Annotated in this window: 46 protein-coding genes and 1 tRNA gene; 20 read left to right on the top strand and 27 right to left on the bottom strand. The window is 69.8% G+C overall.

All coding sequences use genetic code 11. The features are described from left to right. The first annotated feature begins 8 nt into the window (after positions 1-8). Positions 9-542 carry a 2'-5' RNA ligase family protein gene (locus tag ABT004_RS17240; protein ID WP_351337177.1) on the top strand — a complete coding sequence of 178 codons (534 nt, stop codon included), beginning with the start codon at positions 9-11 and terminating at the stop codon, positions 540-542. Here ABT004_RS17240 and ABT004_RS17235 read toward each other — a convergent pair. Continuing rightward, positions 536-1,309, bottom strand: a complete 774-nt coding sequence (locus ABT004_RS17235) for a nucleotidyltransferase domain-containing protein (RefSeq protein ID WP_351337174.1) — start codon at positions 1,307-1,309, stop codon at positions 536-538. The two genes, ABT004_RS17240 and ABT004_RS17235, sit on opposite strands and share 7 nt — an antisense overlap. Before the next feature lie 248 nt (positions 1,310-1,557). On the opposite strand from ABT004_RS17235, the gene ABT004_RS17230 reads away from it, so the two are divergent. Beyond that, a complete protein-coding gene (locus tag ABT004_RS17230) occupies positions 1,558-2,232 on the top strand; it encodes a GntR family transcriptional regulator (RefSeq protein WP_351337172.1) in 675 nt (224 codons plus the stop codon). Between the two features lie 19 nt (positions 2,233-2,251). Further along, positions 2,252-2,659: a (2Fe-2S) ferredoxin domain-containing protein gene (locus ABT004_RS17225; RefSeq protein WP_351337169.1), complete on the top strand. Its 408-nt coding sequence runs from the start codon at positions 2,252-2,254 to the stop codon at positions 2,657-2,659. A 15-nt stretch (positions 2,660-2,674) separates the two neighbouring features. Here the strand turns inward: ABT004_RS17225 and pip are convergent, their stop codons facing one another. The 5 genes from pip to ABT004_RS17200 are packed head-to-tail and all read right to left on the bottom strand — an operon-like array spanning position 2,675 to position 8,544. Continuing rightward, a complete protein-coding gene (gene pip, locus ABT004_RS17220) occupies positions 2,675-3,625 on the bottom strand; it encodes a prolyl aminopeptidase (protein WP_351337167.1) in 951 nt (316 codons plus the stop codon). A gap of 41 nt (positions 3,626-3,666) precedes the next feature. Further along, a complete protein-coding gene (locus ABT004_RS17215; protein ID WP_351337164.1) occupies positions 3,667-4,872 on the bottom strand; it encodes a nitrate/nitrite transporter in 1,206 nt (401 codons plus the stop codon). Positions 4,873-4,881: 9 nt separating this feature from the next. Beyond that, on the bottom strand, positions 4,882-5,622 hold the full coding sequence (locus ABT004_RS17210) for a uracil-DNA glycosylase (protein WP_351337162.1): 741 nt from the start codon (positions 5,620-5,622) through the stop codon (positions 4,882-4,884). Positions 5,623-5,638: 16 nt separating this feature from the next. Next, positions 5,639-7,171 carry a YfcC family protein gene (locus ABT004_RS17205; RefSeq protein ID WP_351337160.1) on the bottom strand — a complete coding sequence of 511 codons (1,533 nt, stop codon included), beginning with the start codon at positions 7,169-7,171 and terminating at the stop codon, positions 5,639-5,641. Beyond that, a complete protein-coding gene (locus tag ABT004_RS17200; RefSeq protein WP_351337157.1) occupies positions 7,168-8,544 on the bottom strand; it encodes a M20/M25/M40 family metallo-hydrolase in 1,377 nt (458 codons plus the stop codon). The genes ABT004_RS17205 and ABT004_RS17200 overlap by 4 nt, the downstream gene beginning before the upstream one ends. 157 nt (positions 8,545-8,701) lie before the next feature. Here ABT004_RS17200 and ABT004_RS17195 point away from each other — a divergent pair, with 157 nt between their 5' ends. Then, complete coding sequence (locus ABT004_RS17195; protein ID WP_351337155.1) at positions 8,702-9,166, top strand: RNA-binding S4 domain-containing protein; 465 nt, start codon at positions 8,702-8,704, stop codon at positions 9,164-9,166. Between the two features lie 310 nt (positions 9,167-9,476). Here ABT004_RS17195 and ABT004_RS17190 read toward each other — a convergent pair whose 3' ends face one another. Beyond that, positions 9,477-10,157: a methyltransferase domain-containing protein gene (locus ABT004_RS17190; protein WP_351337152.1), complete on the bottom strand. Its 681-nt coding sequence runs from the start codon at positions 10,155-10,157 to the stop codon at positions 9,477-9,479. Positions 10,158-10,384: 227 nt separating this feature from the next. Between ABT004_RS17190 and ABT004_RS17185 the strand changes: the two genes are divergently transcribed. Beyond that, entirely contained in the window at positions 10,385-10,639 is a 255-nt protein-coding gene (locus ABT004_RS17185) for a DUF6343 family protein (protein WP_351337216.1), read from the top strand. Between the two features lie 21 nt (positions 10,640-10,660). Here ABT004_RS17185 and ABT004_RS17180 read toward each other — a convergent pair whose 3' ends face one another. The 6 genes from ABT004_RS17180 to rpsA form a co-directional block, all read right to left on the bottom strand. Then, positions 10,661-11,023, bottom strand: coding sequence for a tetratricopeptide repeat protein (locus tag ABT004_RS17180; protein WP_351337150.1), 363 nt, complete (start codon positions 11,021-11,023; stop codon positions 10,661-10,663). Between the two features lie 91 nt (positions 11,024-11,114). Beyond that, positions 11,115-11,507 carry a DUF3592 domain-containing protein gene (locus ABT004_RS17175; protein WP_351337147.1) on the bottom strand — a complete coding sequence of 131 codons (393 nt, stop codon included), beginning with the start codon at positions 11,505-11,507 and terminating at the stop codon, positions 11,115-11,117. Continuing rightward, on the bottom strand, positions 11,504-12,106 hold the full coding sequence (coaE, locus tag ABT004_RS17170; protein WP_351337144.1) for a dephospho-CoA kinase: 603 nt from the start codon (positions 12,104-12,106) through the stop codon (positions 11,504-11,506). The genes ABT004_RS17175 and coaE overlap by 4 nt, the downstream gene beginning before the upstream one ends. A gap of 63 nt (positions 12,107-12,169) precedes the next feature. After that, positions 12,170-13,108: a PAC2 family protein gene (locus ABT004_RS17165; protein WP_351337141.1), complete on the bottom strand. Its 939-nt coding sequence runs from the start codon at positions 13,106-13,108 to the stop codon at positions 12,170-12,172. Positions 13,109-13,223: 115 nt separating this feature from the next. Next, entirely contained in the window at positions 13,224-14,750 is a 1,527-nt protein-coding gene (locus ABT004_RS17160; RefSeq protein ID WP_351337138.1) for a flavin monoamine oxidase family protein, read from the bottom strand. A gap of 273 nt (positions 14,751-15,023) precedes the next feature. Next, complete coding sequence (gene rpsA, locus ABT004_RS17155; RefSeq protein WP_351337135.1) at positions 15,024-16,556, bottom strand: 30S ribosomal protein S1; 1,533 nt, start codon at positions 16,554-16,556, stop codon at positions 15,024-15,026. A 373-nt stretch (positions 16,557-16,929) separates the two neighbouring features. Here rpsA and ABT004_RS17150 point away from each other — a divergent pair, with 373 nt between their 5' ends. After that, positions 16,930-17,757, top strand: coding sequence for a class I SAM-dependent methyltransferase (locus ABT004_RS17150; RefSeq protein WP_351337132.1), 828 nt, complete (start codon positions 16,930-16,932; stop codon positions 17,755-17,757). A gap of 4 nt (positions 17,758-17,761) precedes the next feature. Continuing rightward, positions 17,762-20,359 (top strand): ATP-dependent helicase HrpB, encoded by a 2,598-nt coding sequence (gene hrpB, locus ABT004_RS17145; RefSeq protein WP_351337129.1) that lies wholly within the window; start codon positions 17,762-17,764, stop codon positions 20,357-20,359. Here the strand turns inward: hrpB and pgfA are convergent. From pgfA to ABT004_RS17130, 3 genes are all read right to left on the bottom strand, one after another. Then, complete coding sequence (gene pgfA / locus ABT004_RS17140; RefSeq protein ID WP_351337126.1) at positions 20,349-21,353, bottom strand: cell envelope lipid trafficking protein PgfA; 1,005 nt, start codon at positions 21,351-21,353, stop codon at positions 20,349-20,351. The two genes, hrpB and pgfA, sit on opposite strands and share 11 nt — an antisense overlap. 39 nt (positions 21,354-21,392) lie before the next feature. After that, entirely contained in the window at positions 21,393-21,527 is a 135-nt protein-coding gene (locus ABT004_RS17135) for an SPW_0924 family protein (RefSeq protein WP_266720761.1), read from the bottom strand. Between the two features lie 170 nt (positions 21,528-21,697). Next, the gene (locus ABT004_RS17130; protein ID WP_351337123.1) at positions 21,698-23,419 is read right to left on the bottom strand and encodes a lytic transglycosylase domain-containing protein; all 1,722 of its coding nucleotides are present in this window, start codon (positions 23,417-23,419) and stop codon (positions 21,698-21,700) included. Between the two features lie 181 nt (positions 23,420-23,600). Between ABT004_RS17130 and ABT004_RS17125 the strand changes: the two genes are divergently transcribed. Then, on the top strand, positions 23,601-24,467 hold the full coding sequence (locus tag ABT004_RS17125) for a DUF4184 family protein (protein ID WP_351337120.1): 867 nt from the start codon (positions 23,601-23,603) through the stop codon (positions 24,465-24,467). Positions 24,468-24,555: 88 nt separating this feature from the next. On the opposite strand, the gene polA is transcribed toward ABT004_RS17125, so the two are convergent. Next, positions 24,556-27,225 carry a DNA polymerase I gene (gene polA, locus ABT004_RS17120; protein WP_351337213.1) on the bottom strand — a complete coding sequence of 890 codons (2,670 nt, stop codon included), beginning with the start codon at positions 27,223-27,225 and terminating at the stop codon, positions 24,556-24,558. Between the two features lie 250 nt (positions 27,226-27,475). Here polA and ABT004_RS17115 point away from each other — a divergent pair, with 250 nt between their 5' ends. Together ABT004_RS17115 and ABT004_RS17110 are read left to right on the top strand one after the other, a co-directional pair. Beyond that, positions 27,476-29,755, top strand: coding sequence for an FdhF/YdeP family oxidoreductase (locus ABT004_RS17115; protein WP_351337118.1), 2,280 nt, complete (start codon positions 27,476-27,478; stop codon positions 29,753-29,755). Positions 29,756-29,826: 71 nt separating this feature from the next. Continuing rightward, entirely contained in the window at positions 29,827-30,297 is a 471-nt protein-coding gene (locus ABT004_RS17110) for a PaaI family thioesterase (protein ID WP_351337115.1), read from the top strand. Positions 30,298-30,315: 18 nt separating this feature from the next. Here ABT004_RS17110 and ABT004_RS17105 read toward each other — a convergent pair whose 3' ends face one another. Then, positions 30,316-32,244 carry a Xaa-Pro dipeptidyl-peptidase gene (locus ABT004_RS17105; protein ID WP_351337112.1) on the bottom strand — a complete coding sequence of 643 codons (1,929 nt, stop codon included), beginning with the start codon at positions 32,242-32,244 and terminating at the stop codon, positions 30,316-30,318. A gap of 516 nt (positions 32,245-32,760) precedes the next feature. Between ABT004_RS17105 and ABT004_RS17100 the strand changes: the two genes are divergently transcribed. The 5 genes from ABT004_RS17100 (at position 32,761) to ABT004_RS17080 (ending at position 38,419) form a co-directional block, all read left to right on the top strand. Continuing rightward, positions 32,761-33,999, top strand: a complete 1,239-nt coding sequence (locus ABT004_RS17100; protein ID WP_351337109.1) for a branched-chain amino acid ABC transporter substrate-binding protein — start codon at positions 32,761-32,763, stop codon at positions 33,997-33,999. Positions 34,000-34,117: 118 nt separating this feature from the next. After that, complete coding sequence (locus tag ABT004_RS17095; RefSeq protein ID WP_351337107.1) at positions 34,118-35,047, top strand: branched-chain amino acid ABC transporter permease; 930 nt, start codon at positions 34,118-34,120, stop codon at positions 35,045-35,047. A 5-nt stretch (positions 35,048-35,052) separates the two neighbouring features. Beyond that, the gene (locus tag ABT004_RS17090) at positions 35,053-36,846 is read left to right on the top strand and encodes a branched-chain amino acid ABC transporter permease (RefSeq protein ID WP_351337104.1); all 1,794 of its coding nucleotides are present in this window, start codon (positions 35,053-35,055) and stop codon (positions 36,844-36,846) included. A 5-nt stretch (positions 36,847-36,851) separates the two neighbouring features. Beyond that, positions 36,852-37,706 (top strand): ABC transporter ATP-binding protein, encoded by an 855-nt coding sequence (locus tag ABT004_RS17085; RefSeq protein ID WP_351337101.1) that lies wholly within the window; start codon positions 36,852-36,854, stop codon positions 37,704-37,706. After that, positions 37,703-38,419, top strand: coding sequence for an ABC transporter ATP-binding protein (locus ABT004_RS17080; RefSeq protein ID WP_351337098.1), 717 nt, complete (start codon positions 37,703-37,705; stop codon positions 38,417-38,419). Before ABT004_RS17085 ends, ABT004_RS17080 begins: the two co-directional genes overlap by 4 nt. A gap of 70 nt (positions 38,420-38,489) precedes the next feature. On the opposite strand, the gene ABT004_RS17075 is transcribed toward ABT004_RS17080, so the two are convergent. Then, entirely contained in the window at positions 38,490-39,146 is a 657-nt protein-coding gene (locus ABT004_RS17075) for an ANTAR domain-containing response regulator (RefSeq protein WP_266720737.1), read from the bottom strand. 104 nt (positions 39,147-39,250) lie between these two features. Here ABT004_RS17075 and ABT004_RS17070 point away from each other — a divergent pair. Together ABT004_RS17070 and ABT004_RS17065 are read left to right on the top strand one after the other, a co-directional pair. After that, positions 39,251-39,333 (top strand) — tRNA-Leu (locus tag ABT004_RS17070). Positions 39,334-39,415: 82 nt separating this feature from the next. Beyond that, a complete protein-coding gene (locus tag ABT004_RS17065; protein WP_351337095.1) occupies positions 39,416-40,204 on the top strand; it encodes a sigma-70 region 4 domain-containing protein in 789 nt (262 codons plus the stop codon). Between the two features lie 11 nt (positions 40,205-40,215). Here the strand turns inward: ABT004_RS17065 and pyk are convergent, their stop codons facing one another. Both pyk and ABT004_RS17055 read right to left on the bottom strand, forming a co-directional pair. Next, complete coding sequence (gene pyk, locus ABT004_RS17060) at positions 40,216-41,652, bottom strand: pyruvate kinase (protein ID WP_351337092.1); 1,437 nt, start codon at positions 41,650-41,652, stop codon at positions 40,216-40,218. 144 nt (positions 41,653-41,796) lie between these two features. Continuing rightward, positions 41,797-42,486, bottom strand: coding sequence for an SIMPL domain-containing protein (locus ABT004_RS17055; protein WP_351337089.1), 690 nt, complete (start codon positions 42,484-42,486; stop codon positions 41,797-41,799). A 150-nt stretch (positions 42,487-42,636) separates the two neighbouring features. On the opposite strand from ABT004_RS17055, the gene ABT004_RS17050 reads away from it, so the two are divergent. Next, complete coding sequence (locus ABT004_RS17050; RefSeq protein ID WP_351337088.1) at positions 42,637-44,430, top strand: bifunctional metallophosphatase/5'-nucleotidase; 1,794 nt, start codon at positions 42,637-42,639, stop codon at positions 44,428-44,430. 12 nt (positions 44,431-44,442) lie between these two features. Here the strand turns inward: ABT004_RS17050 and ABT004_RS17045 are convergent, their stop codons facing one another. The 5 genes from ABT004_RS17045 to ABT004_RS17025 all read right to left on the bottom strand — a co-directional run bounded on the left by ABT004_RS17045 (position 44,443) and on the right by ABT004_RS17025 (position 51,360). After that, positions 44,443-45,876 carry a lysine N(6)-hydroxylase/L-ornithine N(5)-oxygenase family protein gene (locus ABT004_RS17045; protein WP_351337086.1) on the bottom strand — a complete coding sequence of 478 codons (1,434 nt, stop codon included), beginning with the start codon at positions 45,874-45,876 and terminating at the stop codon, positions 44,443-44,445. Further along, positions 45,873-47,267 carry a pyridoxal phosphate-dependent decarboxylase family protein gene (locus ABT004_RS17040; RefSeq protein ID WP_351337083.1) on the bottom strand — a complete coding sequence of 465 codons (1,395 nt, stop codon included), beginning with the start codon at positions 47,265-47,267 and terminating at the stop codon, positions 45,873-45,875. The genes ABT004_RS17045 and ABT004_RS17040 overlap by 4 nt, the downstream gene beginning before the upstream one ends. A gap of 233 nt (positions 47,268-47,500) precedes the next feature. Beyond that, a complete protein-coding gene (gene pepN / locus ABT004_RS17035; RefSeq protein ID WP_351337080.1) occupies positions 47,501-50,008 on the bottom strand; it encodes an aminopeptidase N in 2,508 nt (835 codons plus the stop codon). Between the two features lie 113 nt (positions 50,009-50,121). Next, the gene (locus tag ABT004_RS17030; RefSeq protein WP_351337077.1) at positions 50,122-50,466 is read right to left on the bottom strand and encodes a chorismate mutase; all 345 of its coding nucleotides are present in this window, start codon (positions 50,464-50,466) and stop codon (positions 50,122-50,124) included. 6 nt (positions 50,467-50,472) lie between these two features. Then, complete coding sequence (locus ABT004_RS17025) at positions 50,473-51,360, bottom strand: helix-turn-helix domain-containing protein (protein ID WP_351337075.1); 888 nt, start codon at positions 51,358-51,360, stop codon at positions 50,473-50,475. A gap of 137 nt (positions 51,361-51,497) precedes the next feature. Between ABT004_RS17025 and ABT004_RS17020 the strand changes: the two genes are divergently transcribed. After that, positions 51,498-53,249, top strand: a complete 1,752-nt coding sequence (locus tag ABT004_RS17020; RefSeq protein WP_351337072.1) for a glycoside hydrolase family 35 protein — start codon at positions 51,498-51,500, stop codon at positions 53,247-53,249. Between the two features lie 47 nt (positions 53,250-53,296). Here ABT004_RS17020 and ABT004_RS17015 read toward each other — a convergent pair whose 3' ends face one another. After that, positions 53,297-56,404, bottom strand: coding sequence for an endo-alpha-N-acetylgalactosaminidase family protein (locus ABT004_RS17015; protein ID WP_351337210.1), 3,108 nt, complete (start codon positions 56,402-56,404; stop codon positions 53,297-53,299). Between the two features lie 221 nt (positions 56,405-56,625). On the opposite strand from ABT004_RS17015, the gene ABT004_RS17010 reads away from it, so the two are divergent. Beyond that, positions 56,626-57,540: a hypothetical protein gene (locus ABT004_RS17010; protein WP_351337070.1), complete on the top strand. Its 915-nt coding sequence runs from the start codon at positions 56,626-56,628 to the stop codon at positions 57,538-57,540. Positions 57,541-57,671 lie beyond the last annotated feature (131 nt).

The following is a 57,671-nucleotide window of genomic DNA, read 5'->3' as shown; positions in this document are numbered from 1 at the left end:
ACTTGACCGTGCCCACGACGAGCTCCTCCGACACCGGCTGGCCGGACGCCCCCGGCGACACGGCCCTGACGATCCACGTCCCGGAGGCGGACGCGCTCGTCCGCACCCCGTCGAGGGCCCACATCACCGTCCTCTACCCGTTCCTCCCGCTGGCCCGGATCACGCCGGACACGGAGACCGAACTACGCACCCTGTTCGCGTCAACGCCCCCGCTCCCCCTCACCTTCACCGCGCTGCGCCGCTGGCCGGGCGTCTGCTACCTCCCCCCGACCCCGGACGACACACTCCGCAGCCTGACGAAGTCGGTCCGGTCGCGCTGGCCGGAGGCGGTCCCGTACCGCGGAATCTTCGGCGACGAGGGCCTGGACCCCCACCTGACGCTGGCGAGCGGCGCGGGCACGGACGGCATCCCGGACACGGAGTTCACGTCCGCGCTGCCGCTCCACGCGCGCGTGGAGTCGGTGAAGCTGATCGTGACGGAGGGCGCGGGGACGGGCTGGCGTGACCTCCGCACGTACCCGCTGGGGCTTCCCTCCTACTGAGCCTCGGCGACGGCCCGCGCCATCAACTCCCGCGCCCGCTCGACGAGTTCCTGGAGCGGGATCGAGGGGTCGCTCACCACCCGGTCGATCCCCCGCAACCCGGCCCGCTCCAGCAACCGCTTCTCGTTGGTCACCCACTCCCCGCGCGCGGCGAGCACGGCGTGGGCCGCCTGCATGGCCGCGCCGGCGACCGCCCCCACGACCTCGGTGCGCCCGCCGAGGGGCACGTTGTTCCCCTCCGCGTAGTCCAAGGTGATCGAGGCTCGCCCCCACCACACCTCGGGAGCGGCCTTGCGCAGGGCGGCCGGATACCCGTCGGGCCGGGGCATCTCGCCACGCAGCACGCGATTGACGGCAAGCTCGGCGACGACGAGATACGACGGAATCCCGGCCAGATGAAACATCAACGGCTCGATCCGAAACCGCCCGGCCTCGGCCTCGGCCAGCTCGTGCTCGACGCTGTCGAGATCCCGATAGTGCACATCGACACGCCTCCCGTCGACGGTGAGCCAGGCGCCCCCATTGAAGACGCCACCACCCCAGCCCCCGATCTCGGAGACCTCCCCTTCCCACCCGACGTCCCGCAGGTTCCGGGGCTCGAACAGCCCCTCGCTCCCCCGGTAGTACACGGCGGTGTCCCAGTCGCTCGCGTCGGTGTGCGTCCCTTGCGCCCGCGACCCACCGAGGGTCACGGCGTGCGCCCCGGGCAGGGCGTGGAGCCGTTCGGCGAGGCGGTCGAGGAAGACGTCATCCGCAAACTCAGGCATGCCCTCACGCTACCCGGCGGACACCGCCGGCGAGGCGGCCGACTGGGGCGGCGGCAAGCAGTCGGAGCGGCGACTGGTCGAGCGGTCGGTCGCACCGGGCGGGACCACAGGCACGACGAGTACCACGGGAGGCGGTACTGGATCACGGACGGGAGCGGGACGGTGGGCACGATCGCCGTGGCCACCGCCTTCTCCGTAAACCCACCCCGCTTCCCCCGCCCCCCACGCACATCGACGAAGATGGCCCCATGACGACGGCAGGATCGGTGGAGCCCCCGGAGCCCCTGGGTGCGGTGCGTGAGCGCGTGCTCGCGGCGTTGCGTGAGGACATCGTCGGTGGGCGTCGGCGGCCCGGCGACCGGCTCGTGGAGCGGGAGCTCGCCGAGCGGTTCGGGGTGTCCCGGGTGCCCGTCCGTGAGGCGATCCGGGCGCTGCTCGCCGAGGGCTTCGTGACGTACGAGACGCCCCGCAGGGCCGTCGTGCGCACCCTGACCCGCACCGACGTCACCGAACTGTACGAGCTGCGCGAGGCCTTGGAGGTCTACGCCGCCGGGCTCGCGGCCGAGCGGGCCACCAAGGACGATCTGGCGGAACTGGAGAGGCTGCTCGAACGTGCCACGCGTGCGACGCGCGAGGGCGACGCCGAGACGAACACCGACGTCAACTCCCGTTTCCACGACCGGCTGTTGGAGATGGCGCGCAACGAACTCATCGTGTCCGTGATGCAGCCCGTCGGCGGGCGGCTGCGCTGGCTGACCCGGCGCAACGAGGAGTGGGCCCAACAGCTCGCCGAACACCGGGAGTTGTATGAGGCGATGGCCGAAGGGGACGCGCACCGGGCGCGGGCGGTGACGCTGGCCCACGTCCACACCAATTACCGTTCCACCGTGCGGCACCTCTTCGAGGACGAGCCCACCCCGTAACACCAGGAGCAACAGAACCGTGCCCACCCTCATCGGCGCCGCCCGCACCCGCCCCTGCACCCTCGTCGTGTGCCGGGGCTGCTGCTGCGGTGACGCCCGCAAGTACCCCGGTTACGACCACGACTGGCAACTGGAGCGCTGGGAGGCGGCGGCGCGGGCCTCGCGGGGGCGGTTCGCCGTGCGGGTCGTCGACTGTCTCGGGCCGTGCGACCAGGCCAACGTCGTCGTCCTCCAGCCCTCCGCCCAGGGCCGCGCCCGCGGCGGGAGGGCCGCGTGGATCGGCTGGTCGATGGGCGACGACGCGACCGACGAGGTGCTGGCGTGGGCGGAGGCCGGCGGGCCCGGTCTCGCGCCCGCGCCCATCGCCCTTGAGTTGCAGTTCATCGAGGCGCAGGGCGAGCGGGTCAGGCGGCGCCGCGGGCGCTGAGCCCGTCCGCGTGTGTCATCCGGCGAACCGGTCGAGCGCCGCCACCAGTTCGTCGGTGATGCCGGGCGCCCCCGCGTTGTGCCCGGCATCGTCCACGAGGACGAGTTCCGCGTCCGGCCAGGCCCGCGCCACCCGCCACGGGATGCCGAGCAGGTTCCCGAGGTCCACCGTCCCCTGCACGATCACCCCTGGCACGCCCTTGAGCAGCGGAAGGTCGCGCAGCACCGTGTCCGGGCCGTCCAGGTAGTGGTCGTGCCCCCAGTAGTGCGTGACCGTGCGCGCGAAGCCGTAGCGGAAGTCCGGGTCCTGGTAGCGGGCCACCGAGCGCGGCGGCTGCGAGGCCACCGCCGTCTCCCAGTCGGTCCAGTCGAGCGCCGCACGCGCGCGTACGTCCGCGTCGGGTGACTCGAGACGTTGGTTGTACGCCGACGCGAGATCATCGGACCTGTCCGCCTCCCGCGCTCCGTCCACGAACTTCGCGAACGCCTCCGGGAACACCTTCCCCAGCCCCCGCGTCATCAGGTCGACCTCTTCCCGGCTGCCCGTCGCCAGGCCCGTCAGGACGAGTTCGGAGACGGCGTCCCGGTGCGTCTGCGCGTACCGCAGGGCCAGGACGGACCCGAAGGACACGCCCCACACCAGCCAGCGTTCGATGCCGAGGTGGGCGCGGAGCAGCTCCAGGTCGGCCATCAGTTTCGGCAGCGTATTGACGCTCATGTCGGTGTCGTACGCGCTCGCCGGCGGCGTGGAGCGGCCCGCGCCGCGCTGGTCGAGCAGCACGATGCGGTAGCGCTCCGGGTCGAACAGGCGCCGGGTGAAGGGCGTGGCACCGGATCCGGGGCCGCCGTGCAGCACGACGGCGGGCTTGCCGTGCGGGTTGCCGCAGGTTTCCCAGTGGATCCGGTTGCCGTCACCGACGTCGAGGAGGCCGTGATCGTACGGTTCGACGGGCGGGTACAGAGGCATCCGGCGAACCTACTACCGGTCCGCCGCACACCGCCTGGGGATCAGTCGACCTTGATGCTGCGCATCCGCCCGTACGCGTACACACAGCCCGCGAGCGCCAGGTCGGACAGCAGCATGAAGCCGATGGAGTACGAGTTCTGCGCGCTGTAGATCGCGCCCATGACCAGCGGTGGGACGAAGCCGCCGAGTCCGCCGATGGCGCCGACGATGCCGGTGACCGAGCCGACCTTGGACGGTGGGGTGACTTGTGCGACCAGGGCGAAGACGCTGCCGCTCGCGGTGCCGAGGCCCGCGCCCATGACGAGCATGTCGATGGTGCCGCCGGGCGCCAGATGCGGGTTGAAGGCCTGCACGATGGCGAAGATCGCGACGCCGGCGAGCGCCCAGGCGGTGACGACCGCCGGGTGGATCCGGTCGGAGAGCCAGCCGCCGATCGGCCGGAAGACGACGGTGACGAGGGCGAACCCGGCGGCCTTGGTGCCCGCGTCGATGGGGTCGAGGTCGTACCAGGTCTTCAGGTACGTGGGCAGATAGGTGCCGTACGCGACGATGCCGCCGAAGCCGATCGCGTAGAGCGCCGACAGTTCCCAGGTCACCCGCAGCTTCCCGGCCTCACCGAGGCGTTCGCCGAGCGAGGTCGTCGGGATGGTGCGGCCGGGGTGGTCGCTGATGAGGAACCAGGCGATCACCACGAAGGCGGCGAGGGCGATCGCGACGATGTAGAACGGCAGGTTCTCGCCGTGCTTGGCGATGCGGGGCGTGAGGTAGCCGGACAGCGCCGTGCCGCCCATGCCCATGCCGAAGATGCCGACCGCCGCGCCGCGCTTGGCGGGCGGGAACCAGGAGTTCACCAGCGGGACCCCGATGGCGAACGTGGTGCCGCCGAGGCCCAGCAGGAAGCCGACGAGGACCATGGCCAGGTACGAGTCCCTGGCCACCGTCACCAGGAGCACGGGGATGATCGTCGCCGCGGTGACCAGCGGGAACATCACCTTGGCGCCGAACTTGTCGGTCAGGGCGCCGACCGGGATCCGGCCCAGCGAACCGACGATCACCGGCACGGCGACCAGGAAGGACTGCTCGAACGAGCTGAGCCCCAGGGACTCGCCGAAGGCACTGCCGAGCGGGGCGATGAGGTTCCACGCCCAGAACGTGAGCGCGAAGCCCACGGTCGCCACGATGAGGTTGCGGTAGGCCGCCGCGGGCGGCTTGGGTGTCGTCGTCTCCTGCGCTGTCAGTGCTGCCACACCGCCACGCTAGAAAGCGGGCGCGTCCCGGTCCTCCTGAGTTGGTCCGAACGGGTGCAACCCGGCCGCGCCCGCCGCGTCCCGCAGCACACCGCGCAGCATCTCCGGGGTGAGCCTGCCGGTGAAGGTGTTGCGCTGGCTGACGTGGAAGCAGCCGAAGAGCGCGAGGTCCGCTTCGGCCCCCTTGAGATCGACCCGTGCGCCGTGCGCGAAGACGGGGCGCGGGCGCGGCACCTCCCAGCCCGCCTCGGCGAACGCGGGCAGCGCCGCCTGCCAGCCGAACGCGCCGAGCACGACGACGGCGCGCAGCGTGGGCCGCAGCAGGTTCAGCTCCTGGACGAGCCAGGGCCTGCACGTGTCGCGCTCCGCCGGGGTCGGCTTGTTCGCGGGCGGCGCGCAGTGCACGGGCGAGGTGATCCGGACACCGTGCAGAGTCAGCCCGTCGTCGGCGCTCACGGCGTCCGGCCGGGAGGCGAGCCCGATGTCGTACAGGGCCCGGTAGAGGACGTCGCCCGAGCGGTCGCCCGTGAACATGCGGCCCGTGCGGTTGGCGCCGTGCGCGGCGGGCGCGAGGCCGACGATCAGGAGCGACGCGTCGTGCGGACCGAAGCCGGGCACCGGGCGCCCCCAGTACGTCCAGTCGGCGAAGGCGGCGCGCTTGGTGCGCGCCACCTCCTCACGCCACTCGACGAGCCGCGGGCAGGCCCGGCAGTCGCTGATGCGCTCGTCGAGCGCGTCGAGTCCGTCCATCCGACCACCGTAGGGGCTACGTGAACGCGGCCCCCAGCGCGACGAACACGCAGATCAGCACGAACAGGATGACGAGCAGCGGCCACACGAACCGCAGGTACCGGTCGTAGCCGACCTTGGCGAGGGCCACGCCGCCGATGGTGACGGCGGTCGTCGGCACCCACAGGTTCATCCAGCCGCTTGCCGCCTGCCACGCGGTGACGACGACCGCGCGCGAGACACCGGCGAAGTCGGCGAGCGGCGCGAGGATCGGCATGGCGAGGGTGGCGTGCCCGGACGTGGACGGGATGAGGAAGGCGAGCGGCAGGTTCACGAGGAAGACGATGATCGCGAAGATCCCGGACGAGGTGCCTTTCACCACGCCCTCGATCGCGTGCAGGACCGTGTCCGTGATCTTCGAGTTGTTCATGATCACGGTGACGCCGCGGGCCAGCAGGATGACGAGCGCGGGCGAGACGAAGTCGGCGGCGCCCTGGACGATCGTCGAGCTGAGCTTCTGCTCCCCCATCCGCGCGACGAGCCCCACGAGCACGGCCGCGACCAGGAACAGCGCCGCCAACTGCGGGAAGGACCAGTCGAGTTCGAAGCCGTACGGGGTCGCGTCGGCGTCTCCGGTCAGGGCGCTCGCCCAGGGCACGACCGAGAAGATCATGAAGGCGAAGACCAGCGCCGTGGCGACCAGAACTCCCTTGTGCAGGCCGGTCAGTTCGGGGACCTCGGCCGCCTCGGTGGCCGTCTCGTCGAGATCCCGGTCCCCCGGCAGAAAGCCGGAGAGCGAGCGCGCCGGGTCGCTGCGCACTCGCTTCGCGTACCGGATGACGTACGCGATGGTGACCCCGGTCAGCACGATCCACATCGCGAACCGCAGCGCGATGCCGTCGCCGAGCGAGATGTCGGCGGCCGAGGAGGCGACGCCGGTCGCGAACGGGTTGACGGTCGAGCAGAGCACGCCGACGCCCGCGCCGAGGATGATCGCGCCGACCGCCGTCATCCGGTCGTAGCCGAGCGCGAGCATCAGCGGCACGATCAGGCCGTAGAACCCGAGCGTCTCCTCGGCGAAGCCCTCGACCGTGCCGAGGACGGAGAAGACGGCCATGACGCCCGCGATGAGCAGCGCCCCGCGCTCGCGCAGCCGGTGGGCGAGGCGGCCGATGCCGCGGTCGAGGGCGCCGGTCGCGAAGACGACGGTGATGAACGCGCCGATGGCGAGCACGAACAGGAAGACGCCCGCACTTCCGTACAGATCACCGGAGTTGTCGGGCGAGACGAGGGAGGTCTTCGGGTCCTGGATGCCGTAGAGGCCGTTGACCGGGGCGAGGAACAGGTCGTTGAGGCGGTCGACGAAGGACTGCCCGGAGTCGACGCGCTGGTACGTGCCCTCGACGGGCGCGCCCGTACTGTTCCTGTCGTACTCCCCCGACGGGATCAGGAACGCGAGCAGCCAGATCGCGATCGTGACGACGGCGAGGACGGTGAGGGCGCTGGGGAAGGTGAACTTCTTCTTCTGTGGCGGCTGTTCGGGCGCCTCTGTCGTGTCGGCGGTGCTCATGATTCGCTCCGGAAGTCGGCCGCGTACTCCCGTACGAACGCGCACATCGCGACGACCGTGGCGTGCAGCTCGGAGAAGAGGACGCGTTCGTTGGGGGCGTGCAGGTTGCAGAGGTTGTCCTGCGCGCCGAAGAGCAGCACCTCGGCGTTCGGGGCGGCCTGTGCGAGGCCGTTGACCAGCGGGATGGAGCCGCCGGTCGCGACGTACGACGCGTCGGCGCCCCAGGCCTCCTTGAGCGCGGCGCGGGCGGCGCGGTAGGCGGGGCCGCCGGTGTCCGCCTCGTATCCGGGGCCGGTGTCGCCGGGGGTGACGGTGAGCTCGATGCCGAAGGGGCGCAGCGAGCGCAGATGCCGTACGAGGAGGTCCTGGGCCTCGTTGGGGTCCTGCTGGGGGTGGAAGCGGAGGTTCAGCTTGGCGCGGGCGTGGGGGACGACGGCCGAGGCGGCGCCCGCCACGCTCGGCGCGTCGAGGCCCATGACGGTGATCGCGGGGCCACTCCAGAGGCGCTCACCGAGGGTGCCGCTGCCGAGCAGCGGGAGGCCCTCCTCGACGCCGGCGAGCTCGCGGAACTCCTCGTCGGTGTAGCCGGCGCCGGTCCACTTCTCGCGGCGCAGCCCCTCGACGGCGACGTCCCCGTGCACGTCGTGGAGGGTGGCGAGGGCCTTGAGGAGGACGAGCAGGGCGTCGGGGGCCGCGCCGCCGAACTCGCCGCTGTGGCGGGCCTCTTCGAGCGTGCGGACCTCGACGATGACCTCGGCGGCGCCGCGCAGGCCGGTGGTGAGGGTCGGCGTGCCGGGCCGGAGGTTGCCGAGATCGGCGATGACCATGGCGTCGCAGGCGAACCGGTCCGGGTCGGTGGGCGGGTAGCCGTCGAAGGGGCTGCCGTACTCCTCCTGCCCCTCGAAGACGATCTTCACGCCGACGGGCGGGCGGCCCTGGTACGCGCGCAGCATCCCCAGATGCGCGATGACGTTCGACTTGTCGTCCGCGATGCCACGGGCCCGCAGCCCGCCCTCGATCGCGGTCGGCGTGAACGGCGGCGACTTCCACAGACTCTCGTCGCCGGGCGGCTGCACGTCGTAGTGGGAGTAGAGCAGGACGGTCGGGGCGTCGGGTGTGGGCGGCGGGATCTCGCCGAAGATCACGGGCGCGGTGTCGGGCAGATCGAGGGTCTCGATCTGCTCCACGCCGGCGTCCCGCAGCAGCCCGACGAGCAGGTCGTGGGCCTCGCGCACCGGCTCCTCCGGGTAGCCGGGGAAGGCGATGGAGGGGATGGCGGCCAGCCGCTCCAGATCGGACCGCAGACCGTCCATCAGTCGGTCGACCGCGGCTCGCGGATCGCCGGTTGGGTCGATGGCATCCGTGCCGCCCATGTGTTCATGCACCCCTTGCTGTTGAATACGTCGAATACGTCGATTGCAATCGTTTCGACCGGATTATCCGGGCAGGGTGGGGCAGTTCGGCCGGGGCTCGCCGAGGGGTACGACAACGGGTACGGGGCGCGGCCCACGCGGCGCTATCGTCGGACGCATGGCATCGCAGACACCGGGGACACCACAGGCGCCGGACGGGTCGGGCGGCGGCGGCGGCGGAAGCGTGCGGGTCGACAGCTGGATCTGGGCCGTACGCCTGGTCAAGACGCGCTCGGCGGGGGCCGCGGCCTGCAAGGGCGGGCACGTCAAGGTCAACGGGACGAGCGTCAAGCCCGCCTACGCGCTGCGCATCGGGGACGAGGTACGGGTGCGCAGGCCCGGTGAGCGCGAGCGTCTGGTGAAGGTCACTCGTCTGATCCGCAAGCGGGTCGGGGCGTCGGTCGCCGCGGAGGCCTACGTCGACAACTCTCCGCCGCCGCCACCGCGCGAGGCGTTCGCCCCGGTCCCCGTTCGCGACCGCGGCGCAGGCCGCCCAACGAAACGCGACCGCCGCGAACTGGAACGCCTCCGTGCCACCTTCGGCCGGGGCCCGGGAGCCGAATCAGGCTCCGCCGACGAGTGAGCCGGGGCACCCCGAGCCCCACCGTCGTTGCGCCCCGGGGCTCCGCCCCGGACCCCGCTGCTCAATCGCCGCAGGGGCTCAAAAGACGCGCCTCAATCGCCGGCGCGGGGCTTGAACCATCAAGCCCCGCCGAGCTGGATAGATCAAGCCCACGCCCGGCTGGACCCTTCAGACCCACGGCGATCGGCTTTTCAAGCCCCCGCCCGGCTGGACCCTTCAGACCCACGGGGATTGGGTTATCAAGCCCCTGCGGCGATTGAGCAGCGGGGCCCGGGGCGGAGCCCCGTGGCGTGGGGACGGCGCCGCCGCGTCACATCGGCACCGCGCACACCCACGTCCCGTCGTCCGTCAGGACCCGGTCGACCTTCAAACCGGCCCCGGCCAACGCCCGTTCGAACTCCTCCGCGGTGAGCGGCCTCGCCCGATACGTCTGCGTCCACACCACGTCAGGGAACACGTACTCGACCTTCACCGAGCGCACACCGTCCCCCACCGGCTCCGAGTGCACCTTACGGATCGTGAACCCGCCGCCAGGCCCAGTCACCTCACGCGGCAGGTTCTCGTGCGCCCCCGGCCGCTCCCGCTGGATCAACACCCGGCCCCCCGCGGCGAGATGACGCCGACACGTGTCGAGCATCCCCGCCCGCACCTCCGCGTCCCCGGTGTGGATGAGGATGGACCCGAGCAGCACCACGTCGAACGTCTCGCCGAGGTCGAGCCCCTCGATGGAACCGCGCACCGTGCGCGCACCCCGGACCCGCTCCAGCATTTCCGGGGACTCGTCCACCCCCGTCACCCGGAATCCCCGCTCGACGAGCGCGTGCGTCACGCGGCCGACCCCGCAGCCGAGCTCCAGCACGGTCGCCCCGGCGGGCGCCGCGCCCGCGACGACATCCGGCTCGTCCTCGACCACGAGCCGCGAGTACAACTCCACGGCACAACCGTCCGGCGTGATGGCTCCCGGCCCCGTGCCCTCATAACCCGTACGCATCTGAAGACCCATGCAGGCCCAACGAACCGCCCACACCCACGGTTCCCCGCACACGGTTCCCGCGTGGCACCCTGGAAGGGAAGCCGCAAAGGGGGTGCTCAGGCGCCCTCACCCGTCGCCACGCACGCGCCGAGGGGATGGTGACCATGGCCGGCACGCACCCGCATCGCACGCACGGACCGCACGGACCGCAAGTGCCATCGCACCCGGCGCACCCGGCGTACTTCATCCGCACCGGTGACGAGCCGGTCACCGCCCGCAGCCCCCTGCGCCTGCGGCTCGGCCTGGCACTGTTCGGGCTCGTGTGGACGGTCTTCGGCACCGTCGCGTTCCTCCTCGCGCACCGCCCGTGGTGGGCGCTGGCCTGCGGAATCCTGTGGCTGATCACGACCGTCGACCTGTTCATGATCCTTCGGCACATCCGCCAGGGTCCGCACTACCAGCCGGGCCGGGACGTCCCGCCGTACCGCAGGGCGCCGTGACCCCACCGCCGTAGAACCGCGTCAGTCGTCGAAGCGCGCCGCGGCCAGGTAATCCGGCTGTGGGTCGAGCGCCGCGGCGAGCCGGAAGTGCCGCCGCGCCTGCTGCGGGCGCGCCCACCGCTCGTACGTCCTGGCCAGCGCGAAATGCGCGAACGCGTTGTCCGGCTCGCGCTCCAGGACGATCGTGAACTCCAGCTCGGCCGCGCGCAGTTGCGCCGCGGCGAAGAACGCGCGGGCCCGCAGCAGCCGGGCCGCCGTGTGCTCCGGGTAGAGGGCCAGCACGTCGTCCAGAAGCTTCACCGCTCCGCGCGGATCGCGCGCGGCCAGGAGCTGCTCGGCGGCGCGGTAGTCGATGACGTGTGTCTCCGGCGTGGCTTCGGGCACGACGAACCTCCTCCTGGTGTCGACATGGTCAACACCGTGGACCGTAGGGGCTATTCCTGCCCGCGGCCCGTCGGCGGAACACGCGGCGCGATCAGCGCGAGCGGCTCAGCGACACCGTGATCACCATGCCCACGAGCACGAGAAGCGCCCCCGCGATCATGAAGGTCCGGTCCACGCCGGGCCGTTCGCCGCCGATCAGCACGGTCTCGCGCGGGTCCTCGGTGTCGTACGCGACGCTGACGATCCCGCCGGCGGGCAGCGGGCGCCGCTTGCTGGGCGGCGCGGGCGAGGCGACCTCCACGACCCTCCCGTCGTCCGTCTCGAACTGGAGCAGCGGCCGCTCGGACCCCGGCCTGGGCGGTTTGACCAGGGCCTGCGCGATGTTCCCCACGCCTTGGACGCGACGGCTGCGCTGCAGTCCGTACGCCCCGGCGATCAGCGCCACCAGCCCGCCGAGCGCGGTGCAGGCGGCGAGGATTATCACGCGGCACGCGCCCGGCGCGCCAGCTCCGTCCAGACCTCGTCGACCCGCTCCCGCAATCGCTCCAGCGGTACGTCGTTGTCGATCACGATGTCGGCGATCTCCAGCCGCTTCTCGCGGGTGGCCTGCGCGGACATCCGGGCCCGCGCGTCCTCCTCGCTCATGCCGCGCAGCCGGGTGAGGCGGTCGAGCTGGGTCGCGGGGCTCACGTCGATGACGATCACCAGGTCGTAGAGCGGCGCCAGACCGTTCTCCGCGAGCAGTGGCACGTCGTGGACGACGACGGAGTCGGGGCCCGCGATGGCCTCCAGCTCGGCGGAGCGGGTGCCGACCAGCGGGTGCACGATCTTGTTGAGCGTGGCCAGCTTGTCGGAGTCCGCGAACACGACCGAGCCGAGCTTCGGCCGGTCCAGGCTCCCGTCCGGCGCGAGCACCCCGTCACCGAACGCCTCGACGACGGCCGCGAGCCCCTCGGTCCCGGGCTCCACGACCTCCCGCGCGATCTTGTCGGCGTCGATCAGCACGGCCCCCCGCTCCACGAGCAGCCGTGACACCTCACTCTTGCCGGCACCGATTCCGCCGGTCAGACCCACCTTCAACATAAGCGGAAGCTTAGGGCCTGCCGACGCAATCGGGCAGGGCCCGTGATCAAGCCGGGCCCGTGCTCAGGCGTCGCCCTCGCGTTCCGCCAGGAACTTCTCGAACTCCTGGCCGATCTCGTCCGCCGACGGGATGTCCATGGGCTCCGCCAGCATGTTGCCCCGCTGGTCCGCTCCGGCGACCGCGTCGTACTGGTGCTCAAGTCCCTGGACGAGCGAGACCAGTTCCTCGTCGCCCTCCTGGACCTGCCGGTCGATCTCCGTCTGCGTACGGTGCGCGTCCGTGCGCAGCCCGTGCGCGACGCCCGGAAGCACCATGCCGGTCGCCGCGGTGATCGCCTCCAGGACGGTCAGCGCGGCGTCCGGGTACGCGGAGCGCGCGATGTAGTGCGGGACGTGCGCCGCGATGCCGAGGGCGTCGTGCCCGGCCTCCATGAGGCGGTACTCGACGAGGGACGCGGCGCTGCCCGGCACCTGCGCCTCGTCGAACGGGCTGACGTGCCCCGGCACCAGATCGGTACGGTTGCCGTGCGGCGTGAGGCCGACGGGGCGGGTGTGCGGGACGCCCATCGGGATCCCGTGGAAGTTCACCGCGAGGCGCACCCCGAGACGCTCCACGATCTGCCGCACGGCGGCCGCGAAACGCTCCCACTCGACGTCCGGCTCGGGCCCTGCGAGCAGCAGGAACGGCGCCCCCGTCGCGTCCTGTACGAGCCGTACCTCGAGCACCGGCACCTCGTACTCGGTCCACCGGTCGCGCCGGAACGTGAGCAGCGGGCGGCGTGCCCGGTAGTCCACGAGCCGGTCGTGGTCGAAGCGGGCCACCACCTGGTGCGGCAGTTGGTCGATGAGCCGCTCGACGATCTGGTCGCCGGTCTCACCGGCGTCGATGTATCCGTCGAAGTGGTAGAGCATGACCAACCCGGCCGACTCCTGGGCAAGCGCCATGTCCACGGCGGCGAGCCCCTTCGGCTCCCATGAGTACAAATCCTGCGGATCAAGCACAGTGACCGCTCCTCCTCGTGTTCCACCCGAAGAACGCGCGGAGCGGGCACGGACATTCCCGCCCGCACCCATTCTCAGCTGTCTCTTACGAAGATGAGCAGCGCGCCGGTCCACGTCAGTCGGCCAGCACACGCGCGTGCAGACTGCTCACGGCCCGCCGCGCCGACGTGAACGCCCCGTGCTGCCAGGCGTCGGTGTAGCTGAGCCAGTCGCCGGCGAAGTAGACGCGGCCCGTCGGCTCGTTGAGCGGCTTGTAGCGGGGGTCGTCGGGGCCGCCCGGGGTGTCGTGCCAGGCGGCTTCCAGGTGCGGCGTCTGCCGCCAGTGGTGCGAGAACGAGGTCGTCAGCTCGGTCCGGTACTTCTCGCCGTAGATCTTCACGCCCTGCGCCACGGCCCGCGCCTCGCGCTTTTCGGGCGAGAGCTTGGCATACGCGTCGGCATCGGCGCCGTAGTTGTAGTAGCCGATCATGAGACCGCGCTCGCCGTGGAAGCCGTACGACGGGTGCCAGATGTGGCTGAGGTCCATGTCGGTCTCCGTGATGCCGCCGTAGATCCGATGGTCGGTCTCCCACCACCGGCTCCGGTACTCCAGGCCGATCTTCCCCGCGGACTGCGGCGTGATGGCCTCCAGGGCGCTCTGCACGCCGGAGCCGAGGTTGTGCGGGATCTTGGCGAGGATGTTGGGTGGCAGCGCCCCGACACAGAAGTCCGCCTCGACGACCCTGGTCCGCCCACCCTGCGTGTAGGTGACGGAGACCCCGTCACCCTTGTCCGTGATCTTGCCGACGACTGCCCCGGTACGTACCCGGGAAGCCCCTATCGCGTCCGTCAGCGCCTTCGGTATCCGATCCATCCCACCGACCGGCTGAAACATCAGCATGGCCTGGTCGAAGCCGAACTCGAAGGAGAAGTAGCGCCCGACGCCGCTCGCCAGAACCTCGGACGCGGAGGGCACGTCCCCGAGCACCACGCCCGGCGTCCCGGTGGCGGCGGGCACGGTCGAGTACCCACGCCGGTCACCGCCTTCGTAGGCGAGCTTGTTCCCCAGTGACCCGAAGTCCTTCAGGAACTCGACAAGCCGCTCCTGGTCCACGGAGTTCAACTCCCTGTCCAGAGCCCCCTTGTTGGAAGCCTTGGCAAGCAGCTCCGACACATACCCGTACACATCCGCCTTGGCGGTCCGGTACCGCACGGGCTTGGTCATCCCGGCGACCTCGTTGAAGAGATACGCGTCGGCATTGGAATTCGTGAACACCTCGATGGGAACACCGAGTTCACGGCAGTAGTCGAGCGTCACCATCCACTGCGGCAGCCGGCCCGGCCCCGCGTTCATGTACTGGCCTTCACCGAACCGCGCGGTCTGCTTGTTCCCGTACGTGTCGACGGTCGAATCCCCGCCCCGCACGGTGAAGTTGCGCCCACCGGTCCGGCCTCTCGCCTCCAGGACCGTACAGTCGTAGCCGGCCTTGCCCAGCTCGTACGCGGTGGCGAGCCCGGCGATGCCACCCCCCACGATCACGACCTTCGCGGCGCCGCGCCCGCTCAGCGAGAAGTCCCCCGACCGTGGCGCACGGTACGGCGATTCACGCTGCGCGGCCTGCGCGGTGGGTGCGAGCCCGAGGGCGCCCATGGTCGCGAACATGGCCCCGGCACCCCCGGTGAGACCCACGTTCCGCAGAAATGCCCGCCGACTTGCTGCCATGTGTCCGGCTCCCCTCAGATCACGTTCGATCTCGACTGATCCGGGGATGGTGGCAACGCCGTGTTACGACACACGCACAACTCGTGTATCCGCCACGTTTCTCTTGGTGCGGGCCGACGCCGCCGGGGACGCGGGCGCGGGGCGCAAAAAAACGGTGGGGCTGCACCTATTGGTGCAGCCCCACCGCTCAACTACCTGCTAGCGCAGAGCGTTTCAGCTCTGGCCACCCGCCAGCTTCTCGCGAAGCGCGGCGAGCGCCTCGTCCGAGGCGAGCGCGCCGGAGTTGTCGGCCGTCTCCGAGGAGTACGAGCCGCCGCCACCGCCGCCACCGCTGCTGCTGCCGCCACCGGAGGCGGCCGGAGCCGCACCGGCGGGCGCAGCCGCGCCCTCGGCCTCGGCCTGAGCGTCGGCCTCGCGGGACTTGATGACCTGAGCCTGGTGCTGCTCGAAGCGCGTCTGCGCCTCGGCGTACTGGGTCTCCCAGGCCTCGCGCTGGGTGTCGAAGCCCTCGAGCCAGTCGTTGGTCTCGGGGTCGAAGCCCTCGGGGTAGATGTAGTTGCCCTGGTCGTCGTACGACGCGGCCATGCCGTACAGGGTCGGGTCGAACTCGACGACCGACGGGTCGGCGCCGAAGGCCTCGTTGGCCTGCTTCAGCGAGAGGCTGATGCGGCGACGCTCGAGGTCGATGTCGATGACCTTGACGAAGATCTCGTCGTTGACCTGGACGACCTGCTCCGGGATCTCCACGTGGCGCTCGGCCAGCTCGGAGATGTGGACCAGGCCCTCGATGCCCTCGTCGACGCGGACGAACGCACCGAACGGAACCAGCTTCGTGACCTTGCCGGGAACGACCTGGCCGATCTGGTGCGTACGGGCGAACTGCTGCCACGGGTCTTCCTGCGTCGCCTTCAGCGACAGGGAGACACGCTCGCGGTCCATGTCGACGTCGAGGACCTCGACGGTGACTTCCTGGCCGACCTCGACAACCTCGGACGGGTGGTCGATGTGCTTCCAGGAGAGCTCGGAGACGTGGACGAGACCGTCGACGCCACCCAGGTCCACGAAGGCACCGAAGTTGACGATCGAGGAAACGACGCCGGAGCGGACCTGCCCCTTCTGCAGGGTGGTGAGGAACGTCTGGCGGACCTCGGACTGGGTCTGCTCGAGCCAGGCACGGCGGGACAGGACCACGTTGTTGCGGTTCTTGTCCAGCTCGATGATCTTCGCCTCGAGCTCCTTGCCCACGTAAGGCTGAAGGTCGCGAACGCGGCGCATCTCGACGAGGGAGGCCGGCAGGAAGCCACGGAGGCCGATGTCGAGGATGAGACCACCCTTGACGACCTCGATGACGGTACCGGTGACGATCCCGTCCTCTTCCTTGATCTTCTCGATCGTGCCCCAGGCACGCTCGTACTGAGCGCGCTTCTTGGACAGGATCAGACGGCCTTCCTTGTCCTCCTTCTGGAGAACGAGGGCCTCGATCTCATCGCCCACGGCGACGACCTCATTGGGGTCGACGTCGTGCTTGATGGAGAGCTCACGGCTCGGGATGACACCTTCGGTCTTGTAACCGATGTCGAGGAGAACCTCGTCCCGGTCAACCTTGACGATGACGCCGTCGACGATGTCGCCATCGTTGAAGTACTTGATCGTCTCGTCGATGGCGGCGAGGAATGCTTCCTCGTTACCGATGTCGTTGACCGCAACCTGCGGAGTGGTGGCGGTGGTCTCGGTGCTGCTCGTCATGTGGGAAAGGGCTCCGGCGGACATTGAAAGTCGGGGGGTACTGCTACGCCGGGAGCCTGTTTCGCACCGAAGAAGCCGGACAGCCCAGGAAGCGCCAGATCCGGGCTTCCGTGAAGAGCCGGTGGCGCCTCGATAACCGAGGGGACATACAACAGATGCGAGCACAGCCTGCTATGTCTGAGGTGCGCAGGCCCGCAGCGCAACTTGTAGCATACGGGGGCAGCCGGACAGGGTCAATGCGCGAAGGCGCACACCCGGGGCGGATCGCCGCATACCCGGCAGAAAACCTGTCACACGAGGCCGCTGGCACCGCATGGCACCGCAGGGCCCGCACATTATTACGAGGGAGCCGATCATCCAAGAGTCCGGACCAATGGAAGCGCACCACTCCCCCTCTACGGTCGACGACGACTCGACGGCGACCCGTCGGGACGCGGACACCACGGAGAGCTCGCGGGCCAACCGCGGCTGGTGGGACAGGAACGCGGACGACTACCAGGTGGAGCACGGCACGTTCCTGGGCGACGACCGTTTCGTGTGGTGCCCCGAGGGGCTCGACGAAATGGAGGCCGAACTGCTCGGCCCGCTCGACGAGCTCGCGGATAAGGACGTCCTGGAGATCGGGGCGGGCGCCGCACAGTGCTCACGCTGGCTGCTCGACCAGGGCGCGCGCCCAGTAGCCCTCGACCTCTCGCACCGCCAGCTCCAGCACGCCCTGCGCATCGACGGCGGCAAGGTGCCGCTCGTGGAGGCGGACGCCGGAGTGCTCCCCTTCAAGGACGGCTCCTTCGACCTGGCCTGCTCCGCGTACGGGGCGCTCCCCTTCATTGCGGACCAGGTGCAGGTGATGCGCGAGGTGCACCGCGTGCTGCGGCCCGGCGGACGGTTCGTCTTCTCCGTCACGCACCCGATCCGCTGGGCGTTCCCCGACGAGCCGGGCCCCGAGGGCCTGTCCGTCGCCGCCTCGTACTTCGACCGCACTCCTTACGTGGAGCAGGACGACGACGGGCGGGCCGTCTACGTAGAGCACCACCGGACCATCGGGGACCGGGTGCGGGACGTGGTGGCGGGCGGCTTCCGGCTCGTCGACATCGTGGAGCCCGAGTGGCCCGAGTGGAACACACAGGAGTGGGGCGGCTGGTCGCCGCTGCGCGGCAATCTGATCCCGGGGACGTCGATCTTCGTGTGCGAGCGAAACTGAAGGGGTGACCTCACCCCCTTCTTCTGTACGTGACGACGCGCTGCGAGCCCTGCCCGTACGTTCCGCGCTGCCCGCGCTGCGCTCCGCGCTCGACGGTGCCGGGGCCGCGGTGCTCGTGGCGCCGCCCGGCACCGGCAAGACGACGCTCGTGCCGCTCGTCCTCGCCGGGCTGCTCGACGAGGACGCTCCCGTACGCCGTGTGGTGGTCGCCGAGCCGCGGCGGATCGCGGCCCGTGCGGCGGCCAGGCGGATGGCGTGGCTGCTCGGCGAGAAGGTCGGGGAGCGGGTCGGGTACACGGTGCGCGGCGAGCGCGTCGTCGGGCCGCGTACGTGCGTCGAGGTGGTCACGACGGGTGTGCTGCTGCAACGGCTGCAGCGGGACCAGGAGCTCCGCGGTGTCGACGCCGTGATGCTCGACGAGGTGCACGAGCGGCACCTGGACGCGGACACCGTGGCCGCCTTCCTGTGGGACGTACGCGAGGCGCTGCGGCCGGAGCTGAAGCTGGTCGCGGCGTCCGCGACGACGGACGCCGCGGGGTGGGCGTCGCTGCTCGGGGACGCTCCGGTCGTGGAGGCCGAGGGCGTCTCGTACCCGGTGGACGTGGTGTGGGCGCCGCCCGCGCGTCCGGTGCGGCCGCCGCACGGGATGCGGGTGGATCCGGCGCTGCTCACGCATGTGGCGTCCGTGGTGCGCCGCGCGCTCGCCGAGCGGGACGGGGACGTGTTGTGCTTTCTGCCGGGCGTCGGGGAGATCGCGCGCGTGGCCGGGCAGTTGGGGGGACTGGGCTCGGATGTGGATGTGTTGCAGGTGCACGGGCGGGCGCCGGCCGCCGTGCAGGACGCGGTGCTCTCGGCGGGTGCGCGGCGGCGGGTCGTGCTGGCCACGGCCGTCGCCGAGTCGTCGTTGACCGTGCCGGGGGTGCGGGCCGTCGTGGACGCGGGGCTGGCGCGGGAGCCGCGGGTGGACCACGCGCGCGGGTTGAGCGCGCTGACGACCGTACGGGCTTCCCGGGCGACCGGGACGCAGCGGGCGGGCCGGGCCGGGCGTGAGGCGCCGGGTGTGGTGTACCGGTGCTGGGACGAGGCGGAGGACGGGCGGCTGCCCAGGTTCCCCTCGCCCGAGATCAAGGTGGCGGACCTGACGGCGTTCGCTCTGCAAGTGGCGTGCTGGGGCGACCCGGACGCGTCCGGTCTTGCGCTGCTCGACGCGCCTCCGGCCGGGGCGATGGCGGCGGCCCGGTCCGTGCTGTCCGCGGTCGGCGCGGTGGAGGAGGACACGGGGCGGGCCACCGGGCGTGGTGCGCGGCTCGCGCGGCTCGGGCTGCATCCGCGGCTCGGGCGTGCGCTTGTGGATGCGGCTCCGGTGGTGGGCGCCAAGCGGGCGGCGGAGGTGGTGGCGCTGCTGAGCGAGGAGCCGCCGAGGGCCTACGGCGATGATCTGGGCGGGGCGTTGCGCTCGGCTCGGCGTGGGGGTGATGCGTATGCCTCGCGGTGGGGCGCTGAAGTTCGGCGGCTGTCCGGTCTCGTGGGTGGTTCCGCGCCTGCGGCGCGGGGAGTGACCCTCCCAGCCACCCGAAGCGCCGCAACGGATGGCCCGCGTGGCGGCCCCGGGGTGGGCGCGGCCGGCGGGGATGATCGCGCTGCCGGGGTCGTCGCCGCGCTCGCCTTCCCCGAGCGCGTTGCCCGGCGCAGTGGTGGGTCGCTGCTCATGGTGTCCGGCACCCGCGCCGACGTTCCCGACGGCTCCGCGCTGCGGGACGCCGAGTGGGTCGCCGTCGCCGTCGCCGACCGGCCCGTGGGGGCCGGGCACGCGCGCGTGCGGCTCGGCGCGGCCGTGGACGAGGAGGCCGCCCGGCGGGCCGCCGCGTCACTGTTCGGCGAAGGCGATGAAGTGGCCTGGGCGGACGGCGAGTTGGTGGCCCGGCACGTCACCCGGCTCGGCGCCGTCGAACTCGCCGTACGCCCGCTCAAGAACCCCGCCCCCGGCCTCGTACGGGACGCCCTGCTCGAAGGGCTGCGGCGCGAGGGGCTCGGGCTGCTGCGGTGGAGCAAGGACGCCGTGGCGCTGCGGGAGCGGCTTGCGTTTCTGCGGCGGCATGTCGGGGAGCCGTGGCCGGACGTGAGTGATGATGCGCTGCACGCGCGCGTGGACGAGTGGCTGGAGCCCGAGCTGAGCGCGGCGCGGCGCCGGGCGGACCTCGGGCGGATCGACGCCGGGGAGGCGCTGCGGCGGCTGCTGCCGTGGGCGGGCGGCCACGCGGCGCGTCTGGCCGAGCTGGCGCCGGAGCGGCTGGAGGTGCCCAGCGGGTCGCGGGTGCGGCTCGACTACTCCGATCCGCAGCAGCCGGTGCTCGCGGTGAAGTTGCAGGAGATGTTCGGGCTGCGGGAGACGCCGCGGGTGGCCGGGGTCCCGGTGCTCGTGCATCTGCTGTCGCCCGCGGGGCGGCCCGCCGCCGTCACCGCGGACCTCGCCTCGTTCTGGGGCGACGGCTACCGCTCCGTACGGGCCGATCTGCGCGGCCGCTACCCCAAGCACCCGTGGCCCGAGGACCCGGCGGCGGCCGAGCCCACGCGGCACACGAACGCCCGTCTCAGACGCTGACCGGGTCGGGCTCCGGCTCGGCCACCGGCGTCTCCTCCGGCTCGCCGGGGCGCCGGCTGCGCGCCTCCAGCCACAGCGAGAGCGCGAGCAGCAGCCCGCCGAGGATCAGGAAGCCCCACGGCAGGTAGGAGGTGAGGAGAAGGACCAGGACACGCTGGGACTTGACCAGGTCGACCGTCGACTCGATGAAGTCGGGGCGCATCTTCACGTCGCCCGCGAACGCGGTGACCTTCTTGTCCGGGTCCCCGGCGAGCAGGGTGCCGCCCCGCATCTCTTCCTTGTGCTGCTCCTCGCCGTAGACGGGCGCGCCGGTGGTCGGGTCGACCAGGAAGGTGCGCACCGTCGAGTAGTACATCTTGGTGCCGGTCTTGGCGACGGACTCCGGCGTGATGCCCTTCACGGGCAGCGTGTTGGGGAACGGAACCTTCGTCCATGGAATGGTCTGCTCGAAGCGGTAGACCTCCAGGCCGTGGAAGTTCTCGGTGCCCTTGTAGTGGATGGGGCGGGTGACGCGGGCACGCGCGTCGAAGTACTCGTAGCCGCGCCGCTCCGTCAGGAAGGGCCACTTGAACTCGATGCCCTCACGCTTGACCGGGTCGCCGTCGACGGATTCGCTCTTGGCGTGCACGGGCGCCGAACTGTGGGCGTCGAAGATGTAGCGCTCGGGGATCTCGGTGACCATCTTGCCGTCGGGCCCCACGCCGTAGGTCAGGCCGTCCCAGACGACGACATCGCGCCCGGCGGTCTTCTCCACCTCGTTCGACGCTTCGACGTTGCCCTTCAGCGTCTGGACGATGCTGAGCTTGGGGATCTTCTTCTCCTTCATGGTCCCGTAGTCGATCAGTGTCGCGTTCTTCGCCTCCAGAACCATCGTCTGGTACTGGCTCGGCGGGATCTTCGCCAGGCGCGGGAACGCGTACCAGCGCATCAGCGGGGACATCGCCGTGAAGAAGACGGCGAAGGCTAGCAGGATCAGGCTGGCCTTGCGGCGCATCGCTGCGGCCCTCCTCAGCTACGGGCGTGGCACGGGCTTTTACGGGTGTTTGGGCACTGAGTGCAGCAGCGGTTTCGGGGACGTCTCGCCCGGCGGGGCACCGACCGCGGTCATGGTGAGGACCAGGGCGAGCGCCGCGGCGAGACCGATGGCCGCGGCGACGAGAGCACGCATGTCCGACCTCCCTGCAGCCTTGCGGCACACGGAATCTGATGAGGCGTCAGGCCTCTGGGTCGGTGCACCGTAGCAACGCGGAGCGGGAATGAGAACACGTTGTACGGGACGTAGTTGAGCCCCCGACCACGTCCGGGTCGGGGGCTCAACTACGCGGTGCGCGGGGCGTGTTACGAGGCGGCTGCCTCGGTCACCTTCAGCTCCACCGTGAGCGTCGCGCCGCCCGTGGTGGTGACGCGCAGCAGGAACGTGCCGCTCGTGTCGTCCGCGTACAGCTTCGGCAGCGTGAGGTGCCCTTCGGCGTCGGCCTCGAGGCCCTTGAGGGTGCGGAGCGTCTTGCCGTCCACGTCCTTGAAGTAGGGACCCTTGTCCGCCTCGGTCGCGTCGTCCTTGGACGTGACGAGGGTCGCGGTCGCGGCGACCTTGTCGGCCGCGGCGCCCTTGTACGTGGCCTTCAGCTCGACGGCCTTGTCGAAGGTGCCGCCGGCCTCGCAGGTCAGCGCGTCGTCGCCGACGCGTTCCAGCTTGTCGGCGCGCGCGGTGACCGTCGCCGTGTGGTCGAGGCCGGCCACATTGCGACCGACGACGGTGGCGCGGACCGTGAACTGGCCGGTCTCCTTCCCCGCCTTGAACGCGGGCGCGGTGGCCACGCCGGAGCTGTTCGTGGTGACGGTGGCGCTGGTGGCGCCGCCGGTGAACGTGGCGTCCGTGGCGCCGACGATCGCGAAGCGGATCTTCGCGGAGCCGACGGCGGAGCCCGCCGCGTTCTTCGCCTTCACCTTGACCCGCTCGCTGAAGGAGTCGTCCTGGAGGGCGGCGAGGCTGCCGGTGCCCGCGTCGGAGAGCTTGGTGACGGACTCGGTGGGCGTGGGGGTGGGGGTGGGCGTGGGGGGCGTGGTGGGCGGCGAGGTGGTGCCGCCCCCACCGGGGCTGGTCGAACCGCCGCCGGACGGGGTCTTGGGCGGGTTCTTGGACGGCGGCTTCGTGGTCGGCGAGTCCGACGAACCCCCGGAGTTCCGGTTCCGGTCGGTGGCGCTCGGCGACGCGCCCGCGCCACTGCCCGTGCCGCCGACGCTCGGGTGCTTGGGCAGCACGCCGGTGCCGTCGGGGACCGAGTGCGAGTTCTTGCGGTAGAACTCGAGCCACTTCAGGACGGTGGCGAGGTAGTCCGAGGAGTTGTTGTAGCTGAGGATCGCCTTGTTGAGGTCCGAGGCGTTCGACAGGTCGCGGTCGGCGCGGCACAGGTAGTGGCCCGCGGCGAGCGCGGCGTCGTAGATGTTGTTCGGGTCCTTCTTGCCGTCGCCGTTGCCGTCACGGCCCGCCCACTCCCAGGTGGAGGGGATGAACTGCATGGGGCCCACGGCGTGGTCATGGGTGGTGTCGCCGTCGTAGGAACCGCCGTCGGTGTCGGTGACCTTCGCGAACCCGTTGCCGTCGAGGGACGGGCCGAGGATCGGTTGGCCCTTCGTCGTGCCGTTGGCGTCGACGTCGCCGCCGCGGGCCTGGCCCGACTCGACCTTGCCGATCGCGGCGAGCAGCTGCCAGTCCAGATTGCAGCCGGGCTTGGTCGTGCCGAGCTCCGCGGCGGCCTTCTTGTACGCGTCGAGGACGGTCGCGGGTATGCCGGAGTCGTCGCCGCTCTTCCCGCCCGTGCCGGGCGTGGTCGGGTCGTCGGTGGGGCTGTCCAGCGGGGGCAGGTCGGTGTAGTAGTCCGGGCCCGTCGCCGAATCCGGCGGATTGTCGTCGGAGCGGTCCGCGGCGGAACTGCCGCCGTCCGCACGCGGCGGGCTCACCCCGGGTGCCTGGGACGCGGACAGGGCCGCCACCGCCGCGGCGGCGACCGCGGCCGTCATGACTCCTCTGCGCAGTCGCCTGCCGAATACCGCCGCCATGCCGCGAGCCCTCCCCTTGTCGCCTGTACCGACCCGCCTCGCTCCCCCAGCGCGCGGATCCAGCCGACCCTACGACAACTTCCGCCGCACAGACACCCGTTCGCGCCCGGTATTGAACGATTGCGCCGCTACGGATGCCGTACGCTTCCACGCTCGCACGTACGGGACAACAGGGGGACACGTGCCGTTCACCATCAGCCATGCCGCGGCGGTGCTGCCGTTCGTCCGGCGGGACGGTTCGGGGCGTGGGCCGCTCGTCCCCGCGCTGCTCGCCGCCGGGTCGTTCGCGCCCGACCTCACGTATTACGCGGCGGGGGCGGTGCCGGGGGCCATGGAATTCGGCGCGTTCACGCACTCGTTCACGGGCGTGTTCACCGTGGACGTCGGGCTCGCGCTCACGCTGGTGGCTCTGTGGCGGCTGATCCGGGAGCCGGTGCTCGGGCTCGTACCGGGGCGGCTGCGGGGGCGGCTGGGCGCCGTGGTCCGGCCACGGCCCCGTACCGGATGGTGGCCGCTGTGGTGGTACGTCTCCGCGTCGCTCGGCGCCACGACCCACGTGGTGTGGGACGCCTTCACGCACCCGGACCGCTGGGGGGCACGCCTCTTCCCCGCCCTCGCCGACACGTTCGCCGGCTCCCCGCTCTACTGGTGGGTCCAGTACGCCGGTTCGGCCGTGGCACTCGCGGTGCTGGCCGCGTTCGCGTGGTGGTCGGTCCGGTCCGCCGAGCCGGCACCGGCACCCCCCGCAGGGAATCGGTGGCTCGCGTGGACCCTGATCGCGGGCTGCGCGTGCGCGGCCGGCGCGCTGCGGGTGACGCGCTGGCTGTCGTACGTGAACGGGGCGGAACTCCCCTGGAGACCATGGGAAATCATCCCAACCCTGTGCTTCGGCGCGGGGGCGGGCGTGGGCGTGGGCGTGGTGCTGTACGCACTGGTGACCCGCCTCAGGCCACGCCGCCAAACGCCCGCACAGCAGGCCCCATCGACGAGTGCGGCCACATCAAGCCCCGTCGACGAGTGCGGCCACATCAAGCCCCCGCCCTTGTGACGAGAGCCCGCGGGGTCCGGGGCGGAGCCCCGTGACGTAGGCCCGGCGCAGGCCGCGACAACGCGACCCACACCCGGCCGACCAGGCCCTAGTGGGCCGCGGACTCCCAATCCGCCCCCAGCCCCACCGACACATCCAGCGGCGCGCGGAGCGCAACCGCCCCGGCCATCTCCCGCCGCACCAACTCCTCCGCCGCGGCGGCCTCCCCCGGAGCGATCTCCAGCACAACTTCATCGTGCACCTGGAGCAACATCCGCGACTGGAGCCCCGCCTCCATAAGCGCCTTGTCGACATTCAGCATCGCGATCTTCACGATGTCGGCCGCCGTGCCCTGGATCGGCGCGTTGAGCGCCATCCGCTCGGCCATCTCGCGACGCTGCCGGTTGTCCGAGTTCAGGTCGGGCAGGTAGCGGCGCCGCCCCAGCATCGTCTCGGTGTACCCGGTGGCACGCGCCTCGTCGACGGCCCGCCGCAGGTAGTCCCGCACCCCGCCGAACCGCTCGAAGTACGTGTCCATGAGGCCGCGCGCCTCGCCCGGGTCAATGCCCAACTGACCCGACAGACCGAACGCGGACAACCCGTACGCGAGCCCGTACGACATCGCCTTGATCTTGCGGCGCATCTCCGCGTCGACCGCGTCCCGCTCCACTGAGAAGACCTGCGAGGCCACCGTGGTGTGCAGGTCCTCGCCGGAGTTGAACGCCTCCAGGAGGCCCTCGTCCTCCGACAGGTGCGCCATGACGCGCAGTTCGATCTGGCTGTAGTCGGCCGTCATCAGCGACTCGTAGCCGTCACCCACCACGAACCCGCGCCGAATGGCGCGACCCTCGTCCGTGCGGACCGGAATGTTCTGCAGGTTCGGGTCCGTCGACGACAGGCGGCCGGTCGCCGCCACCGTCTGGTTGAACGTGGTGTGGATGCGGCCGTCCGCCGCGATCGTCTTGATCAGGCCCTCGACGGTGACGCGGAGCTTGGCCTGCTCACGGTGGCGCAGCATGATCACGGGCAGTTCGTGGTCGGTCTGCGTGGCCAGCCAGGCGAGCGCGTCGGCGTCCGTCGTGTAACCGGTCTTGGTCTTCTTCGTCTTCGGAAGGTCGAGTTCCTCGAAGAAGACGGCCTGGAGCTGCTTCGGGGAGCCGAGGTTGAACTCGTGGCCCACCGCGTCGTGCGCCTCCTTCACCGCCTGCTGCACGGCGCCCGCGAACATCTGCTCCATCGACTCCAGGTGCGCGCGGTCGGCGGCGATGCCGTGCCGCTCCAGGCGGGCGAGGAGCGTGGACGTGGGCAGCTCGATGTCGGTGAGCAGATCGGCCGCGCCGACCTCCTTCAGGCGCGTACCGAACGCCTCGCCCAGGTCGAGGATCGCGCGGGCCTGCACCATGAGCGCGTCGGCCTCGGCCTGGTCGTCCTCGTCGGTACCGAACGCGAGTTGACCGTCGGCCGCGCCGGCCGGGGCCAGCTCGCGGCCCAGGTACTCCAGGGACAGCGCATCGAGCGCGAAGGAGCGGCGGCCCGGCTTGACCAGGTACGCGGCGAGCGCCGTGTCCATGGTGATGCCGTCGACACTCCAGCCGTGCTCGGCGAAGACCCGCATCACGCTCTTCGCGTTGTGCAGCACCTTCGGCTTCTTCGCGTCGGCGGCCCACGTGGCGAAGGCCTTCTCGTCGGCCTCGTCGAGCGTCGACGGATCGAACCAGGCGGCCTCTCCCCCGGCGGCGGCCAGCGCGACCTCGGTGACCGAGCCCGTACCGAGCGACCAGGTGTCGACGGTCGCCATACCGAGGACCGCCTTGCCGTGCTCGGCCAGCCACGGAGCGACCTCGCCCGTCGCGAGCACCGTGCCGTCCAGCTCGACGCCCGGCTCCGCCGGGGTCTCCTCGGCCTCCTCCGCCCCCGGGTCGACGGCGAACAGGCGCTCGCGCAGCGACGGGTTACGGATCTCCAGCGTGTCCAGGATCATCGCGATCGCCGTACGGTCGTACGCCTCGCGGCCCAGGTCTGTGACGGTCTTCGGCAGCTCGACGTCACGGACCATCTCGGTCAGGCGCCGGTTCAGCTTCACGGCCTCGATGTGGTCCCGGAAGTTCTGCCCCGCCTTGCCCTTGACCTCCTCGGCGCGCTCGACCAACTCCGCGAACGAACCGAACTGGTTGATCCACTTAGCGGCCGTCTTCTCACCGACTCCGGGGATGCCCGGCAGGTTGTCCGACGGGTCGCCGCGCAGCGCCGCGAAGTCCGGGTACTGGGCCGGGGTCAGCCCGTACTTCTCCTCGACCTTCTCCGGCGTGAAGCGGGTGAGCTCGGAGACGCCCTTGGTGGGGTACAGCACCGTCACGTTCTCCGAGACCAGCTGGAACGAGTCCCGGTCGCCGGTGACGATGAGGACCTCGAAGCCCGCGGTCTCGGCCTGCGTGGCGAGCGTGGCGATGACGTCGTCGGCCTCGAAGCCGTCCACCGCGAAGCGCGGCGTGTGCATCGCGTCGAGCAGCTCGCCGATCAGCTCGACCTGTCCCTTGAACTCGTCCGGCGTCTTCGAGCGGTTCGCCTTGTACTCGGTGAACTCCTCGGAGCGCCACGTCTTGCGGGACACGTCGAACGCCACCGCGAAGTGCGTCGGCTCCTCGTCGCGCAGCGTGTTCGCCAGCATCGACGCGAAACCGTAGATCGCGTTCGTCGGCTGACCCGTCGCCGTCGTGAAGTTCTCCGCGGGCAGCGCGAAGAACGCCCGGTACGCCAGCGAGTGCCCGTCCATGAGCATCAGGCGGGGGCGCCCGCCCGAGCTGCTGTCTGCTGCCTTCGCCACCGGTGCCACCGTCTTCTGCGTCGTCTTCGCTGCTGCTTTCTCTGCCACGCCCACGATCCTGCCACGCCCCACTGACAGCGCGGCCCACCCCGGACCGGCACGGGCGTTGTCACACCCCCGTGCGAAGATCGGAGACATAGCTCACAACAGTGCAACCAGCACGGCATCGCAGCACCGCAGGACCTGCTCAAAGGGGAGCCGAACCATGGCAAGCAAGCCGCCCGCATCCGACCCGGTACAGGACGCGCCGCAGGTAGCGGCGCGGCAGCACCATGCCGCCGGGCTCCCCGCCGTGAAGCACTCGCTCAAGATGGCCCGCGAGCAGATGGGCGTGAAGCGGACGGCGCTGACGCTGCTGCGCGTCAACCAGAAGGACGGCTTCGACTGCCCGGGCTGCGCCTGGCCCGAGCCGGAGCACCGGCACGCGGCGGAGTTCTGTGAGAACGGGGCGAAGGCGGTCGCCGAGGAGGCCACCCTGCGCCGGGTGACGCCCGAGTTCTTCGCCGCGCACCCGGTCGCGGACCTCGCGACGCGCTCCGGTTACTGGCTGGGCCAGCAGGGCCGGCTCACCCACCCCATGCTTCTGGATGAGAGCGGCACCCACTACGAGCCCGTCAGCTGGGAGCGTGCCTTCGATCTGATCGCGGACGAACTGACCGCGCTCGACTCCCCCGACGAGTCCGTCTTCTACACGTCGGGGCGCACCAGCAACGAGGCGGCGTTCCTCTACCAGCTGTTCGCCCGCGAGTTCGGCACGAACAATCTGCCCGACTGTTCGAACATGTGCCACGAGTCGTCCGGCTCCGCGCTCACGGAGACCATCGGTGTCGGCAAGGGCAGCGTCCTCCTGGAGGACCTCTACAAGTCGGACCTGATCATCGTCGCCGGGCAGAACCCGGGCACGAACCATCCGCGCATGCTCTCCGCCCTGGAGAAGGCGAAGGCGGGCGGCGCGAAGATCATCTCCATCAACCCGCTGCCGGAGGCGGGCCTGGAGAAGTTCAAGAACCCGCAGACGCCGAAGGGCCTCACCAAGGGCGCGGCGCTCAACGACCTGTTCCTGCAGATCCGGCTCGGCGGCGACCAGGCCCTCTTCCGCCTCCTCAACAAGCTGATCCTCGGCACAGAGGGCGCCATCGACGACGCCTTCATCGCCGAGCACACGCACGGCTACGAGGAGTTCACCGAGGCCGCCCGCGCCGCCGACTGGGACGAGACCCTCGCGGCGACCGGCCTGTCCCGCGCCGACATCGAGCGCACCCTGGAGATGGTCCTCGCCTCCAAGCGCACCGTCGTGTGCTGGGCCATGGGCCTCACCCAGCACAAGCACTCCGTGCCGACGATCCGCGAAGTGGTCAACTTCCTGCTGCTGCGCGGCAACATCGGACGGCCCGGCGCCGGCGTGTGCCCCGTGCGCGGCCACTCGAACGTGCAGGGCGACCGCACCATGGGCATCTTCGAGCGCCCCGCCCCCGCGTTCCTCGACGCCCTGGAGAAGGAGTTCGGCTTCGCCCCGCCGCGCGAGCACGGCTTCGACGTCGTGCGCGCCATCCGCGCCCTGCGCGACGGGCAGGCCAAGGTCTTCTTCGCCATGGGCGGCAACTTCGTGGCGGCGTCCCCCGACACCGAGGTCACCGAGTCGGCGATGCGCCGCGCCCGCCTCACCGTGCACGTCTCCACGAAGCTGAACCGCTCGCACACCGTCACCGGCGCCCGCGCCCTGATCCTGCCCACCCTCGGCCGCACCGAGCGCGACCTCCAGGGCAGTGGCGAGCAGTTCGTGACCGTCGAGGACTCCATGGGCATGGTGCACGCCTCCCGCGGCCGCCTCGACCCGGCGAGCCGGCACCTGCTGTCCGAGCCGGCCATCGTCGCCCGCCTCGCCCGCCGCGTTCTGGGCGCCGAATCGACCACGTCCTGGGAGGAGTTCGAGAAGGACTACGCGACGATCCGCGACCGCATCGGACACGTCGTCCCCGGCTTCGAGGACTTCAACGCGCGCGTGGCGGATCCGAGCGGCTTCGCGCTCCCTCACGCGCCGCGCGACGAGCGCCGCTTCCCCACCACCACCGGCAAGGCCAACTTCACGGCCGCGCCCGTCGAGTACCCGCGCGTGCCCGAGGGCCGCCTCCTCCTGCAGACGCTGCGCTCGCACGACCAGTACAACACCACGATCTACGGCCTGGACGACCGCTACCGCGGCATCAGCAACGGCCGCCGCGTCGTCCTCGTCAACGCGGACGACGCGCGCGACCTCGACCTCGCCGAGGGCTCCTACGTAGACCTCGTCAGCGAGTGGACGGACGGCGTGGAGCGGCGCGCGCCCGGCTTCCGTGTCGTGCACTATCCGACGGCCCGCGGCTGCGCGGCCGCCTACTACCCGGAGACGAACGTGCTGGTGCCGCTGGACGCCACCGCGGACACCAGCAACACACCCGCCAGCAAGTCCGTCGTGGTCCGCCTGGAACAATCCAGGACCGACTGAGCGTTTGCTCAGCCACGTGGCCGCCTCGAGCCACGTACCCCCGCAAGACACGACGAACGGAGCCGGGCGCCATGGGCGAGCAGAACCACACGCAGTTCCCGCAAGAGGTCATCGACGAGTACACGGCGCTCGGCATCGACCTCATCGCCCTGTTCTCCGCCGGCCACCTCGGCACCCGCATGGGCATCGAGGTCAAGGAGGCCTCGGCCGAGCGCGTCGTCGGCACCATGCCCGTCGAGGGCAACACCCAGCCCTACGGGCTGCTGCACGGCGGCGCCTCCGCCGTCCTCGCCGAAACCCTCGGCTCCGTCGGCGCGATGCTGCACGGCGGCAGCGGCAAGATCGCCGTCGGCGTCGACCTGAACTGCACGCACCACCGCGGCGCCCGCTCCGGCCTCGTCACCGGCGTCGCCACACCGCTGCACCGCGGCCGCTCCACGGCGACGTACGAGGTCGTCATCACCGACGAGCAGGACAGGCGGGTCTGCTCGGCCCGCCTGACCTGCATGCTCAAGGACGCCCCGGACGCGCCCACCGCATAGTGGAGGACGGCTCGGCGCCTACTTCTTGGATGTGGACGCCACCGGCAGCGTCACCGAACTGTCCCCGGCGCGCACGGTCATCCGCGTGCCCGCCGGATAGCGCAGCGTGTAGTCGTAGTCGGTGGAGATCAGGACGACGCCGAGCCGGTACCCGGCCTTGAAGACGTAGTCCTCGGGCTGCATGTCCCACTTCAGCCGGTATTCGCGGCCCTCCACGACCTTGGACTGGCGCTCGTACGACGTCCGGTTTCGGGCGTCCAGCCAGCCCCGCGTCACGATCTTGTAGTCGGCGGTCTCCGTGCGGTGCTTCGTGCGGTACGCGCAGCCCGTCTCCCCGGCGAGACCCGGCACGCCCTCGCCGTAACAGACCTGCTGCGACGTGTCGGTGACCGTGCCCGACGTGGCCCGGGTGTCCCGCCCGTAGTCGACGAGCAGCGCCGTCACGTACGGCGACGTACCGGCCAGCGAGGCCCGCACATCGACCTCGGGCACACCGTTGAGCCGGACGTCCCTGTCCAGCGCCCCCGTCGTGTACGCGAGCCGGTTCGGGTTCGCGTCGTCCGGCGACGTGACGAGCTTCTCCGCGGCGACCGTGCGGCCCGCGTCGGTCAGCGACTGCACGCGCCTGGGGCCCGCCTTGCTCCCCAGCGTGCCGTCGGCCCGCATCCGCAGTGTCGTCGAGCGCGTACCGGCGGCCGGCCAGTCGCTCTGCTGCTTCCAACTGAAGTCGGCCTGCTCGACGTCGACCCGGGGCTCGGCGGTGACGCCGTTGCCGATCCCGTACAGATAGTGGTCGAACCAGTGGTGGACCTGACTCAGCCACTCCTCCATGCGCAGCGGCATCGGATTGGTGTGCCCGGCCTGGTGCAGCCACAGCTTGCGCGGCACATGGTTCTTCTTCAGCGCCTCCCACAACCGGCCGGCGTTCTTCGTCTTCACGTTCCAGTCATTGAGGCCGTGCACGACAAACGTCGCCGCCTTGATCCGGCCGGCGTCCTTCAGGTAGTCGCGCTCCTGCCAGTACGGCGACCAGTCACCGCTCACCCGGTCCTGATCACGCTCCAGCGCGTCGAGCACCGGCTTGCAGATCTCCCGGTCCGCCCGCGAATACACGTACTTGGCGAGCACGTCGGTGTCCTCGCCCTGGAACGTGCCGGGCGCCACCACACCGCCGTTCGCGCGGTAGTAGTCGTACCAGGAGGAGATCCCGGAGATCGGCACGATCGCCTTGAGGCCCTCGACTCCCGTACTGGCGACGGCGGTTGGCAGCGTGCCGTTGTACGAGATGCCCATCATGGCGGAGTCGCCGGTCGACCAGTCGGCGCGGACCGGGTTGCCGTCGGTGTCCCAGCCCTTCGCGCGGCCGTTCAGCCAGTCGATCGCGGCCTTCGCGCCCAGCGTCTCATTGCGGCCACCCGAGGTCGGACAGCCGGTGGAGCCGCCGGTACCGAGGCTGTCGACCTCGGCCACGGCATAACCGCGCGGCAGGAAGTAATTGTCGTAGTACCCGCCATACGCCACACCCGGACCCGCCAACCCGGCTTTACCGGGCTCCTGTTGGAACTTCCCACCCGACTCCGGAAGCCCGTCCCCGTCCAGGTCCACGACATGATTCGGGACATCGTTGCCACCCGCCCAGTACGGGCTCGCCTCGACGATCGTGGCAACCTTCAGACCCGCCGACTCCGTCTCCTTGGGCCGCAGAATCCGCATACGCACGGTGTCCCGCTCCCCATCACCGTCACTGTCGACCCCCGTGCGGACATCGACCTTCTGCGACACGGCGTCCGCGCGCGAGAAAACGGGCTGCGTCTCACGATCCTCGATCTTCAACTGCGCCTGCTCGGCCGCAGGTTGCACGGCATACGCGGACGGGGCGGCCACCGCCGCCACCAACGCACACACCAGGGACAGGCCCAAACGTCTCTTACCGGCGGATCTCACCATCGTGCCTCCAAGGGCGCGTTCAGGGAGCTCACTCACGGGACGGGAGGTGACATCAGGCATTCCACCGCGCCACGCCCCGCCCGACCAGAGGGCCTCACCAACTCCCCGTCCCCACACCGGCATTGACAAGGCTTCCTCAACTCACCACCCCGCACCGAACTCACACGCCGGTAACACTCGGTTACCTCTGCCGCAACGAAGCAATGAGAACGTCGCACCGCGTAGCCCTGTCGACACTCACGGGGCGTACCCGACCGTATCGATCTTGAGAACACCCCGTTCCACTACGGGACTTGAGGTGATCATGGTCCGCCCCGCCCGAGCGGCACGCCCGGCATAACAAGAACGTCACAGCCTCTCCCGCACCCACGCTCCACCCCGCCACCTGCGCTTATAGTCACGGCCAGTCACCGCGCCGCCGGGCGCTCCACTTGCACGGCCCCTGTACCACTCCGTACGGCCCGGCGAGACACACGGCCCCTGGACCAGGGGGCCGCGCCAGGGAGAGGAATGATCGTGCGACACCGTTCTTTGCTCATACTCACCGCCGTGCTCACCACCGGAGCACTCACACTCACCGCCTGCGGATCGCGCGACGACGACAAAAAGTCCAGCGGCGGCGGCAGCAAGACCACCGTGGTCATCGGGATGGACGCCCCCCTCAGCGGCGACCTCTCGGCCATCGGACTCGGCATCAAGAACTCCGTCCACCTGGCCGCGAAGATCGCCAACAAGAACAAGGAAGTACCCGGCGTCACCTTCAAGACCGAACCGCTCGACGACGTCTCCAACGCCTCCACCGGCGGACAGAACGCCACCAAACTCGTCGGCATGAAGGACGTCCTCGGCGTCGTAGGACCCCTCAACTCCAACGTCGCCCAGTCGATGCAGAAGACCTTCGACTCCGCCCACCTCGCCGTCATCTCACCGGCGAACACCAACCCGACGCTGACCCAGGGCACCAACTACCTGAAGACCAAACAGCGTCCCTTCGACAGCTACTTCCGCACCGCCACCACCGACGCACTCCAGGGCCCCTTCGCCGCCCAGTACGCCTACAACCAGCTCAAGCTGAAAAAGGTGTACGTCATCGACAACAAGCTCACCTACGGCGCAGGACTCGCCCAGACCTTCCGCGACGAATTCAAGAAGCTCGGCGGAAAGGTCGTCGCCAGCGACCACATCAACAAGGACGACCGCGACTTCGGCGCCATCTCCACCAAGGTCAAGAACTCCGGCGCCGACTTCGTCTACTTCGGCGGCGAATACCCCAACGGCGCCCCGCTCTCCAAGCAGATCAAGGACGCCGGCGCCAAGATCCCCGTCATCGGCGGCGACGCCCTGCAGAGCGCCGACTACGTCAAGCTCGCCGGCTCCGCGGCCAACGGCGACTTCGCCACCTCCGTCGGCGCCCCCGTCGCCAAGCTCGACACCGCCAAGAAGTTCATCGCCGACTACAAGGCCGCCGGCTACAAGGAGCCCTACGAGACCTACGGCGGCCTCTCCTACGACGCCGCCTGGGCCGTCATCCAAGCCGTCAAGTCCGTCGTCGCCAAGAACGACGGCAAGCTGCCCAGCGACTTCAACGAAGCCCGCAAGCAGATCACCGAAGCCACCCAGAAGGTCAGCTTCAACGGCGTGACCGGCCAGGTCTCCTTCGACAAGTACGGCGACACCACCAACAAGACGCTCACCGTCTACCAGGTCAAGAAGGGCCAGATCGTCCCCGTCAAGACCGGCGAGCTGGAGCAGTAGCACCCACGGGGGAGCCCGGCCCGACCCCGGCCACTCCCCCACCCGGCCCACAACGCGGGGGGCACCCACCAACAGCCCCCCGCGTCCCCGCACTTGACCCCACCTCGGAGGCCCAGCGGTGCACGATCTGCCGCAGCAGCTGGTCAACGGCCTGATCCTCGGAGCCCTGTACGGCCTCATAGCCGTCGGCTACACCATGGTCTACGGCATCATCCAGCTCATCAACTTCGCCCACGGCGAGATCTACATGATCGGCGGCTTCGGCGCCCTCACCATGTATCTCTGGCTCCCCACCGGAACCAACCTCGCCATCGCCCTGCCCCTCATGCTCCTGATGGGCATCACCTGCTCCGTCCTCATCGCCGTCGGCGCGGAACGTTTCGCCTACCGCCCCCTCAGAAACGCCCCACGCCTCGCACCCCTCATCACCGCCATCGGCCTCTCCATCACCCTCCAGCAAGCCATCTGGGCCTTCTACCCCAACGCCAAATCCGACCGCACCTTCCCCCAGTTCAAGGGCGGCCCCTTCGACCTCGGCGCCTTCAACCTCCAACGCGGCGACATCTTCCTCATCATCGCCGCCCCCATCTGCATGGCCGCCCTCGCCTTCTTCGTCGCCAAAACCCGCACCGGCCGCGCCATGCAAGCCACCTCCCAAGACCCCGACACCGCCAAGCTCATGGGCATCAACACCGACCGCATCGTCGTCACCGCCTTCGCCATCGGCGGCGCCTTCGCAGCAGTCGCCGCCATGGCCTACGGCCTCAAATACGGCCAAGTCGGCTTCAAAATGGGCTTCATCGCCGGCCTCAAAGCCTTCACCGCCGCCGTACTCGGCGGCATCGGCAACATCTACGGCGCCATGATCGGCGGCCTCGCCCTCGGCCTCGCCGAAGCCCTCGCCACCGCCTACATCCAGGACATCCCCGGCATGGAACTCCTCGGCGGCGGAGCCTGGAAGGACGTCTGGGCCTTCGTCCTCCTCATCCTCGTCCTCCTGCTGCGCCCCCAGGGCCTGCTCGGAGAACGCGTTTCGGACAGGGCGTGATCACCATGACAGACACCACCACCACCAAGACGCCCCAGGCACTCATCCCACTGCCCGAGAAGGCCGCCCGCTACGGCACCGCCACAGCCGCCCTCCTCACAGCAGCCAGCACCTTCCTCGCCTGGACCTGGACCGAAGAATTCCCCGGCGACCTCACCGTCACCGGCTACCCCGGCGGCCTCCAAGTCCTCACCCTCATCGGCGCCGCACTCACCCTGCTACTCGCCCTCTCCGGACTCGGCACCCGCGGCCTGCGCTGGCTCACCCCCGGCGGCAACACCGCCCCCACACTCCTCTTCGCCCTCGGCACCCTCGGCACCACCGGCTACACCATGGGCGCCATCTCCGCGAAACTCGGCGGCACCGCCAACCTCGAACCAGGCGCCTGGATCGCCGGCATCGCCGCCCTCGCCACCACCGTCCTCGCCCTCGGCCTCCCCGCCGACACCAAGGACGACGAAGCCACCCGCGCCTGGGCCCGCTTCCGCCACAGCCTCAAAGCACCCGCCCCACGCCCCACCACCACAGTGCTGCCCGCCTGGGCCGAAATCCTCATCATCGCCGTCTCCTTCGGCATCGCCCTCTACGTCTTCACGTACGGCATCGACACCGAATACGGCGAACTCTTCGTCGGCTACCTCGTCCTCATCCTCTTCGGCGGCACCGCCCTCACCAAGAGCGGCCTCATCTCCCGCATCACCACCCTCACCAACAAACACCGCAGCATCTCCCTCACCGCCGCCTTCGTCGCCGCAGCCGCCTTCCCCTTCACCCAGTCCAACGACACCTACACCAACGTCGCCGCCAACATCCTCGTCTTCGCCACCGTCGCCCTCGGCCTCAACGTCGTCGTCGGCCTCGCAGGACTCCTCGACCTCGGCTACGTAGCCTTCCTCGGCGTCGGCGCCTACGCAGCCGCCCTCGTCTCCGGCTCCGCCGACTCCACCATCGGCGTCCACTTCCCCTTCTGGGCAGCCGTCCTCACCGGCGCAGGCGCCTCCCTCGTCTTCGGCATCCTCATCGGCGCCCCCACCCTGCGACTACGCGGCGACTACCTCGCCATCGTCACCCTCGGCTTCGGCGAGATCTTCCGCATCACCATGAACAACCTCGACGGCCAATCCGGCCCCGACGTCACCAACGGACCCAACGGCATCGCCAACATCCCCGACCTCAAAATCTTCGGATTCGACTTCGGCGAAACCCACACCGTCCTCGGCGTCGACCTCGGCCGATTCGCCAACTACTACCTACTGATGCTCTTCTTCACGATCATCGTCGTGACCGTCTTCCGCCGCGCAGGCTCCAGCCGCATCGGCCGCGCCTGGGTCGCCATCCGCGAAGACGAAACAGCCGCCCGCGCCATGGGCATCAACGCCTTCCGCCTCAAACTCCTCGCCTTCGCCCTCGGCGCCTCCCTCGCCGGCATGGCCGGAGCCGTCCAAGGCCACATCCAGTACTCCGTCACCCCCGACCAATACGTCTTCGTCGAAAACGCACCACCCAACTCCGCATTCCTCCTCGCCGCCGTCATCCTCGGCGGCATGGGAACCGTCAGCGGCCCCCTCATCGGCGCAGCACTGCTCTACCTCATCCCCGCCAAACTCCAGTTCATCGGCGACTACCAACTCCTCCTCTTCGGCCTCGCCCTCGTCCTCCTCATGCGCTTCCGCCCCGAAGGCCTCATCGCCGACCGGCGCAAAAAACTCGAATTCCACGACACCGGCCAACTCGACGTCCCCGACCAAACGAGCCTGCCCGGCACCGCCACCACGGCAACGACCAAGGCAGGAGCGTGACCCCGATGACCACGGCGACAACAAACACAGTGCTCCAGGCAAACGGCGTCACCATGCGCTTCGGCGGCCTCACCGCCGTACGAAACGTCGACCTCCACGTCGACCAAGGCGAAATCGTCGGCCTCATCGGCCCCAACGGCGCCGGCAAAACAACCTTCTTCAACTGCCTCACCGGCCTCTACACCCCCACCGAAGGCAGCGTCTCCTACCGGGGCACCGTCCTCCCACCCCAATCCCACCTCGTCACCCAAGCAGGCGTCGCCCGCACCTTCCAGAACATCCGCCTCTTCGCCAACATGACAGTGCTGGAAAACGTGTTGGTGGGCCGCCACACCAGGACCAAGGAAGGCCTGTGGTCGGCCCTCCTGCGCGGCCCCGGCTTCCGCAAGGCCGAACGCGGCAGCGAAGAACGCGCCATGGAACTCCTCGAATTCATCGGCCTCGCCCACAAACGCGACCACCTCGCGCGGAATCTCCCGTACGGAGAACAACGCAAGCTGGAAATCGCGAGGGCGCTGGCAAGTGAACCGGGCCTGCTCCTGCTCGACGAGCCGACAGCGGGAATGAACCCCCAAGAAACCCGCGCCACCGAAGAGTTGGTCGTCGCCATCCGCGACAAGGGCGTCGCCGTCCTCGTCATCGAGCACGACATGCGCTTCATCTTCAACCTCTGCGACCGCGTCGCCGTCCTGGTCCAAGGAGAAAAGCTGGTGGAGGGCACCAGCGACGTCGTCCAAGGCGACGAACGCGTCATCGCCGCCTACCTCGGCACCCCCTTCGAAGGCGCACCCGAAGACACCGCCATCGAAGAAGTCCAGGCCGCGGAGGCCCAGGCCGGCGGGGAAGGAAACGACCAGTGACCGCACTGCTCGAGGTCGAAGACCTCAAGGTCGCCTACGGCAAGATCGAAGCCGTCAAAGGCATCTCCTTCAGCGTGGAGGAAGGCCAGGTCGTCACCCTCATCGGCACCAACGGCGCCGGCAAGACGACCACACTGCGCACGCTGTCGGGGCTGCTGAAACCGTCCGCCGGCAAGATCACCTTCGCGGGACAACCACTCGCCACCGTCCCCGCTCACAAGATCGTCGCCATGGGGCTGGCCCACTCCCCCGAAGGCCGCCGCATCTTCCCGCGCCTCACCATCGCGGAAAACCTCCAACTCGGCGCATTCCTCCGCCGCGACCAGGCAGCCGTCGAAAAGGACATGCAGCGGGCGTACGAGCTGTTCCCGATCCTGGGGGAGCGCAGAAAGCAGGCGGCGGGAACGCTGTCCGGCGGCGAGCAGCAAATGCTGGCCATGGGGCGGGCGTTGATGTCCCAGCCGAAGCTCTTGATGCTGGACGAGCCCTCCATGGGCCTCTCCCCGATCATGATGCAGAAGATCATGTCGACCATCAACGAACTCAAGGCCCAAGGCACGACGATCCTGCTGGTCGAACAGAACGCGCAGGCGGCACTCTCGCTGGCGGACCAGGGACATGTGATGGAGGTCGGCTCGATCGTCCTGTCCGGCAGCGGCGAGGACCTCCTCCACGACGAATCCGTACGCAAGGCGTACCTCGGCGAGGACTGATGGCCTTACGTGAATGTGGCCCGTGCCCCTCGAAAGGGACACGGGCCACATTGCTTGGCTGAGCCTGGCTTCAGCCCTTCGACGCCTTCTTCTCCTCGGCGTCCTGAATGACCGCCTCAGCCACCTGCTGCATCGACAGCCGGCGATCCATCGACGTCTTCTGAATCCACCGGAACGCCGCCGGCTCCGTCAGGCCGTACTCCGTCTGCAGAACCGACTTCGCCCGGTCCACCAGCTTCCGCGTCTCAAGCCGCTGCGTAAGGTCCGCGACCTCGTTCTCCAGCGTCTTCAGCTCCGTGAAGCGGGACACGGCCATCTCGATCGCCGGCACGACGTCGCTCTTACTGAACGGCTTCACCAGGTACGCCATCGCACCGGCGTCACGCGCACGCTCCACCAGGTCGCGCTGCGAGAACGCGGTCAGCATCAGAACCGGGGCGATCGACTCACCGGCGATCTTCTCCGCCGCGCTGATGCCATCCATCTTCGGCATCTTCACGTCGAGGATCACGAGGTCGGGCTTGTGCTCACGGGCCAGCTCAACGGCCTGCTCACCGTCGCCGGCCTCGCCCACGACGGAGTAGCCCTCTTCCTCGAGCATCTCTTTGAGGTCGAGGCGGATGAGGGCCTCGTCCTCGGCGATGACGACGCGGGTCGTCAGCGGCGGGACGTGCGACTTGTCGTCGTCGACGGCGTCTACGGGCTCGGGCGTCTCGGGGGCGGTCACGGGGGCGCTCCTTGTTCGGGCAGGCTGGGGGCTGCAGCTAGAGCCTACCTAGCTGCGGCGCCCCACGGAGACCGGGTATGCTTTCCCGCAGCTCACCCCACCTTGCCCGGTTGGCGGAATGGCATACGCTGATGTCTCAAACACATCTGTTCGAAAGAACATGTGGGTTCGAATCCCACACCGGGCACTTCCTCGAAGCGGATGTTCACGTTCTCGTGAACATCCGCTTTTTTGCGTCGCATCGCCGCATAGCAATGCACGATCAACGCATGAACATGCATCCGCTGGAAACCCGGCAGCGCGCCATCACACTCCTCCACGGCGGAGCCAAGAACGCGGACGTCGCACGCAGCCTCGACGTCCCCCTGGGCACAGTCTCGTACTGGCTCCACATGGACCGAGCGAAACGGGGCGAGTGCCCCGGCTCGCACGATCCGACCTGCCCCCGCTGCGATGGCCGCCCGCTGGATAAGGCCGCGTACTCGTACCTGCTCGGCCAGTACCTGGGCGATGGCCACATCAGTCATTACTCGGGGCACCGCGTCCCGAACCTGATGGTGACGTGCGCCGACGCTTGGCCCGGCATCGCCAACGAGACGGAAGCCGCGATGCGGTCAGTGTTTCCGGACAACAGCGTGTGCCGGGTCCGACGAACCGGATGCCATAACGTGAAGGTCTACTCGAAGCACCTCCCCTGCCTCTTCCCCCAGCACGGTCCCGGCAAGAAGCACGATCGCAAGATCATGCTCGCCGCCTGGCAACAGGAGATCGTCGACGCCCACCCGTGGGAGTTCGTCCGGGGGCTCATCCACTCCGACGGATGCCGCATCACGAATTGGACGACCCGGCTCGTCGGCGGTGAGCGGAAGCGCTACGAGTACCCGCGGTACTTCTTCGCCAACAAGTCCGACTGCATCCGGCAGCTGTACACGGACACCCTGGACAAGCTCAACGTCACATGGACCCACTGCACACGCCACGGCAACCCATTCAACATCTCAGTCGCCCGCAAAACAGACGTCGCCTTGCTCGACACCCACATCGGCCCCAAGTACTGACCCGCCCACCCCTACTTGGGGCTGTCGTCCTCGCCGATGTGGTGGATGCGGACCAGGTTCGTGGAGCCGGCGACGCCTGGAGGGGAGCCGGCCGTGATGACGACCACGTCGCCCTTCTTGCAGCGGCCGATCTTCAACAACTGTTCGTCGACCTGCGCGACCATCGCGTCGGTCGAGTCGACGTGCGGCCCCAGGAACGTCTCCACGCCCCACGTGAGGTTGAGCTGGGAGCGCGTCGCCGAGTCCGGGGTGAAGGCGAGGAGGGGGATCGGGGAGCGGTACCTGGACAGGCGGCGGACGGTGTCGCCGGACTGTGTGAAGGCCACCAGGAATTTCGCTCCGAGGAAGTCGCCCATTTCCGCCGCCGCGCGGGCAACCGCGCCGCCTTGCGTGCGGGGCTTGTTGCGTTCGGTCAGGGGCGGGAGGCCCTTGGCTAGGATGTCCTCTTCTGCCGCTTCGACGATGCGGCCCATGACCTTGACCGTTTCGATGGCGTATTTGCCGACGCTGGTTTCGCCGGAGAGCATGACGGCGTCGGTGCCGTCGATGACGGCGTTCGCGACGTCGCTGGCCTCAGCCCTCGTGGGGCGGGAGTTGTCGATCATCGAGTCGAGCATTTGGGTCGCGACGATGACCGGTTTCGCGTTGCGCTTCGCCAGTTTGATGGCGCGCTTTTGGACGATCGGGACTTGTTCGAGTGGCATTTCGACGCCGAGGTCGCCGCGGGCGACCATGATGCCGTCGAATGCGGCGACGATGTCGTCGATGTTGTCGACGGCTTGGGGCTTTTCCACCTTGGCGATGACGGGGAGGTGGCGGCCCTCTTCGTTCATGATGCGGTGGACGTCTTCGATGTCGCGGCCGCTGCGGACGAAGGAGAGTGCGATGACGTCGGCGCCGGTGCGCAGGGCCCAGCGGAGGTCGGCTTCGTCCTTGTCGGAGAGGGCGGGGACGGAGACGGCGACGCCTGGGAGGTTGAGGCCCTTGTGGTCGGAGACCATGCCGCCTTCGATGACGCGGGTGCGGACGCGGGGTCCGTCGACTCCGGTGACTTCGAGGGTGACTTTGCCGTCGTCGACGAGGATGCGTTCGCCGGTGGTGACGTCTTGGGCGAGGCCGTCGTAGGTGGTGCCGCAGGTGTGGCGGTCGCCTTGGATGCCGCTTTCGACGGTGATGGTGAACTCGTCGCCGCGTTCGAGTAGTACGGGTCCTTCGCTGAATCGGCCGAGTCGGATCTTCGGGCCTTGAAGGTCGGCGAGGATTCCGACGCTGCGGCCGGTTTCGTCGGAGGCCTTTCGCACGCGCTGGTAGCGCTCCTCGTGTTCGGCGTAGGTGCCGTGGCTGAGGTTGAAGCGGGCTACGTCCATTCCGGCTTCGACGAGTGCTTTGATCTGCTCGTACGAGTCGGTGGCGGGGCCCAGGGTGCAGACGATCTTTGCTCGGCGCATGTTTCGAGCCTAGACCTTACCGGCGGGTAGGGAATTGGTCGGTCATGACTACTCAACAACCTTTGCGTGAAGGGCTATTGACAAGGGTTGAATGTGGGCGGCCAGGTGCTCGGATGAGCGAATGTGGCGCGGGTTCGGTCTCGTTCAGAGTGTCGGTGGGTGCATCGTAAAGCGGGCGTTGACTTCGGCTCGTACGCGTTGTCGTTGGGGTTCGAGGTCGAGTGCGGGGGCGGGTTCTGCGGCTTCTCCTCCGTAGGCGGCGGAGCGCATCATGGCGCGGGGTGCGCCGGGTTGGAAGGTTTCGCCGGCGCCGATGTCGGCGATTTCGATGAGTGCGGCGAGGGTGGTGCCGAGGGCTTCGGCGTATTCGCGGGCGCGTTGGACGGCTTCGCGGACGGCTTGTTGGCGTGCTTGGGCGTGTACGGGCGAGGTGGGGCGCAGGGACCAGTAGGGGCCGTCGACGCTGGTGAGGTCGAGGTCTGCGAGGCGGGTGGTGAGTTCGCCGAGTGCGGTGAAGTCGGTGAGGTCGGCGGTGATGTGGACGCGGCCGTGGTAGGTGCGGATGCGTTCGCCGCGGCCGCGTTTGGTGAGTTCGGGGGTGATGGAGAGGGTGCCGGTGGCGGTTTTGTCGAGGGCGTCTCCGTAGCTTTTGATGAGGTCGAGTACGTGGGTGTTGCGGCGGGTGAGGTCTTCGAGGGCGGTGCGGCGGTCGGTGCCGCGGGCGGTGACGGTGATGCCGATGCGGGCGATTTCGGGTTCGGCTTCGATGTGGGCTTCGCCGCGGACCGCGATGCGTGGGGCTTCGGGGGTGGCGTTCTGGTGGTCGTTGGTCATGGGTCCACCTTGGCATTGGCCGGGGTCGGCGGTTGGTCATCGAAACGAAACCTGTTGGGACTGTTGCGCGTTGGGGGTTCTGCGCCAGAATCTACGCGCGTTGCAACTGTTCGTTCGGGTACGCACGTTCCGTGACTGAGGAGAGCTTCGATGGCGTTGAACCGCAGGTCCTTTCTGGAGAGATCGGCCGCGACCGGTGCCGGGGTGGCGCTGACTGGTGCCGTGGCGTCGCCGGCGGTCGCGGCACGGCAGAAGAAGCGGAAGCGGTACGCGTTCACCGTGATGGGGACGACGGATCTGCACGGTCATGTCTTCAACTGGGACTACTTCAAGAATGCCGATTACGCGGATGCGGACGGCAATGCGCAGGGGCTGGCGCGGATCTCGACGCTGGTGGATCAGGTGCGGGAGGAGAGGGGGCGGAGGAACACTCTTCTCATCGACGCCGGGGACACGATTCAGGGCACTCCGCTGACGTATTACTACGCGAAGGTGGATCCGATCACGGCGGATGGTGGTCCGGTGCATCCGATGGCGCGGGCGATGAACGCGATCGGGTATGACGCGGTGGCGCTGGGTAACCACGAGTTCAACTACGGCATTGACACGCTCAGGAAGTTCGAGTCGCAGTGCGAGTTTCCGTTGTTGGGTGCGAATGCGGTGGATGCGAAGACGGAGCGGCCGGCTTTTGCGCCGTACTTCATGACGCGGTTGCGTACTCCGCACGGCAAGGATGTGAAGGTGGCGGTCCTCGGATTGACCAATCCGGGGATCGCGATTTGGGACAAGGCGTATGTGCAGGGTGTGTTGAAGTTCCCGGGGCTTGAGGAGCAGGCGGCGAAGTGGGTGCCGAGGCTGCGGTCGATGGGTGCGGATGTGGTGATCGTGTCGGCGCATTCGGGGGCTTCGGGGCAGTCGTCGTACGGGGATCAGGTGCCGTATGTGGAGAATGCGGCGGCGAATGTCGCGAAGCAGGTGCCGGGGGTCGACGCGATTCTGGTGGGGCACGCGCATGTCGAGATCGAGCAGCAGTTGGTGACGAATGAGGAAACGGGGAAGACGGTCGTTCTGTCCGAACCGCTGTGTTTCGCCGAGCGGTTGGCGTTGTTCGACTTCGATCTGGTCTGGGAGAAGGGGCGTTGGACGGTCGAGTCGGTGAAGGCGTCGTTGCGGAACACGAATGCTGTGGCGGATGACCCGGAGATCTCGAAGTTGCTGCGGGAGCAGCACGAGGTGGTGGTGGAGTACGTCAATCAGGTCGTGGGCACGGCGAAGGTGGCGCTGACGACGACGGATGCCCGCTACAAGGATGCGCCGATCATCGATCTGATCAACAAGGTGCAGGCGGATGTGGTGACGAAGGCGCTGGCGTCGACGGAGTACGCGTCGCTGCCGGTCCTTTCGCAGGCTTCGCCGTTCTCGCGTACGTCGGAGATCCCGGCGGGGGATGTCACCATCCGGGATCTGTCGAGTCTGTATGTGTACGACAACACGTTGGTGGCGAAGTTGTTGACAGGTGCGCAGGTGCGGGCGTATCTGGAGTATTCGGCGGAGTATTTCGTGCAGACGGCGGCGGGTGCGGATGTCGACGTCGACAAGCTGACGAATGCGGGGAATCGGCCGGACTACAACTACGACTATGTGTCGGGGTTGACGTACGACATCGATATCGCGCAGGCGGCGGGTGCGCGGATCAAGAACGTGAAGTTCGACGGCAAGGATTTGGATGACGCGGCGGAGTTCGTGTTCGCGGTGAACAATTATCGGGCGAACGGTGGTGGCGCGTTCCCGCATGTGGCGTCGGCGAAGGAGTTGTGGTCGGAGTCGACGGAGATCCGGACGCGGATCGCGGAGTGGGTGACGGCGAAGGGTGTGCTGGATCCGGCCGATTTCGCTTCGGTGGACTGGAAGTTGACGCGGGACGGGGCGCCGGTTTTCCCGTAGTGGGTCGACCGGTCAGTCCTGGAGTTTGACCATGGTGCCGCGCTCTCCTGTCTGTTGTCCTGGCAGGGGGGCGCGGTGGTCGTGTCCGGTGAGGCCGAAGGTGGTGAAGGCGGTGCGGCGGGGCTGGGGGTAGGGGTCTTTGCCGGTGAGGGAGTTGAGGATGGTGGCGCTGCGCCAGGCGGCGAGTCCGAGGTCGGGGGCGCCGACGCCGTGGGTGTGGCGTTCGGCGTTCTGAACGTAGACGGAGCCTTGGACGCGGTCGTCGAGGACGAGGCGGAAGTGGTCGTCGATGCGGGGGCGTTCGGAGTGGTCGCGGCGCAGGTAGGGGTCGAGGCCGGTGAGCATGCCGCTGAGGGGGCGTTCTTTGTAGCCGGTGGCGAGGACGACGGCGTCGGTGGTGAGGCGGGAGCGGGTGCCTTGTTGGCGGTGTTCGAGGTGGAGTTCGATCTTGGTGGTGGCGACGCGTCCGGCGGTGCGGATGCTGACGCCGGGGGTGAGGGTGGCGTCGGGCCAGCCGCCGTCGAGGGTGCGTTGGTAGAGCTCTTCGTGGATGGCGGCGATGGTGTCGGCGTCGATGCCTTTGTGGAGTTGCCACTGTGCGGGGACGAGGCGGTCGCGTTCGGCTTCGGGGAGGTGGTGGAAGTAGTGGCTGTAGTCGGGGGTGAAGTGTTCGAGGCCGAGTTTGCTGTATTCCATGGGTGCGAAGGCTTCGCTGCGGGCGAGCCAGGTGATTTTTTCGCGGCCTGCGGGGCGGGACCTGAGGAGGTCGAGGAAGATTTCGGCGCCGGATTGGCCGCTGCCGATGACGGTGATGTGTTCGGCGGCGAGCAGGCGTTCGCGGTGGGTGAGGTAGTCGGCTGAGTGGAGGACGGGGACGGTGGGGGCGTCGGCGAGCGGTTTGAGGGGTTCGGGGATGTAGGGGGCGGTGCCGACGCCGATGGCGACGTTTTTCGTGTATGTGCGGCCGAGGGCTTCTGCTTCGCCTTCGGCGTCGAGTTGGGTGAAGTCGACTTCGAAGAGGGCGCGTTCGGTGTTCCAGCGGACGGCGTCGACCTGGTGGGAGAAGTGGAGTCCGGGGAGGTTTTCGCTGACCCAGCGGCAGTAGGCGTCGTATTCGGCGCGCTGGATGTGGAAGCGCTCGGCGAAGTAGAAGGGGAAGAGGCGTTCGCGGGTTTTGAGGTAGTTGAGGAAGCTCCAGTGGCTGGTGGGGTCGGCGAGGGTCACCAGGTCGGCGAGGAACGGGACTTGGAGCGTGGCGCCTTCGATGAGCAGACCGGGGTGCCAGTGGAAGGCGGGGCGCTGTTCGTAGAAAGCGGTGTCGAGTTCGGTGAGGGGGTGGGCGAGGGCGGCGAGGGAGAGGTTGAAGGGGCCGATGCCGATGCCGACGAGGTCGCGGGGTGCTTCGGTGGGGGGTGTGGCGCGGTTGGGGGTGGGCGCGGCTGTCATCGGGGCGTGTGTCCTTCCACCAGGTCCAGGAGGGCGGTGAGGTCTTCGGGGGTGGCGTGCGGGTTGAGCAGGGTGGCTTTGAGGTGGAGCTTTCCGTCCATGCGGGCGCGGCCGAGGACGGCGCGGCCTTCGGTGAGGAGGGTGCGGCGGATGGTGGCGAGGCGCTCGTCGGTGGCGCCGGTGGGGCGGAAGAGGACGGTGGTGAGGGTGGGGGTGTCGTACAGCTCGAAGTGGGGGTGAGCGTCGATGAGTTGTGCAAGGTGGTGGGCGAGCGCGGTGACGTCGTCGACGAGGGCGGCGAGTCCGGCGCGGCCGAGGGCCTTGAAGGTGACGGCCGTTTTGAGGATGTCGGGGCGGCGGGTGGTGCGCAGGGAGCGGCCGAGGAGGTCGGGGAGGCCTGCTTCGGTGTCGTCGTCGGCGTTGAGGTAGTCGGCCTGGTGGCCGAGGGCGCCGGTTTCGGTGGTGTCGCGTACGGCGAGGATGCCGGCGGCGACGGGTTGCCAGCCGAGTTTGTGCAGGTCGAGGGCGACGGTGTGGGCGCGGGCGAGGCCGTTCAGCTTGGGGGCTTCGCGGGGGCTGAAGAGGGCGCCTGCGCCGTAGGCGGCGTCGATGTGGAGGCGGGCGCCGTGCCGCTCGCAGATGTCGGCGATTTCGGGGAGCGGGTCGATGAGTCCGGCGTCGGTGGTGCCTGCGGTGGCGGCGACGAGTTTGGGGCCCGGGAGTGCGGTGAGTGCTTCGTCGAGGGCGGCCGGGTCGAGGGTGCCGGCGGGGGCGGGCACGGTGACGGGGTCGGGCAGGCCGAGGAGCCAGGCGGCGCGGGCGAGGCTGTGGTGGGCGTTGGCGCCTACGAAGAGGTGGACCGGTTCGCCGGGGGCGGCGGCTTCGCGGGCGAGGAGGACGGCGAGCTGGTTGGCTTCGGTGCCGCCGGTGGTGACGAGGGCGTCGGGGGTGGGGCCTTCGTCCTGGGGGCCGTAGACCTCGTGGGCGAGGGTGGTGGTGACGAGGGCTTCGAGGGCGGAGGCTGCGGGGGCCTGGTCCCAGGAGTCCATGGAGGGGTTGAGCGCGCTCGCGGCGAGGTCGGCGGCGGTGGCGACGGCGAGCGGTGGGCAGTGCAGGTGTGCGGCGCACAGGGGGTCGGCGGGGTCGGCGGCGCCTTCGGTGAGGGCGGTGACGAGGGTGCGCAGCGCTTCCTCGGGGCCTGTGCCGTGGGTGGGCAGCAACTCGCCCACGTCGTGGTGGAGTTGTGCCGTGACGGCTTCGGGGCCGCCGGCCGGGAGGGGGCCGCCGCGGTGGGCGGCCCCCTTGTGCAGGGCGTCGAGGACAGTGGCGAGCAACGGCCGCAGGGCGTCGGGGCCTTGGGTACCTCCGGCGAGGGGCGGCGTGTTGCGCATTCGGGTCCTTTGCGTGGTTGGCGTATGTGATGCATCAGCTTGCCGTTTGCGTGCTGATGCGTCCGCCGGACCGGTGAAGGTGACCCGAAAGTGGTAGGGGTGGGGTTGTGTAGTGGGGTGGGTGTGCTAAGTGGGTGGTCGGGCGTACCTACGTCGCGGGCTCCGCCCCGGACCCCGCTGCTCAATCGCCGCAGGGGCTGAAAAGATCGGGGCTCTGCCCCGGACCCCGCGCCTCAATCGCCGGCGGGGCTTGAATTGCGGACGCGCAACGCCCGGCGGAGGTCGTCGAGTTGGTCGGTGAGTTTGCGGTGCAGGGCCGGGATGGCGTCCGGTGTGTGCTGGGTGCCGACGCTGAGCGTGTCCGGGTCGATGGCGTAGACGGGGAACGCGTGGCGGCCCGCTGCCTCGGCGATCGCGGGGCCGCGGCGTGCGGCGAGCGTGGTGGCGTCGGTGAAGTAGCGGGGGACGTAGTGGCGCAGGAGGTCGGTCTGTTCGGGTTGCCAGAAGCCCTGGGCCGTGGCGGTGAAGAGGTAGTTGGAGAGGTCGTGGGCGGGGTCCGTGGGGAACATGGCGGCCCAGGCCTCGGCCTTGGTCTGGGGGTCGGGCAGGGCGGCGTGGCAGCGGGCGGCGCCTTCTTGGCCGGTGGCGCTGGGGTCGTGGGCGAGTTCGGCCTCGATGACGGCTTCGTCGACGGCGCCGAGGACGCTGAGCCGGCCGAGGATGCGCCAGCGCAGTTCGGGGTCGAGTTCGGGTCCGCCGGGGACGGCTCCGGAGTCGTACCAGTCGCGGATGACGTCGGCGTGTTGTGCGGCGTCGATGAGGTGGCGTACGGCGGTGAGGCGGAGCCCTGGGCGGCTGCCGTCCTCGGTGCGGCGGACGAGGTCTTCGCACAGGGTGTTGATGACGTCGAGGGCTTCGGGCCGCTCGGCGGGGTGGGTGTACCGGTCTGCGACCTGGGTGTGGGCGAAGGTGAGGACGCCCTGGACGAGGGCGAGGTCGCTCTCCTCGGGGAGGTGGGTGGCGACGGTCTCCAGGTAGGTGGCGGGCTGGAGTTCGCCGTCGCGGACCATGTCGCGCAGTGTGTTCCACACGACGGTGCGGGTGAGGGCGTCGGGGATGCCGGACAGGCCGCGCTGGGCGGCTTCCGCGGATGCGGTGTCGAGGCGGATCTTGGCGTAGGTGAGGTCCTGGTCGTTGGGGACGATCAGGGCGGGGCGTCGGCTACCGCGGAAGGTCAACTCGCGTTCGCTGGAAGGGACTTCTACATCGATGCGTTCCCGTAGGACGAAGCCGTGTGCGCCGGCGGGGGCGTGGTCGTAGAGGCCGATCGCGATGCGGTGGGGGCGGTTGCCCTCGCGGTCGACGGTGAGTGTCCACGTGTCGTCGCCCTCGGAGACGGATGTGGTGAGGGTGTCGACGCCGGTGGTGCGCAGCCAGGTGTCGGCCCAGGCGTGTACGTCGCGTTCGGTGCCGGAGGCGAGGGATTCGATGAAGTCGGCGAGGGTGGCGTTGCCGAATTTGTGGCGCTTGAAGTGGGTGTTGATGCCGGCGAGGAAGTCCTTCTCGCCGAGCCAGGTGACCAGTTGGCGCAGTGCGGAGGCGCCCTTGGCGTAGGAGATCCCGTCGAAGTTGAGGAGGGCGGAGGCCGTGTCGGGCACGGATTCGGGGGCGACGGGGTGGGTGGAGGGGCGCTGGTCGGCGTCGTATCCCCAGGTTTTGCGGGCGACACCGAAGTCGATCCAGGTGTCCGTGAAGCGGGTGGCTTCGGTGAGGGTCTGGTAGCCCATGTACTCGGCGAACGACTCGTTGAGCCAGATGTCGTCCCACCACTTGAGGGTGACGAGGTCGCCGAACCACATGTGGGCCATTTCGTGGGCGATGACCATGGCGCGGGTCTGTCGTTCGGTGTCGGTGACGGCGGAGCGGTAGACGAACTCGTCGCGGAAGGTGACGAGGCCGGGGTTCTCCATGGCTCCGGCGTTGAACTCGGGGACGAAGGCCTGGTCGTAGGAGTCGAAGGGGTAGGGCTCCTCGAACTTCTCGTGGTAGCGGTCGAAGCACGCGCGCGTGGCGTCGAGGATTTCTTCGGCGTCGGCGTCGAGGTGGGGAGCGAGGGAGCGGCGGCAGTGCAGGCCGAAGGGGAGGCCGCGGTGTTCGGTGCGCACGGAGTGCCAGGGGCCTGCGGCGACGGCGATCAGGTACGTGGAGAGCAGCGGGGTCGTGGCGGCCTGCCAGCGGCCCTCCCCCAGGTGTTCGGTGACGCCGTTGGAGAGGACGGTCCAGCCTTCGGGGGCGGTGACGGTGAGGTCGAAGGTCGCCTTGAGGTCGGGCTGGTCGAAGGCGGCGAAGACGCGCTGGACGTCTTCCATGAACAGCTGCGTGTACGTGTATGTCTCGCCGTCGGTGGGGTCGGTGAAGCGGTGCATGCCCTCGCCGGTGTGCGAGTAGCGCATGGAGGCGTCGATGCGCAGCTCGTGGGTGCCTGGGGTGAGGCCGGTGAGGGGGAGCCGGTTGTCGGCGAGGGTCGTGGGGTCGAGGGGCTGCCCGTCGAGGGTGACGGTGCGCAGTTCGGCGGGCTTGAGCTCGGCGAAGGTGTCGCCCGCGGTGTGTGCGGTGAACCGGATCACGGTGCGGGAGTCGAAGGTGGTGTCTCCGACGGTGAGGTCGAGGGCGACGGTGTAGCGCTCGACGTCGATGAGCTGGGCTCGGGTTTGTGCTTCGCTGCGTGTCAGTACGGGCATGCGGTAATGCTGCCGTACGCCTCCGGCGGGGGCCAGGGTGATTGTTTCGCCCGACCGGGGTTGAGCTCGCGGGGCTCTGCCCCGGACCCCGCTCCTCAATCGCCGGAGGGGCTTTATAGGTCGCCGGCGGGGCTTGATTGGGCTGCGATTTGTTCGTGGTGGCGGATTACCTCGCTGATGATGAAGTTGAGGAATTTTTCGGCGAAGGCCGGGTCGAGTTTGGCGTTCTCCGCGAGTTGGCGGAGGCGTTCGATCTGGCGGGATTCGCGGGCCGGGTCCGCCGGGGGGAGGTCGTGTTCGGCCTTGAGGTGGCCGACCTGTTGGGTGCATTTGAAGCGCTCGGCGAGCATGTGGACGACGGCGGCGTCGATGTTGTCGATGCTGTCGCGCAGGCGGGCGAGCTCGGCGCGGACGGCCGGGTCGGCTGCCGGCTTGTCGTTCGGCTTGCTGGTGGTCATGACGGATCACCCTACGTGGAGCATGGGTGGGTCGTCGGGGTCGGGGATCTTGTCGGACCAGCCGCCGGGCACGGCGCGGCCCTGTTGTTCGCGGAAGCGGACGGGTGCGGTGCCGACGCGGCGGGTGAACAGGCGGGAGAAGTAGGCGGGGTCGTCGTAGCCGACGCGGCGGGCGACGGCGGCGACGGGGAGTTCTGTCGCGGCGAGGAGTTCTTTGGCGCGGCCGAGGCGGATGCCGAGGAGGTAGTCCTTGGGGCTCATGCCCGCGCCGCGGCGGACGGCGGTGCGCAGTTCGGCGGGGGTCATGCCGTGCCGGGCGGCGTGTGCGGCGACGGACAGCGGCTGGAAGGCGTCGCGGGCGAGTGCCTGGAGGACGGGGTCTCCGTCGGGGGCGAGGTCGGCGCGGGCGCGGCGCAGGGCGACGAGGAGTTCGTGGACGGCGGCGCCGGTCTCCACTTCGAGGAGCGGGTTGCCGCGGCGGGCGGCGCGGGCGATGCGGGCGACGGCGGCGCGGGGCTGGGCGGCGTCGGCGAGGGGGACGACGGGGCGGTCGGGTTCGATGTAGCCGAGTTCGGTGTACGTGGTGGTGGCGGGCCCGGTGAAGTCGACGAAGCACTCGTCCCAGCCGGTGTCGGGGTCGGCGCCGTAGTGGTGGGGGCGGCCGGGGGTGAGCCAGATCAGGGCGGGGGCCGTGAGGGTGGTTCGGCGGCCTTCGGCGTCCTGGTACCAGCCGTTGCCCGCGGTGATGACGACGGCGACGTGGTGGTCGAGGGTGCGGGGTCCGACGGTGGGCAGTGGCCCGTGCTGGAGTCCGACGCCGAGGCAGACGAGGCCGAGGCGGTGGTGGGCCGGGCTGGGTGTGAAGTACCGCATCCAGGTGTGATACGTGGCCATTTGTCCCCTCCCGTGGTGGTGCGTGCGGGCGTCCCCGTCCAACACCGGCCGATCTTTGTCCATGGACCCCGTCGGCCGCCAGAGGTGAGGGTGGCGGCCGGTGGGTGCCGCGCCCATCGGGCGATGAGGAGCACGTGATGACGGATTTCCGGGTGGGCGGGGACGACTTCGAGGTGGACGGGCGGCCGGTGCGGCTGTTGTCGGGGGCCCTGCACTACTTCCGGGTGCACGAGGAGCAGTGGGCGCACCGGCTGCGGATGCTGCGGGCGATGGGCCTGAACTGTGTGGAGACGTACGTGCCGTGGAATCTGCACGAGCCGCGCCCCGGTGAGGTGTGCGATGTGGCGGCGGTGGGGCGTTTCCTGGACGCGGCGCGGCGGGAGGGGCTGTGGGTGATCGTGCGGCCGGGGCCCTACATCTGTGCGGAGTGGGAGAACGGGGGGCTTCCGCACTGGGTGACGGGGCCGTTGGGGGCGCGGGCGCGGACCCGGGACGCGGAGTTCTTGGCGGCGGTGGAGCGCTGGTTCGGGGTGTTGTTGCCGCACATCGTTGAGCGGCAGGTCGACCGGGGTGGTCCGGTGCTGATGGTGCAGGTGGAGAACGAGTACGGCAGTTACGGCTCGGACCAGCATTACTTGCGGGCTGTTGCCGACCTTCTTGTGGGGCTCGGGGTGACGGTGCCGCTGTTCACGTCGGACGGGCCCGAGGGTCACATGCTGAGCGGGGGTTCGGTTCCGGGGGTTCTTGCGACGGTGAACTTCGGCTCACGCGCGCGTGGGGCCTTCGCGGCGCTACGTAGGCACCGTTCCGGGGGGCCTTTGATGTGCATGGAGTTCTGGTGCGGCTGGTTCGACCACTGGGGTGCGGAGCACGTCGTGCGGGATCCGCGGGAGGCGGCGCAGGCCCTGCGGGAGATCCTGGAGTGCGGGGCGTCCGTGAACCTGTACATGGCGCACGGCGGGACGAGTTTCGGGGGCTGGGCGGGCGCGAACCGGGGTGGTGGCGCGCTGCACGAGGGCCCGCTGGAGCCGGATGTCACGTCGTACGACTACGACGCCCCGATCGACGAGTTCGGCCGCCCCACGGAGAAGTTCTGGCTGTTCCGGGAGGTCCTCGCCGCGTACGCGGAGGGTCCGCTGCCGGAGGTGCCGGGGCAGCCGGCAGCGCTCGCGGGCCCGGTCACGGCCGGGCTGACGGCGTTCACGGCCCTGGACGGGGTCCTTGAGGCGCTGGGCGGCCCTGAGGCCGAGTACGCGGTGCCGCCGTCGTTCGAGGAGCTTGACGTGGACCGTGGCCTGGTGCGGTACGCGGTGACCGTGCCGGGGCCCCGGCAGCCGTATCCGCTGCGGGCGCGCGGGCTGCGGGACCTGGCCGTCGTGTACGTGGACGGGGAGCGGGCCGGGGTGCTCACGGAGGAGGAATCTCGGCTCACGGAGGACGTTGCGGGGCACGCGCGCGTAGAGCTGTGGGTGGAGTCCCTGGGGCGGGTCAACTACGGGCCGCGCACGGGTGAGCCGAAGGGGATCACGGGCGGGCTGCTGCACGAGCGGCAGTTCCTGCACGGGGTGCGGGCGCGGGGGCTGCGCCTGGACGCGTTCACGGCTTCCGGGGTGGCCTCTCTGCCGTCCGCGTCGGCGGCGGCCGGGGGCGAGGGGCGGGGCCTGTACCGAGGGTCCTTCGAGGTGTCAGGGGCCGGGGACGCGGCGCTCGAACTGCCGGGCTGGGGGCGGGGCTTCGTGTGGGTGAACGGATTCTGCCTGGGCCGCTACTGGTCGACGGGCCCGCAGCACACCTTGTACGTGCCGGGCCCAGTGCTGCGCGAGGGGGCGAACGAGGTGTGGGTCCTGGAGCTCGACCGGGCCGGGGAGCCGCGGGTCGTGCTGCGTTGAGGCGGGCGGGCCGCAGGGAATCATTCCGGCGGCCCGCCCGCATCAGCTCAGGCGATTTCGGTCACCTCGAACGTGTCCAGGACGAATTCGGCGGTGCCGTCGTCGCCCGTCTTGCGCAGGCCGACCCAGGCCTCCCCCTTGTCCGGCGCCGTGAACTCATAGGTCAGCGTGGTGGGTTCCGTGGCCACGGGCAGGTCCTTACGGGACAGCTCCTTGGCCTCCGGGTCGTCGGTGGCGGTGATCCAGGCGTACTGGCCGGCCTTCTCGTTCTCGTAGCGGAAGGAGACCCGGTACCGCTTGCCGGGCTTGAATCGGGCCGTGTGCGGGACGGTGCGGTAGACGAGGCCGGTGTTCTCGCCGCGCGACTTGAGGGACTGGGTGCCGTCGACGACGTCGTCGATCGCCTTGCCGTTCCAGCCGCGCTGGGTGTACGGCGCGTGGCGCTGGGCGATGTGGGTGCGCGGGTCGGTGGAGCCTCCCGCGTCGCCCTTCACGAAGGGGCCCCAGCCTTGCGGGACGTGTTCGAAGTCCTCGTGGACCAGCGTGTGTTGAGGGAGTTCGGGTGCGGGTGCCTTCACGATGCGTACGTCGTCGAAGCGGACCCGCGCCGATCCGGCCGCGGCACGCAGGGCGAGGGTGACGGGACCGCCGCCGGCCGGGACGGTGAAGTACGTTGTCATCCGCTGGAAGCGGGTGTCGTGCTTGCGGTCGGCGGCGACGTGGTTGCCGGCGGTGGAGGTGTCGGTCCGGTTCGCGGCGGTCACTCCGTCGACGGTGCGCACCTCCAGGGTGGCCGTGCGCCGCTCCCCCGCCTTGGCACCGACCTCCACCTGTACGGACGCGGCGTAGCCGCCGGGGGCGAGCCGGGTCAGGCGCTGGGAGACGGTGGCGGCGGCGCCGGGACCGATGACGAGTTCGTGGTCGCCGAGGTCGCTGCGCTCGACGGACGCGGGCCCGGTGACCGTCCAGCCCTTCAGGGAACCGGAGTTGAAGGCGGGGTCGTGCAGTGGGGTGCCCTGGCCCCAGGCGGGTTCGCGGTCGAGGTCGTCGCGGGCCCGGTAGAGGACGTAGGGCTGGTCGGCGTCGGCCTTCAGCGTCACCTTGCCGCCGGACACGGTGACGTAGGAGACGAAGGCGCGGCCCTGGTCGGTGAGGCGGTACAGGGCCACCCGGTTTCTGCTCTCCCACGCGCGCGGGGGGCGCCAACTGGTGGTGCCGCCCTTGGGGTTGTAGTGGTACAGCTTCGCCGGGTCGGTGGCCTTGCGTGGTTCCCACGGCAGCAGGTAGGTGCCGGCGTCGTAGACGAGGCGGTCGTCGGTGGTGATGCGGCGGGCGCCGGAGGCGTCGGTGACGCTCGTTCTCGTGGCGCCGGAGAACGTGATCTCGTGCTCGCCCCACGTTTTGATGGGTTGTGCCTGGAGGTACTTGGCGGGCAGCGAGTGGGTCCAGATGAGGCGGTAGAAGGAGTTCCAGTCGGTTTTGCCGACCCAGCCCTCGAAGTTGCCCATGCGGGCGACACCGAGGAGGGTGGGCCACTTGTCGGCGAAGACGTCCTTCTGGTGGTGGCGGATGAAGCGGATCAGGCGGGAGTTGATGCCGCGTGAGGTGTCGGGGCCGTAGTCGGTCTCGGTCGCCCAGTGCGACCACAGCGATGACCTTTCGAAACCGTGGCCCCATTCGGACGTGACGTTCCAGCCCTGTTCACGGAAGGCGCGCTGGAGGCGGTCGGAGGTCCAGCCGGACTCGCGGAACACGTCGATGTAGAGGGTGTTGAGGCCGTCGTCGGTGTCGCGGCGCAGGTCGGCGAAGCGCTTGACGATGTCGCCGGAGACGAGGTCGCGGCGCTGGTCGATGCGGTAGCTCTGGTCGAGCCAGTCCCACTGCTTGTCGGACTTGTCGACGAGCTTCTCCGAGAAGGCGTTCGCGACGGGGTAGGACTCGGTGGCGTTCACGTGGACGGCGAAGTCGCTGTTCCACTTCTTGCCTTCATGGAGAAGGGTGTTGAGGTCGTCGAGGCCGCCCGCGCGCGTGTTGTAGTTCCCGGCGTAGTCGGGGTGCGCGGAGTCGTGGCCCTCGGACTGGTAGCCCTTGAGGAGGGTGTACTGGCGCAGCCCGTCGGTGGCCAGGTGGATCCGTTTGACGTTGTCGAGGGTCGCGAGGAACGGATTCGTGGCCTGTGACGCGAAGTTGAACGGGATGTGCGGGACGACGCGCAGGTGTTGTTCGTCGGCGCCGCGCGGGGTGTGGGCGATGTCGCGGAAGGCGATGGCGGCGTCCTGCCAGTCGACCTTTCCGTCGCCGTTCCTGTCGCCCGTGACGACGACGGTCGCGTACGGGAGGGGTTCGGTGGCGTCGACCGGGGCGGTGGCGGCGCGGTGTGTCCACTGGCCGGGGGCGAGGAGCGCCGCGGTGTGTCCTTCGCGGCGCACGGTCTCGCGCCACAGGCGGCCGTTCTCCCAGGTGGTTCCGGCGGCCCCGTCGGGCCTGTCGTAGCTGGTGTTGGTCTCGATCGCGCCGCCGAGCCGGTCGTGGGCGACGACGGCGTAGGCGCATCCGGTGGGCGCCTGGGCGGGGCTGTCGGTGGTCGGGGTGACGAGGGTGTCGCCGCTCTTGGCCTTGTCGAGCTGCACGGTGGCGGCGAGGAGGGCGGCGCCGGGCTGGTCGCTGCGGACGGACAGCAGGGCGAGGCCGGGGAACTGGAGGGTGCCGACGCGCAGTTGTGCCGTGTCGCTGATCTTCGTGATGCGCCAGTCGACCTGGCCTCCTTCGACTCTGATCCGGATGTCGATGGTGGTGCCGCCGGTCAGGGTGAGGCGGTAGTCGGCGCGGTCGGCGGCGGGCGTGCACGTCACCTTCGGGGTGTGTTCGGCGCCGTCGATGAGGAGTGACGCGTGCGGGTCAGGTTGTGCGTGCAGGACGGCGCCGGTGGCGCGCTCGGTGTAGGAGACGACGACGGGGAAGCCGGTGCTGACGCGGACGTCGAGGTCCTTGGAGCGGATGACGGCGGCGCCGTCAGCGGTGGGCGTGGTGGTCGCGGCGCGGGCGGTGCCGGTCAGGCCGAGACCGAGCGCGGCGCCCGCTCCGCCGACCGCTCCGGCGGCGACGAGTGCCCGGCGGCTGGGGCCCGATGTCGCGTGCTGTCGGCTGCCCGGCATCTCCTCGTACCTCGCGTTCTGCGAGCTCTCCGAGTTCTCCGACGGCTGGCCTTGGGGCTGCTCGGGCACGGCGCACTCCTTCTCACGGCGGCTTGGCGTGTCGATCACGATGCGCCGGGCGGGGCGGAGGTGCCCATGGACAAAGGGGCGGCAGGTCTTGGATTAATGGCCGTACTCTGGGATCGCCGGGTACCGGCCCGGCGGACCCAGGGGGTGCGCGCGTGGCGGACGGCGGACCGGTGGTGCACGGCTATCCGCATGTGGAGACGGTGCGGTCGGCGATCACCGCGCTCTACAGGCGGCTCTCCTACGACACGGTGCGGACGTTCTCGTCGAGTGTCGCCCCGGTCGACGTGGCGTTCAGTGACGTCGACGATCTGTATCTGGGTGTGCAGCGGGTGGCGCGTGAGCTGGTGCTGCACTATCGGCTCCCGGACGCGCGGATGATCGTGAGTTTCCGGGAGATGCGGCATGCGGCGAGCGTGGAACTGGCGGCGGGTCCCGAGTACTTCATCGAGTTGAACGACCGGTTCCGTACGCATCGCCGGGACATCGGCGCGGCGCTCGCCCACGAGATCATGCACGTGTATCTGCATCGCCTCGATCTGTCGCTGCCGGGGACGCGGGACAACGAGATCCTGACCGATACGGCCGCTACGTACCTGGGTGCGGGCTGGCTGTTGCTCGACGCCTATCGGGAGGATGCGGCGTCGTCGCAGAAGCTGGGCTATCTGACGCCGGAGGAGTTCGGTTACGTGCTGGCGAAGCGGGCCCTCGTCTTCGGTGAGGGTCCGGAGACGTGGTTCACGAGCCCGCAGGCGTACTCGGCGTACGAGCGGGGGCTTGAGCAGGCGCGGCGTGACGAGCGGCAGCCGCCGTTGACCGCGGCGGGCTGGGCGGGGCGGCGGCGCTATGCGAAGGACCGCCGGTACGCGCAGGATCACGGGCCGCGCGGGCTGGACCCGGCGGGCCCGTACGCGTTCTCGACCGCGGTGGACGGGGCGTCGGGGCGCGGTGGTGGGCTGCGGGTGGCGTTCGCGTGCCCGACGTGTCATCAGCGGATCCGGGTGCCGGTGCGGGGCCGGGTGCGGGCTCGGTGCGGGCTGTGCCGGTCGGTGTGGGAGTGCGACACGTAGCCCCTTCGGCGGGGCCGCGGCGGGGCGGGGTGGGGGGGGGGGGGGGGGCGCCCCCCCCCCCCGGGGGGGGGGGGGGGGGGGGGGGGGTGGTGGCGTGGGGGGGGGAGTGACTCGTGGACCGCGGGAGGTAG

Source organism: Streptomyces sp. NPDC002790, assembly GCF_040295505.1.
Taxonomy (GTDB): domain Bacteria; phylum Actinomycetota; class Actinomycetes; order Streptomycetales; family Streptomycetaceae; genus Streptomyces.
The sequence above is the reverse complement of the archived record's forward strand: the minus strand, read 5'-3'. Positions and strand labels throughout refer to the sequence as shown.

Coding starts and splice junctions, on each gene's coding strand:
- pyk (WP_351337092.1), bottom strand. CDS start 41,652: ATGCGCCGAGCAAAGATCGTCTGCACCCTGGGCCCCGCCACCGACTCG.
- ABT004_RS17020 (WP_351337072.1), top strand. CDS start 51,498: ATGACGGATTTCCGGGTGGGCGGGGACGACTTCGAGGTGGACGGGCGG.
- ABT004_RS17210 (WP_351337162.1), bottom strand. CDS start 5,622: ATGGACGGACTCGACGCGCTCGACGAGCGCATCAGCGACTGCCGGGCC.
- ABT004_RS17160 (WP_351337138.1), bottom strand. CDS start 14,750: ATGTTCGCGACCATGGGCGCCCTCGGGCTCGCACCCACCGCGCAGGCC.
- ABT004_RS17130 (WP_351337123.1), bottom strand. CDS start 23,419: ATGGCGGCGGTATTCGGCAGGCGACTGCGCAGAGGAGTCATGACGGCC.
- ABT004_RS17045 (WP_351337086.1), bottom strand. CDS start 45,876: ATGACAGCCGCGCCCACCCCCAACCGCGCCACACCCCCCACCGAAGCA.
- polA (WP_351337213.1), bottom strand. CDS start 27,225: ATGCTCATGGACGGGCACTCGCTGGCGTACCGGGCGTTCTTCGCGCTG.
- ABT004_RS17115 (WP_351337118.1), top strand. CDS start 27,476: ATGGCAAGCAAGCCGCCCGCATCCGACCCGGTACAGGACGCGCCGCAG.
- ABT004_RS17110 (WP_351337115.1), top strand. CDS start 29,827: ATGGGCGAGCAGAACCACACGCAGTTCCCGCAAGAGGTCATCGACGAG.
- ABT004_RS17030 (WP_351337077.1), bottom strand. CDS start 50,466: ATGACCACCAGCAAGCCGAACGACAAGCCGGCAGCCGACCCGGCCGTC.
- ABT004_RS17200 (WP_351337157.1), bottom strand. CDS start 8,544: ATGGGCGGCACGGATGCCATCGACCCAACCGGCGATCCGCGAGCCGCG.
- ABT004_RS17085 (WP_351337101.1), top strand. CDS start 36,852: ATGACCACGGCGACAACAAACACAGTGCTCCAGGCAAACGGCGTCACC.
- ABT004_RS17195 (WP_351337155.1), top strand. CDS start 8,702: ATGGCATCGCAGACACCGGGGACACCACAGGCGCCGGACGGGTCGGGC.
- ABT004_RS17135 (WP_266720761.1), bottom strand. CDS start 21,527: ATGCGTGCTCTCGTCGCCGCGGCCATCGGTCTCGCCGCGGCGCTCGCC.
- rpsA (WP_351337135.1), bottom strand. CDS start 16,556: ATGACGAGCAGCACCGAGACCACCGCCACCACTCCGCAGGTTGCGGTC.
- ABT004_RS17105 (WP_351337112.1), bottom strand. CDS start 32,244: ATGGTGAGATCCGCCGGTAAGAGACGTTTGGGCCTGTCCCTGGTGTGT.
- ABT004_RS17235 (WP_351337174.1), bottom strand. CDS start 1,309: ATGCCTGAGTTTGCGGATGACGTCTTCCTCGACCGCCTCGCCGAACGG.
- ABT004_RS17055 (WP_351337089.1), bottom strand. CDS start 42,486: ATGACCAACGACCACCAGAACGCCACCCCCGAAGCCCCACGCATCGCG.
- ABT004_RS17150 (WP_351337132.1), top strand. CDS start 16,930: ATGGAAGCGCACCACTCCCCCTCTACGGTCGACGACGACTCGACGGCG.
- ABT004_RS17050 (WP_351337088.1), top strand. CDS start 42,637: ATGGCGTTGAACCGCAGGTCCTTTCTGGAGAGATCGGCCGCGACCGGT.
- ABT004_RS17040 (WP_351337083.1), bottom strand. CDS start 47,267: ATGCGCAACACGCCGCCCCTCGCCGGAGGTACCCAAGGCCCCGACGCC.
- ABT004_RS17230 (WP_351337172.1), top strand. CDS start 1,558: ATGACGACGGCAGGATCGGTGGAGCCCCCGGAGCCCCTGGGTGCGGTG.
- ABT004_RS17090 (WP_351337104.1), top strand. CDS start 35,053: ATGACAGACACCACCACCACCAAGACGCCCCAGGCACTCATCCCACTG.
- ABT004_RS17205 (WP_351337160.1), bottom strand. CDS start 7,171: ATGAGCACCGCCGACACGACAGAGGCGCCCGAACAGCCGCCACAGAAG.
- coaE (WP_351337144.1), bottom strand. CDS start 12,106: ATGTTGAAGGTGGGTCTGACCGGCGGAATCGGTGCCGGCAAGAGTGAG.
- ABT004_RS17025 (WP_351337075.1), bottom strand. CDS start 51,360: ATGGCCACGTATCACACCTGGATGCGGTACTTCACACCCAGCCCGGCC.
- pepN (WP_351337080.1), bottom strand. CDS start 50,008: ATGCCCGTACTGACACGCAGCGAAGCACAAACCCGAGCCCAGCTCATC.
- ABT004_RS17015 (WP_351337210.1), bottom strand. CDS start 56,404: ATGCCGGGCAGCCGACAGCACGCGACATCGGGCCCCAGCCGCCGGGCA.
- ABT004_RS17065 (WP_351337095.1), top strand. CDS start 39,416: ATGAACATGCATCCGCTGGAAACCCGGCAGCGCGCCATCACACTCCTC.
- pgfA (WP_351337126.1), bottom strand. CDS start 21,353: ATGCGCCGCAAGGCCAGCCTGATCCTGCTAGCCTTCGCCGTCTTCTTC.
- pip (WP_351337167.1), bottom strand. CDS start 3,625: ATGCCTCTGTACCCGCCCGTCGAACCGTACGATCACGGCCTCCTCGAC.
- ABT004_RS17190 (WP_351337152.1), bottom strand. CDS start 10,157: ATGCGTACGGGTTATGAGGGCACGGGGCCGGGAGCCATCACGCCGGAC.